This is a genomic window from Pseudoalteromonas sp. 1CM17D, from assembly GCF_023161805.1.
In the GTDB taxonomy this organism is placed as follows: Bacteria; Pseudomonadota; Gammaproteobacteria; order Enterobacterales; family Alteromonadaceae; genus Pseudoalteromonas; species Pseudoalteromonas atlantica.
Map to the genome: position 1 here is coordinate 173,014 of NZ_JALNTP010000008.1, position 57,671 is coordinate 230,684.

Genomic DNA, 57,671 nt, shown 5'->3' on the forward strand with positions numbered 1-57,671 from the left:
CATCTAGGCTTTGCGCATAGCTTTGTAGGGCGTCATCTATTGATAAGCGTACGCCATTTAAAAAGTAGCCATAGCTTGAGGTGTATTCGTCTTCGCGTACTTGCTCTGCGTATAATGAAATTGTATTTAACAAATTACTTGCTTGCGAAACTTGATCAGCAGCTAAATAGCTTTTTACTAAAGAATAAAGGGCTGATGCGTCTGATGAGGCAATGTTATCAAAGCCTTTATCAGCTAAGTATTGGTTGTAGGCCGCCACCGCTTGGTCACGGTAATCGTTTGCTTGTTCTGTTTGGCCTATTTCGTCTAGTGCTTGTGCCACATCTTTTAGTGCCGAAGAGCGCGCTGTTTGCTCGTTTATAAGCGCTAAATAGTCGTTAGCAGTATCTAAAAAACCTGCACGTGCATAGGCCGCAGCTTGGGTTGCGTATACCTCATATCGAGAAAGTTCATCGGCAATATTTGCGCTTAACTCGTCGGCTTGTTTTAAGTGCGACAGACTAGAGCTGTAATAATAATTAAGTTTATCTTCGTTAGTTACATAAGACGGGCTTAGTGAAATAATTGCAGTTAACGGCTCGCTAATTAGGCCATCTGTGTAGCTAATTTCAAATTGCTCATCAATACTGCTTAGAGATTGAGCCTCATAGGTAAATTCACCCGTGGTGCTATTTATGCTCATTACGCCATTACTTGGTGGTGTTATTAAGCTAATAGTTACGGTGTCGCCATCTAAGTCTTGTGTAGTAATAACCCCTTGAGTGGTGGTTGAAGAGGTAACAAATACATTAGTAGTGAGTAGCTGCGGGGCATCATTAACATTTTCTACGCTAAAACGTATCACTACATTTGCCGTTAAGCTGCCATCGCTTGCGCTAATGGTTGCTGTGTCTTCTCCAAAATAATTACTAAATGGTGTGTAGGTAAATTCACCGTTTGCTTCAACTGCTATGATGCCATTGCTTGGTGCATTGGCAAGCGTATAGCTTAAGGCGTCATCGTCGGTGGCTGTTACTTGGCCTGAAAAAGTGGTGTCTTCGTTTACAGTAAAACTTAAATTAGGTTGAGAAAACTGTGGAGCAGTATTACCAGAGCCCCCGCCACAACCAGCCAACGCAAGCGCGCATAATATAGGGGTAAATTTAATTAGCTTGTTCATTATTGTTAATATTAAAAGTTAATGATGTTGCGAATGATAACGCATATCAATTAGGTTTTAAAGTGTGTAAAGTATTTGTCATATTAATAGTGAGTATCCACAAAGTACTTATAAGGCAGCTAAAACACAAAACCCTGCTATTAACAGGGCTTTATTGTGAGTAAAAATGAGATTAGTAAAGCGGGGGTATGGTTATTAGTTTAAGTCGCTAATAATAAGCAGCGGAAAATTTTTAGCTGACCGAGGTTGCCAATTATTATAGCTAATATTGCTAATTCCAAAATAGTTAAGCACCTTAGGTGAGTACGTCCAGCCTCGCGCACGTTGCTTTATGGCGGCGCTGCGTAAACTGGGTTTTAGCCCTACCGTGAGTAGGTTGTGATTTACATTTAGCTTTGTGTAAAAGGCTTTTTCGCGCAAGCTTGCTTTAGCAATTATCTCATCGTAATGGGCGCGTAACGCTTGCCACTTTTGGCTTTTTTGTGGCTCTTTTAAGTGCTTTACCATGGCATCAATATCACTATCTAACCACTTAGCTGAGGCTGCATCCCCATGCCAGCCAATAATTGTATTGGGCTCAATTGTAGTAGGGTGCCCAGCAAGCAACACATAATTAGCACACGACGAAAAGCAAAACTGCTTTATGTTTACCGTTAGCTTATGCGCCAAAATTAACTCGGCTAAGTCCATCCCTAAATCTATGTTTCCGCCGCCACTGGTAATAGTAAATGTATTAATTGTAGGGTTAGTTTTTAAAAGCTCAGCTGCCGTATTGTTATTTTGTTTGTTGATTTGGCCACTGTATATAATGGTTTTATCATTTAAGGTTACTTGAGCCTGCAATAACGTAGGGAGTATTAAAAAAAGGGTAAAAATTAATTTATGCATATGAGTTTTAAGTGAATATTTTTGCCAAAGGCTACGTAATTTGGCTAAACGAGGCAAATACTAATTTGTCTAAAGTAAGTTAACCCCTTTTAACCCATCCTTAACCCTTGCCCTAATACACTGTGTGTAATGATGTAAATTAGGCACAGTTAAATGGTTTATTTTAAAAAGCGCTCAACGGTTTTATTGCTTGCACTTAGCTGCACGCTAGCTGCGTGTAGTAGCCAGCCAAGCTATACAGGTAATAGCACCGAGCAATCGCTAAAGCAGCATGCAAATTGGCAATACACACAAGATGATGCAACCGAGGTAAGTTATATCACTGATTTAGTGAATATAGCGGGGCTTGATTCGCTTATTAACCAAGCCGTTGCAAATAATCCTTCGTTTAACCAGGTGCATGTGGCGCTAAAACTTGCCTATGCACAGCGCGATGTTACCGCAGCAAGCCAGTGGTTTAGTGTAGATGCCGATTTTGACGCCCAGCGCAACGAAACAACCGGCACGCAGTACAGCTCATCACTAGGGGTTAGCTGGGAGGCCGACGTATGGCAAAAAATTGCTGATAACGTAGCCGCGCAAGACATGACCATAGCCAGTAATCAGGCCACTTACCAAGGCGCTAAAGACACCTTAGTAGCCAGCGTGATGCGCACGTATTTAAACATTATTTTGCAGCAAGATTTACTTAACATTGAGCAGCAGCGCTTAACGGTTTTAGAAAATAACGAGCAAAGTATTGTTGAGCGTTACCAATACGGCTTAGGTGATTTAGAAGCCCTTGATACCGCGCGTACAAATACCGCTTCAACCCGAGCCACTATTGCCGATTACCAAGAACAAATAGCACAAGCTAAACGCGCTTTAGTATTATTAGTGGGCGTTGATAAACTTGAAAACTTACCTACTACCTCTGTTTTCCCTGAGGTTATTGAGCCGCTAAGCGCGCTACCAGAGCAAGATTTAGCGCGTCGCCCCGATTTACAAAGTGCCTATTACAATATTCAATCTAAACGTTATTTAGTGGATGTAGCTTACAAAGATTTACTGCCAAGCATTACGCTTTCGGCATCGCTTAGCGATTTAGCAACTACACCCAGCCAAGCATTATTAACCAGCCCAGTATGGAACTTACTAGGCAGTTTAAGTGCGCCGTTGTTTCAAGGCGGGGCACTTCGTGCACAATTTGATATTGCAAAATTAAATGCCGAACAAGCCTTTTGGGAATACCAAGACACGCTACTTAGCGCCGTAAACGAAGTAGAAAATGCACTAGGCCAAGAGCAATCATTAACACAGCAACAGCTACAAATTAGTAAAGCACTTGCCAGTGCTAAGCGAAGTTATAGCAACTACCAAAGCAAATACCAGCAAGGTTTGGTTGATATTTTAGACTTACTAACCGTGCAGCAGCAGGTGTACGACCTACAAGCTCAGCTTAGCCAAATAAATTACACCCTTTTAACTAACCGTATAGATTTAGGCCTTGCCTTGGGCCTTGGAGTATCGTCATGAAAATTTCGCCAGTACCTGTTGTTGTAACTCTTGTTGCCATTGTTTGTATAGGGCTTGCTATTTCATATAACGGCCAAAAAATGGCGCAGCAAGCAAATGGCCCTAAGCCTGAGCCGGCTAAATCTGTGGCACCCAATGTATCGGTTATTAACGCTGTGCCAAGTACGTATCAAGCCTATGTTAGCGGCCACGGTGAGGCTAAAGCACACTGGGCACTTAGCTTAAAAGCACAAGTTAAGGGCGAAATAACCAATATGAGCGAGCAATTTGCTACCGGTAATGTAGTTAAAAAGGGTCAAGTGCTTGCACAAATAGATAACACCGAATACTTACAAGCAGTCGCGAGCGCTAAAGCCACATTGGCAGATGCCAAACTTGCCCTACAAGAAGAGCAAGACTTAGGAAACCAAGCAAAGCGTGAATGGCAGCGCTCGGGTGTAACACAAGCGCCAAGCTCACCTTTAGTATTTAGAACGCTACAGCTAGAAGCCGCCCAAGCAACGGCCGATAACGCCCAATACGCACTACAAACTGCGCAGCGTGATGAAAAAAACACCCATATAAGTGCGCCGTTTGATGCTGTTATTTTATCGCGCGATGTAGATTTAGGCACTTACGTAAGCATTGGCGATACACTGGCTACATTAAACAGCACCGACAAAGTAGAAATTAGCGTACCGCTTTCATTAAGCCAATGGCAAAACCTGGCAAGCGATAAGTCGGGCGAGGTTATTTTAAGTGATGTAACAACACAGAATCAGTGGCAAGGTTACATTGCTCGTTTTGAGCAGCATCTTGACGATAGCTCACGCCAGCGCAGTGTAGTGGTTGCGCTAGACAAACCTTTTGAGCAAGCAACACCATTGTTACCAGGTACATTTTTAGCGGTACAAATTGCTGGTAAAGCGCTTAACAACGTAATTAAATTACCCGCCTCAGCAGTATCACAAGAAGGCTTAATTTGGTACGTAAACGAGCAAAACACGCTAATGAGCATTCAAGCGCAAAAACTATTTGAGCGCGGTGATTACGTTTATATCTCTCCTATTGAAGGACACACTAATTTACGTGTAGTGGCTCGCCCACTCGTAAGCTACTTAAACGATATGTTAGTAAACCCAATTGCTGAGGAGATGCCATAATGAGCCCGCATCAAGCACCGCAATTACCTAATAATACTAACCCTTTGCACGGCATTATTAGCTGGTTTGCTAACAACTCAGTGGCCGCCAATTTATTACTCATTAGCGTAATAGTAATGGGTATAATGTCGCTTTCTACTTTGCGTAAAGAGGCGTTTCCAAGCCTTGAGCCAGATACTATTTCGGTATCGGTGGTTTACGACAGTGGCGATGCCTTACAAGCAGAAGAAGGCATCGCCCTAAAAGTAGAAGAAGCCCTTGAAACCGTACCGGGTATTAAGCGCATTACCTCTACATCCGATGCCAGCGGCAGCCATGTAAGCATTGAGAAAAAAACCGATTACTCGCTTGATGAGCTACTCACCGATGTGAAAAACCAAGTTGATGCCATAAATAACTTTCCGGCAGATGCCGAAGAGCCGGTGATCGACAAAGCGCGCAGGCAAGATCACGCATTAACTTTACAATTATTTGGTGATGCCGACCGCCATACGTTGCAAAACCTAGGTGAAAAACTAAAAGCCGATTTATTAGCTAAATCGGGCATTAGCGATGTAGAACAATCGGGCGTGCTAGACCCTATGATGTCAGTAGAAATCGACGAAGGCAAACTACAAGCCTACGGTTTAACTATTAGCGATGTAAGCGAGGTGATTAACAACGAATCATCGAGCCCGCTTTCTACTAGCTTGCGCGATAGCAATAAAATAATGCGCCTAAAAGCGGCAGACCAAGCTTACTGGCAGCGCGACTTTGCCAATATAGTGTTACTTACAACGCAATCAGGCACACAAATTAAATTAGGTGATGTAGCAACCGTTACCGACACATTCGCAGAAGATACCAACTCACTAAGTCGTTATAACCAACAAAATGCCGTAGGCATTGAAATTTTAATGGATGAAAATAGCGATATAACCACCATAGTTGAGCAAGCACAAAGCGTAATTGATACATGGCACGAGCGCGGCTTATTACCGCAAAATGTAGAGCTTGAAAGCTGGCACGACAAAAGCACCATGATCACCGAGCGCTTATCGCTGCTTACTAAAAATGCCGTAACCGGTATTATTATGGTGTTTGTTATTTTAGCGATATTTTTAAATGTACGCGTTGCGCTATGGGTTGCAGGTGGCTTGCCATTTGTATTTTTTGGCACACTGTACTTTATGACCGACAGCTACACCGCGCTGACCATAAATGAAATGACCACCTTTGGTTTTATTATGGCGTTGGGGATCGTGGTCGACGATGCCGTGGTTGTGGGGGAGAGTATTTACACCACTCGCAAAAAACACGGCGACACCCTTAATAACACGATTTTAGGCACCATGAAGGTGGCTGTACCCACCATATTTGGGGTATTAACCACGGTAGCGGCGTTTGTTGCGCTTTCGAATGTATCTGGCAACTTAGGTAAAATTTACTCACAGTTTGCGACCGTAGTGACGATTTGTTTACTGCTTTCGGTTGTTGAATCAAAACTTATTTTACCGTCGCATTTAGCCCACGTAAGCACTAAACGCCAGTTAAAGTCGGGTCTTAGTGGCTTGTGGTCAAAGGTGCAGCATGGCGCCGACAGCGGTCTAACTTGGTTTAGCGATAAAGTGTACCGCCGCGTTATTGAATACTCGTTACGATTTAGATACGCCATTGTTGCTGCATTTGTGGCCTTTTTTATTCTGGTTGTTGGCATGCCTATGACCGGTGCAGTAAAAGTAGGTTTTTTCCCAAGTATTGCCGGCGATACCGTAACCGCTGAACTTGTTATGCAAAACGATGCAGCGTATGGGCAAACTAATAAAAACTTGTTAGCGCTTGAGCAAAGTGCACTACAAGCCCAGCAAAATTTAATGGATAAGTTTGACTCGCAAGAGAGCGAAATAACGAGCTTACAATTAGTGAGCAGTAGCGATACTAGCGGTACGGTAAGTGTTGAGCTATTAAACGAGGGCGACTTTACAGCAAGCGAATTTGCACAAGAATGGCAGCGCCTTGCCGGTATGCCAGAGGGCAGCAAAAAACTACAAGTATTGGCTACACGTAAAATGGTTGATAACTTTAAAGTAGAGCTAAAAGCCTGGGATGACGAAACTGTAATGGCTGCAGGCGCACTGTTTAAAGAGCGCTTACAAAATACTGCTGGTGTTAATGGCATAGACGATAATTTAAACCCAGGTCAGCCACAGCTTAAATTTACCTTAAATGCACAAGGGCGCGCTTTAGGTATGGATACGGCGAGCCTATCAGAGCAAGTATTACAAGCTTTTGGTGGAGCAATTGTACAGCGTTACCAGCGCGATAAAGACGAAGTAAAAGTACGTGTGCGTTACCCAGAAAACGCCCGTAAAACACCAGCCGATATAATGCAATCGCGTATTAGGTTACCCGATGGCACCGTAGTACCTTTGGTTAACGTAGCCAATATAAGCAGCGAATATCAGCAAGATGAAATAACCCGCATTGATGGCCTACGGGCAATTTACTTAAGCGCACAAGTGGATAAAAACATTGTGGCATCTAACGAATTAGTTGCTAACTTAAGCCGTGATTTAGTACCTGAGTTTAACGCGCAATTTCCTAATTTAAGTATTCACTTTGCCGGAGAAGCCGAAGAGCAAGACGAAACAACAGGCTCAATGGCCACTATGTTTATAGCCGCGTTATTAGTTATTTACGTATTGCTGGCGATTCCGCTTAAATCGTACATTCAACCTATGTTGATTATGGTGGCGATTCCGTTTGGTATTGTGGGGGCTATTTTAGGCCATTGGTGGAACGACTTAACCATCAGCATACTTTCTTTAAATGGTATTTTGGCGCTCAGTGGGGTGGTTGTAAACGACAGCCTATTATTGGTATCGCGCTTTAACGAGCTGGTAAAAGATGAAGGCATGAGCACGCACGATGCCATTGTAGAGTCGTGCACAAGCCGCCTGCGCGCGGTAATGCTTACCTCTATTACAACCTATGCGGGCTTAGTGCCGTTATTAAGCGAAACCTCAATGCAGGCACAGTTTTTAATCCCTGCTGCGGCATCACTTGGTTATGGTATTTTGTTTGCCACGGTTATTACATTAATCCTTATTCCGGCATTATTAATGATTCAAATAGACATTAAGCGCTTACTTGCCAATGTGTTAGACTTTTCAAGTGGTAAACGCACCGAAGGAGCTGCCTCTTAATGATAAACGTACTACTGGTTGAAGACGACATAGACCTGGCAACAACAATTGTTGATTACCTCGATATAGAAGACATTGAGTGTGACCATGCAAGCAACGGCGTTTTGGGCTTAAATTTACTGCAAATTAATGATTATCAAATGATTATTTTAGATGTAAACATGCCCAAAATGGACGGCTTAACAATGTGCAAAACATTGCGTGAACAAGGTAAAGATATTCCGGTATTAATGTTGACCGCACGCGATAGCCTCGATAATAAACTTGAGGGCTTTGCCGCCGGTAGCGACGACTATTTAGTAAAACCCTTCGCCATGAAAGAGCTAGTAGCGCGGGTACAAGTGCTGGCAAAGCGCAAAAGTGGTGAGGCAAAACGCCTCACCTTAGCTAATTTAAATTTAGATTTAGCAAAGCGCAGTGCCGATGTAGAGGGGCAAAAATTAAAGTTATCGCCCATTGCATTTAAATTGCTAGAAACCTTAGTACGCCATGCGCCGCAGCCTGTTACGCGCAGTAGCATTATGCAAGCTATATGGGGCGAAGAGCAGCCCGACAGCAACAGTTTAAAAGTGCATGTGCATCATTTACGTAAGCAATTAGAAGCCACCACACACCAAGTTACACTTGAAACCATTCCTAGTGTGGGCTTTGCAATAACAGCAAATGAAGGGCAACCACAATGAAAATAAGGCCTAGTTTAAGGCTCTACTTTTTTGCCAGTATGGTGGTGCTTAGCTCTGCTATGGCCATTGGCTTTTCGTTTTTAAGTGTAAATTACTTTATTGATGGGCTAGATAAAGGCTTAAACGGGGTGATGTTAAAGCTTTCGCAAACCACAGAAGTAAAGCCAGGGGAAACAAAAGAGCTGGTGGGCTTTAATATAGCAAGCCGCTGGGAAGACATGCCTGCGTCAATTCAGCAGCGTTTTAAAAAACCAACAGAGGTGGGGCTTTTACATAAAACAAAAGACAGGCCATCGATGTTTTCTATGCCGCAAAATTTATTTTTTGTGGTGTATTATCCAAACCCCGAAGGCGAGCCGCGTTATATATCGCGCATTATGCTCGAAAAAGACAAACCACAATTGCTCGCTAATATAGAGCCCGAACAACGCATGCTTTGGATTGCCATTACAGGCATTGCTGCCATTGCGTTATTTGCGTTTTTTTTGTTTATGGTAATGAAAAAAATAGCCAAGCCAGTGGAGTCGTTAAGGGGCTGGGCTAAATCGTTAAACCAAACTAATCTGCAGCAAACACCGCCCGATTTTACATATAACGAACTAAACACTTTAGCCACATTAATACGCAGCAGCTTACTTTCGGCAAATGAAAGCGTAGAGCGTGAGCAGCGCTTTTTAAGCTATGCCAGCCACGAGCTGCGTACGCCAATTTCGGTTATTCGCAGTAACGTTGAGCTACTCAATCGGCTGAGCGAAAAAGCCCCGTTAAGTGATAAACAGCAGCTTACACTTGAGCGTATAGAGCGCGCCGGTTTAACCATGAGCGATTTAACCGATACGTTATTATGGCTAAGCCGCAACGAAGAGCAGCAAAGTAGTCCAGAACCTGTAAACCTTAGTGATAAAATAACGACCCTGAGTAATGAGCTTAACTACCTGCTTAATGCTAAGCACGTTGAGGTGGTTTTAAACACCCAACAAGAGAGCGTTATTACCACCGATGCTACTGCGTGCCACATTGTACTGACTAATTTAATTCGTAATGCCTACCAACATACCCAATTTGGCCAAGTACATATTACGCAGCAAGGCAGTAAAGTGACTATTGTTAATTGTAGTAAGCAGGACGAGGCCCCTAAAGCGAGCTCGCCTTCAGCAAAACACGCCAGCATAGGGTACGGACTAGGCCTGCAATTAAGCGAAAAAATAATAAAACGCCACGGCTGGGTTTACGATGTAAACGACAAGCCAGGGCGCTATGAAGTGGTGGTCGATTTTAGTTAGTTATTAAGTTAATTAGGTTTAAAAGTGTATTAAAAAGCGGCTTAATTTAGTAGCTCATATCTGATTTTGCAGTTTCGGTTAATTGGTTTGGACATTACCTGATAGACAGCTATGTAAGTTATGTGAAGCTTGGGATAAAGAATTTTTTCACCTCAAAGACCAGCTCATTTAATTATCTTGACGGAAACTCATTTCATATTTTTTCAAAACATCTACCAGGAAAGCTTAAAACTAGGCTCAAATACAGCTGCCATTATATCTAGCCTATAGAGTTATTGTTTCTTATACTCGTTTCTACGATTCATAAGAGAGCTTAAATATGAAAGCGAGTGACGAAATTGATATTACGGGAGACCTAGTTGCTTCTAGTTTTTGCAACGCTAAATTGACCATAAATAAAGATGTAGTAACTATTACACCTAACGTTAGAAGTTATTTGTTTGAATGGGGATTGCATATTTTTTGTTGGGCAGTGTGCATATTTATGTCAGCTAAAGTTTGGCAGTTGGAGCCCAACCTTGATTCGAAAACCGATTTCGTTATTGTCGTGTTTACATTGGGGGGACTCTTTAGTTTAGGCACGACCTTGATATGCAGAAGAAGCAGAAGAAGATTTTATTTTGATCTAAATGAAAAAGTGCTAAATGTCGGCAGTTCGAACAATCCGAAAATTAAAGTCGCTTTTGATTCGTTTGAAAAGCTTCTGTTAGTTACGACACGAATATATAGTACTGAGTCGCCACGAACTTATTTTGAGCTAAACGTTCTAACCAATACCCAAAAAAGAGTCACTTTAATGTGTCATAGCGATTATTACGCAATACAATATGATTCAGATGTACTCGCTGAAATACTGAAACTAGAGGTGGAGAGTTTAGAGGCTTGACACCATCAATAATTATTTTGAACGTAAATAGAAAGGCACTGCGATGGAATTTGGCATGTTAGTGCGACTGTTTTAATCTGATACAAAAGTGCAGCAAACAAGCGAATTACCACGGAAAAAAACAATAATAAATTTGGAAAAACTCAGAATTCAAAAAGCAAATGATCGTTATAGAAACTGCACGAACTACTTTTTGTTTAAGTTGGTTTCTCTTTCGCTAAATACTATACACACCTAAATCATTCTGACCGTCCTCTCCTTGTCTGTAGCTGCCTGCCATATGGAGCTTCAACCCGCGTATAAAAGTGTCAGTTTAGATATGAGCCACTACAGCTTAACGCAATGAACGTTAAGCCGCATTTTTATGATTACTATTAGGGCGCATTACATATAATACCAATCCGCAATAATACTTAATCATTTTGAGGGGCTAAAACGTGTCGCTATCAGAGTTAAAAAATTCTCATTTACGACTGTATAGATGCAGAAGGTAGAGCAATGCAGGAGCAATTGCCGAGAACAACTAAATAGCGAATTTTTTGCCTAGCTATCAACACGTTTTTCCATCATCCAAAATAGATCACTTAATCAAGCGGATTGGTATAAATGATTATTCGGCCGCAGCTTGTTTGGTTTTTCTAAACATAAACTCAAGGGGAATGTGTAAGCGTTTTGCCCACGCGTTTTCGGTGTGCTCTTCCCCCGGGAAATACTGGCTTTGCCATAGCTTTGCTGGGTATTGTTGCGCCATAAATAAATCATCAATTTGCGCTTGTAGCTTAGGGTACATGGCATCTAAAGTGCTGTCGCCGTAATCAAAATACACTTTTTGGTTACTCAGTTTGGCGATGTTGTTGGCAATGTAATTTTTAAACTCGGTAAATACTTCGTCGTCGTGGCTAAAAATACCCGGCCAGTGGGTCGACATACAAATAGCACCTGCAAATTCGTTAGGGTAATTAAGTAGTGTATACCACGATATAAGCCCACCCATGCTAGAGCCACCAATATAGCGGTGCTGCGCGCCTTTATTTACGTTGTAGTTAGACTCTATATAAGGAATAACTTCTTTAACTAAAAAGCGTGAGTAGTTGTCTGAGTACACCTTAGAGGCAAATAATTTGTGGCCTGGGTATTTTTCTAACTGGTATAGGGCATTTTGCTTTTGTTTGCTCAAGGCCTCAAACGGTTGTTGTGGGTAGTATTCGCTGTGGCGGTTTTCAACGGCGTTTGGAATGCCTACCACAATAAATGGGCGTACTTTGCCTTGCTCTATTAATGAGCCGGCTACTTCATCTACGCGCCATTCTTGTTTGTTCCATGTGCTATTGGCGTCAAACAGCATGCGGCCATCGTGCATGTAAAGTACATCGTAGGTGGTGTTTTTGTTGTAACCTGGCGGTAGCCATACATTTAAAAAACGGTTTTTTACAAACTGTGATTCTATATTGTCGATCACCTCAATGTGGCCTTTGCTTACTTGCACTGTGGGCGTATTTGCATAACTGGTATGCACTACAAATATTGATAAGCTAAACAGTAAAGCAACTAATTTCATGGTGGCGCCTTAGCATACAAAAAGTGCACTATCACAAGCTTGCGTTGTTAATTCAATGTGAATACGTATGCACTTGTATTTAAGCTATAAATGCATACACATACAATTTATAAATCGCTGCGCCAGCCCATGCCCGACTCTTCCATAAGGCGCTCGTATACGCCCTCAATATTATGTGGCAACCATGCTTTGTATTGCTTTAAATCTGAAAATTCATCGAGCTTAACGTTTTGTTTTATTTGCTCTAGGCTTTGCCCTGCAAGTGCGCCTGCGGTTACTTGGCTGTAAAGCTTCTCTATATAGCGTAAGTAACGTGCTACATCGGCTTTATTACCCATATCGGCATGGCCGCCCACAAAGGTATTAAAGTCGTAATTTAATACCGCTTGGGTTGAATTAATCATACCTTGAATATCGTAGCTCCACAGTTTTTGCCATGGCATTCTGCCAATGACTATCCAATCGACCACAAATAGTGTTTTTTGCTTTTCGAACAGCATACTTACCGAGCCTCGGCCATCGTTAGGGCCGTGGTAGTTAAGTTTTAAGGTTGAGCCGCCAAGGCTAAGTATTAGTTCATCATCAAAAGTAAGGTTAGGCATAACTGTTTTTATTTGTGTGTTTTTAATATCTTGCGCGGTAAGTTTGTGCGCAACAAAGGTTGTGTACGGGCTTTTAAATACCTCTGCGCCGTAAATATGGTCGCTGTGATTATGGCTATATACAACATATTTTACCGGTACGTTAAAGCGAGTTTTAATTTGCTCCTTTAACCACGTGGCAGCTTTTTTATTAAGTGGGTCGGTAACTATTGCACCTTGTGGGGTGATTAAAAATACCGAGCGGTGTCTGTCGTCAATAAAGCGGTGGAGGCCATCGCCTAAATCTTCAATTTCGTAACTTTGCGCCATAAAACCTGTAAATAGTAGGCTGGTGGCAAGTAGTGTTTGTAATAAGCGAAGCATGCACAATCCTGTTTAATGTTCTAAGGGTCTGTTGACCTTTGCAGATTAAAATTTGTTCAAACTAGGGGCTATTTAATCGCGGCGCGAGGTTTGTAACCTAGTGGGCTAAGTAAAAGCCGAGCAAAGCTTCCGCGTCCTGCTCACGCCCTTTACCTACATCCATGTAGGCAACAAAGAGTAAATAGCCCCTAGGAAGAACCCTTTGGGCAGCGCCTGTTTGGCATTAATGCTATGTTATCGCCTATTTGTGGGGAACAACCACACTATATAGGCTCTGCCTTGCCTAAATACCAAACAGACAGCTGCAAATTTAACCTTAAAAGATCAACAGACCCTAGCATTAAGTAAGAAAGTGCTAATGAGTATAAAATTTCAGTCAAAGTAAAAGCCATTTTATTTTAAATATAAAATGGCTTTGTTAGGTTGGATTTAACGCAGGGTGAGCTGCTGGTTTATTTCTTCAAAAATACCAGCATCATCTATGGTTGAAGGTATTTGTAGTTCGTCGCCATCGACCAATTGGCGTAAATTTTTGCGTAGTATTTTACCTGAGCGAGTTTTTGGTAATCGCTCTACGCTTACTATCGTTTTAAGGCACGCTATAGCGCCTATTTGGTTGCGTACTGTTTGCACAAGCTCTTGCTCTACATCGGTAGGGGAGCTGGTAAAGTCGTTTTTAAGTACGATCATGGCCATCGGTAATTGGCCTTTTAGTGTATCGGTAACCCCAAACACCGCGCACTCTGCTACGGCTGGGTGGGATGCGACTATTTCTTCCATTTCGCCGGTTGAAAGCCTATGGCCTGCTACGTTTATAACATCGTCGGTGCGGCCCATTATAAATAGGTAGCCATCGTCATCTATGTAACCACCATCGCCGGAAAGATAATACCCCGGGTACTGAGTTAAATAACCGGTTTTAAAGCGCGCTGTGTTTTGCCAAATGGTGGGTAAGCAACCTGGCGGCAGCGGCAATTTTATAGCCACCACGCCTTGCTCGTTTGGTGCGCATTGCTCGCCTTGCATATTTAATATTTGCACATCAAACCCAGGGGTTGGCACGGTAGAGCTACCTGGTTTTGTTACTAATTCTTCTATGCCTACGGGGTTACAGGCAATGGCCCAGCCGGTTTCTGTTTGCCACCAGTGATCGAGTATTGGCAGGTTGGTTTTTTCTTTTAGCCAGTTGTACGTTGGCGGGTCGAGCCGCTCGCCAGCTAAAAATAGTCGTTTTAAACTACTGGTGTTGTACTGCTTAAAGCCCTCTGCATTTGGGTCTTCTTTTTTGATGGCTCTAAACGCAGTGGGCGCTGTAAATAATGCAGTTACTTGGTATTGCTCTACTACTCGCCAAAATGCACTGGCATCAGGTGTGCGAACTGGTTTGCCTTCAAATAATACTGTTGTACAGCGATAAATTAGCGGGGCATACACTATGTAGGAGTGCCCAACGACCCAGCCTATATCTGAGGCAGCCCAAAATACGTCGCCGGGCTGCATGCCGTAAACGGTTTCCATGCTGTAGTGCATAGCAACACCATGGCCGCCGTTTTCACGCACTACGCCTTTAGGCGTACCTGTGGTGCCTGAGGTATATAAAATATAAAGAGGATCACGCCCACTTACAGGTACTGGCTCTACTGCAGTGGCTGTTTGCATTGCCTCATCCCAGTTAATATCTCTTGTGGGGATAAGCGTGGCAGCTACTTGTTCGCGCTGGTAAATAACACAGTGATCTATTTTATGATTGGCAAGATCTATGGCGTGATCAATCAGCGGTTTATATTCTATTACGCTATCTACCTCTACACCGCACGAAGCGCTCAGTATGAGTTTAGGTTTTGCATCGTCTATACGGACGGCGAGCTCATGCGCTGCAAAGCCACCAAATACCACAGAGTGTATAGCGCCTAATCGGGCGCAGGCCAGCATACCTATTACAGCTTGGGGGATCATGGGCATATAAATAACAACGCGGTCGCCTTTACTAACGCCTAACGATTGCATTACACCGGCAAATTTAGCTACCTCTTGCTGTAACTGGTAGTAGCTATACTTCTGCTGCGTGTTGGTTACGGGGGAGTCGTAAATAAGCGCGGTTTGCTCGCCAAAACCGGCAATAACGTGTTGGTCGAGCGCTAAAAAACTGGTGTTTAGTTGGCCATCATCAAACCAATGGTAAAGGCCGTCAGTGTCTTGTGTGTAGGCGTGTTCAGGCTTTTTATACCAAGGTAAGCGCTTTGCTTGTTCAAGCCAAAATTGTGCTGGGTTTTGTTTAAAGCTTTCGTATTGTTGTTTATATGGGCCTAACATAGTGGGCTCCTAATACTAAATGTGTGTGAGAGACCTTACAAAAGGTAGGCTTTTTTTTAACCGATAGGTATTCGACTATGGTCGGCTAAAAGTTAAACAACACTTTGGGTTTTAAAATACAAAATTGACAATACAAAGCGTGTGGCTCAGCATGGCGAGCAATTAAAATAAGAGAAAATACAATATGAGTAACGTAGTAAGAGTAGGGGTTGCGGTTATTATAATGCGCCAAAACACTATTTTATTAGGTGAGCGAATAGGGTCGCATGGTGCAAATACATGGGCAACGCCTGGTGGACATTTAGAATTTGGTGAAAGTGTTGAGCAGTGCGCAATACGCGAGGTATTTGAGGAAACAGGGCTAAATGTGAGTAAAATTACTAAGCTTGATTTTACTAACGATATTTTTAGTGCTGAGAATAAACACTACATTACTTTATACGTAAAAGCCGATTACGAGGGCGGCGAGCCTGTGCTAAACGAGCCAAATAAATGTATGCAGTGGCGCTGGTGCGACATTAATAATTTACCATCGCCACTGTTTACATCACTTAAAAACTACTTAACTACAACAACGCTTACGGTTTAGTTGATGGGCTTAATACTAATTTTTTAAAGCTCACTTGGGCGTAATCACCATTTTGCTTGTCGGTGGCCCAATCGCCAGTGCCTAAACAGCCTGGGTACCAAATGCCTTTAGCGCTTTTGGTGCTACATTGGTTATAAGCACCCGCTTTAAAGTAATGCCAATCGGCAGCATAGCCATTAGGGTGATCTTTTTCATCTACCTTGCCATAGGCATCTACGTTATTGCCTAAGTTAATTGCGTAGTTAACGTCTTTTTTGCCTTGGGCGCTAAAGGTTAAGTACATCATGTTTTTATGCACGTTTACTGTGTAACTAAAGTCTTCGCCAAGCGCTATGCCTGTCGCACCGGGATCGTCCGAGTTTTCCCAGGTATTCCCCCACACAGGGTATGTAATGTCGGTACGGTTAGGATCTTTTTTTGGTAAGTTACGTTCGTAATTCCAAAAAACAGATCCGGTTTTATGGCCAGGCCATTTTTTATAATAAATTTTAAGTGGTTCGTTACCCCAGCCAAAACCCAGTTTTGTATCTATTAAGGCTTGGTCTTTACCTGCGTGAATTTGCCCTACCACCACAGAATAAGCGGCTTTTTTATTAGGATCGTTAGCGCGAAGCGCAACATGATCCACCTTTAGCGTGGCTTCCATTTTTCCGCCTACCGAGCCAAAGCGCTCCGATAGCGGGTGTACAGCTAGGGCAAAATTATTCTTTGAATTTTTAGTTTTTATTTTGGTATTAGTGCCGCGGATCATTTGTCTTAGTTCACTGCGGGTATTGGTTGAATTGGCACTGGTAAGCGCTTTATTTGGCGAGGTAAATACCATATAACCTTGATCATCAAGGTAGAAAAAATCAGGGTGCGCGTAGGTTTGGATCTCTTCTACGTCTACGGTATCTATTTTTCCATCGTTATTGAGATCTACAGGTACGTTTATTTTCCATTGCGATAAATCAAATTTTGACGCAGGTACTGCGACATTACTATCAACAGGTGTACTTGTGCTGGCACAGCCCATAAATAGCAAAGGGGTAACAGCAGCCAGTGCTGTGAGTTTAAAAGTAGATGTTAGATTTTTCATTGTTGTCTCTGTGTGATGATATTAAAAATGAGCGATATTAACTTCGCTTAACTTTAATCTAACATACCAATTTAAAATATCAACATTACCAATTTTTTGTTTTTGTAGTTTTTATAGTGCCTTTTTGGTTATACCAAAGTGGTTTTTTTGTTGTTGTTGTTTTTTACGTTTTTTATTTAGGTGTTTGCGCTGCGCTTTTTTTACATGCTTAACTATCCACTTTGTCATAAGAGGCATAAGTTCTGGCGCAAAGTTATGGCCCATCCCAGGGACTACTCTTAGTTTGGCTTTTTTTATAAGGCTTGCCGTTTTTTTGCCTGCACTTACGGGTATTACCACATCGTCGCTGCCGTGAATTACTAAAGTAGGCGTTTTAATTTTACGAATTAAATGTTGCCTGTCTTTACTCGCGGCCATAGCAATAAGCTGGCGTTTGTAGCCACTTGGATTATGCGAGCGCTCTACAATTTGCGTTGCATGATGGCGAAGTGCGTCTTCTGATTGAGGGTAAGCGGGGCTGCCAATAAGTTGGTTAAGTTTAATGTTGTAGTTTATTGCCTCATCACGGCTGGATGTTTTGGGCTTTAATTTGGCAAGCTTTATAAATACGCCAATGCTTTTGGCACTCAGCCTTGGCAGGCTAGAGCTTGACATAATAGTGGTTAAACTTAGCACCTTTTTTTTATGTTGAGCTGCAATTAGTTGAGCAATCATACCGCCCATAGAAGCACCTACAAAATGCGCTTTTTTTATTTTAAGCGCCGCCATAAGCGCTAATACATCGTTTGCCATATCATCAAGTAAATAGGGCGTTTGCGTGCGTATGGGCAGGCGTTTACTTAACCACGATTTAAATAAACTCGGGCTAGGGTGGTGCTCTAAATGAGTAGAAAGGCCAGTGTCGCGGTTATCAAAGCGTATAACCCTAAACCCTTTTTTTACTAAGGTGTAGTAAAGCGAGTCCGGCCACACGGTCATTTGTGCGCCTAAACCCATAATAAGTATGATTGCGGGGGCTTTTTTATCGCCTTCGTCTTGGTAACTGAGTTTTATACCCTGAGGTGTTTTAATTGTTCGCATAGCCAACTAGCAGTGTTTGCGTTGCTAAAATTATAGACCCTGTTTATTACAACTTGTTGGCAGTAGCCGGAAGCGGTAGTTGCCACTTGGTTAAAATAGCCTGATATTCGCCGTTTTCTTTTAGCGTGTTAAGTGCATGGCTAATAGCGCTTGCGGTGTGTTTATCTACGGTTTTGTTGGCACTAAAATATAATTTTGAAGGGTAGTCGGTTAAATGAATTCGCTTAGTTATTAAATTGGGATTTAGGCCTGAGTGCTTTAGCTCGTTATTTAATGTAAGTGTATTGGTTAGTACAAAGTCAATGCGTTTTTTATAAAGCATTTGCCACAGTTGCTGATAGTAGCTTACAAGAACTAGGTTTTTGTCTTCGGTAAAACCGGCGTTTTTTAAATAGGTGGCACTTGAATAGCCACGTATTGTGGCCACTTGGTAAAATTTTGCGTGATTAAGGTGGGTAACTTCATCAGTACGGTTTTTTAAGCTAACTAAATAAGCATCGGCAAAGTATGACTCACCTAGCCAGGTGTATTGCCTTGCTCTAATAGGGGTTTTTAAAAGAGACAACGCAATTGCATTTGGGTTGTTTTTAAGCATTGTAAAAATACGCGCCATAGGGATTATTTCAAACTTGGCGGATAGCTTTGTGTGTTTAATAGTGGCTTTGGCTAAATCGACTAATGCGCCGTCGGGTTCGTTATTTTCATTTATAAAATGATAAGGCGGGAGATCTTCTGCTACAAAGGTAATGGTTTGTGCGTTGCACATGGCGCTATAAAGCATAAACACACAAATACTTAATACTACACGCACAAATATAACCCACATTTTTAATTATTATGCGCTCTAGTTTAAAGAGTGTTGATTAAAAGGTATACCATAAATGTTTATTTAATGTGAATAACACTGCGGTTCATTTACGTTTTAAAAATTGTGTGGGTGTGCAATGGTGCCATCGTAAAAAAGCACGATTAAACGAGCTCTGATCTTTAAAGCCTAACAGGTTAGCTAGTTCGCTAAGTGGGAGCGTACCAATTAACGTGTGGGAGCGGCTTTTTCTTTCTTGTTCGAGCAATTGCGCAAAGGTTACATGTTGTTTTTTTAAATGTCGCTGTAGCGTGCGCGGTGTTACGTTTAGTGCGCTTGCAACTGCAATAAGCTGGCAATTTTGTAATGTTGTTTTTGCAATAAGTAGCTGTTTAACTTTTTCTGTTAAGCACTGCTGACTTTTAAAACGCGATAGCTGCTGTTGTGAAAGCTGCTTAAATGTAGCATTTACAATGGCGTTATCGGTTTTAAAGGCAAGGTTTAAATAACTGCTCGGAAAGTTTATTTGGTTATGCGCTGCGCCGCTTATAACGGGGCATTTAAACCACGCCTCTAACTGTTGTGTGTGCCTTTTAGGCCAATTATGTATAAAGCTGATACTGCTTGGGCAAAGCGATGCGTTTATTAACTGGCGAATAACGCTGACCCACGCAGTCATGTTTCGTAATACTACTTGTTCATTACAATGAGGATGAGCATGCCAGCGCACCGTAGCGGTGTCTGCAGTTTGCAAAAACTGCGCTTTACCAATATCTGCCACTAAGCTGTCGTAATTTAACAGTGCCTTTATAGCGCTACTTAGGGTATCGCTCGATTCTATTAAATAGCCCAATATACCGTAATCTGCTGGGCGAATGTGCATACCTAAAGTAAAACCAAACAGCGCATCGTTTAGCGCTTTTTGGCCATACACAAGCAGCGCATTGTAACTTTGTAAACTAATACGGGGTGCTAATTGCTGACTATGCTGGCGACTAAATTCAGTAAACCCGATTGCCTTAAGAGCCGTATTAGAATCAATACCTTGGGTTTGCAAGTAATCTAAAATGCTTGAAAAGTAATGATCAGCCAGTGTATGCATTTGTCGTCTAAAGCTAAAAAATGGTCGTGTATGAGCAAGCTTGCCATGTTCAATTTTTATATGCTAGTTACATGAGTAATTATCTTCGCTGTAAACAATGATCTTTATATCAATAAAACAAACGCTTAATGCAGATCCTTTGCAAATAATAACCACCTTGTTGGATCATCAACAGTTAGATCGCTTTTTTAATGCCAAGTTTGAGCTAATAAAAACAGCAAATAGCGGTGAGCTAAAAGGCGGTAAAGGCGCTATTAGGCAAGTGAAAATTGCAAATGCCACGTTTAATGAGCGTATAATAATGGCTAACCCCAGCCACTTTTGCTACCAAATAGTAGGCAATAAGCCTGTGGCACACCATCAAGGTGATATTTATTTAGTTGCTAATACAGGGGCTAAAAGTATCACTACTGAGCTTAATTATTGTATACGCTGCAAAGCGCCGTGGTGGCTGCCAAATGCTTTGCTAAAACACCTAATTAGTAAAGATATAACCCAGGCATTAAATAAACTGCAGCATTACTTTATGGCGGGCAAAGTATGAGCTCAGAAATTATTTTACTTGCCCTAAGCCCTGTTTTTTTAGTGTTTGTATGCTTTGAATTTGTAAAATTTAAGCGCTATTACAATATAAAAGACAGCCTAGCAAACACCGTTTTAGCCTTGTTGCACCAAGGCGCAGATGCAATGGCACTGCTGCTACTTATGCCATTTTTTTACATGCTTTACGAGTACCGCTTATTTGATATAAAGCTAAGTGTATTAAGCGTTGCTTTTGCATTTTTACTGCAAGATTTTTTGTACTATTGGTTTCATCGTGCGTCGCATCATATTCATTGGTTGTGGGCTGCGCATGTGGTTCACCACAGCTCCACTAAAATGAATTTTACCACTGCGTTTAGGCAAAGCATAATGTACCCAGTAGCCGGCATGTGGGTATTTTGGCTACCTATGATACTACTAGGGTTTGACCCTTTAACCGTATTTAGCGTAGTGGCACTTAATTTGGCATATCAATTTTTTGTGCACACGCAAATAGTGGCTAAGTTAGGTTGGTTTGAAAGCGTATTTAATACGCCATCGCACCACAGGGTTCATCATGCAATTAATAAACGCTACCTTGATAAAAACTTTGCCGGTGTGCTTATTATTTGGGATAAGTTATTTGGCACCTTTGTAGAAGAAGACAAAAATCAGCCCTGTAAATACGGCATAGTAGGGCAGCTAAATAGTAATAACCCACTAATAATAACGTTTCATCAGTGGGCTCATTTATTAAAAAGTACCTATACGGCGAAAGGGTTAAAAGCTAAATGCAAAGTACTATTTGGCTACCCAACCAGTAGCGTTAAAGTTAAATAACAGACTTAAAAGTAAAACTGCACTGCAAAACTAGCCGCAGTATTATAGCTGTGCCATTTTTCGTGCTTTATTTGGCTGCGAAGCGCTATGTTACGCGACAGCGCGTAGCTCCAAGTTAGGGCAGCTTCGCTGTGGTTATTAGCATTATTATTGCTTAGCCAAAACATATTACCTGTAAGGGCTAGCTTGTGGTTGTTATTTACTTGCCAAATAACGCCCGCTTCACTGCCTAGTCCAACACTGAGCTGGTTAGTAATATCTCCAGTATTTAGCTCAAACTGTCCCAAAATGTAGCCATGCACACTGTTTGGATTGCCATAAGATTTACCGTATCCACCCTTGGTAAAAAACCGGCCAGAGCGTTTGTTTGGGCTTGGTTGCCTATCAAAGCCCATTTTTATATTCCACGACCAGCTATCAAATACACGGTTATCGGGGGCAAGCGACATAGCATCAAGTAAGTAAAAGTGCTCAATCTGGCTATTTCCGCTATCTGATAGGTTGGCTGATAAGTCAAAAAAGCTAATTTGTGCACCGGGTATAAAGCCTGCGGGTCTGTCTAGTAAATCATGATAAGCAAGGCGATAAGCTACATTGGTGGTGTTTTGCTGGTTATTATTTTGCACTCTTTTAGCCGTTAGCCTTGAAGAGCCATGGCCTTGCTCTGGTGACGCTTTAGGCTTTGCCGGCTTAGACAAAGGTGAAGGAACCGCATACTTACTGCGCATTAAAAGTAACTTAGTAAGACGAGGGGCTATTTCCTCACGGTTAAGTGCTTTGTCGTAAAATTCAAAATTTAACCATTCGTACGCCATTTCTAATATGGCCACAAGTTCTTGCTGCGAGTAATTACGTGTATTTAATGGCTTGCCTTGCATAAGGGCTCTGGCATCACTTAGTTGTTGGTCACTTAATTGTGTTGAATAGTGGAATAACTTAGTGCCAAAGGCGGGACGATAATTTGGCGTTTGCAGTAAATTGTTATCCCTTAACACGGCAACAGTGTCTGAAGGAATAGCCTGCATATTAAATTGTGAGGTTAAGTTAAGCTCCTCATTTGCTAATTGCAGTAACGCGAGTAACTGATAGGAGCAATTTTCGTCTATAAAAAAGTAATCAAAAGTGGCGTGTTGTAGTTCCCACAAATGCAGTAACACCAGCTCAACTTGTTGCTCGGTTAAGTTGAGTTTGTATTCCCAAATATCGCGTGATTCTAAGTCATTATATTCGCGTACTTTTTTATAATACGGCATAAGCGAAAACTTACCCGGGTAGCTACCAATAAGGCCTTTTAATGCGTACATAGCAGCGTTATCTGAGCCATCAGGTTCTGCCGCAAAGTTTACGGCAAAGGCAATCAGCTCTTTACTACGGGTTTGATCTTTAGCATCGATGCGCAGCAAAGTGTGCCCAAACATAGAAGAAGGGCTGTTCATAAATGCAGTAGGGAATACAAGCGTAACCCCTTTAGGATTAATGACTTGTTGCCAGGCTTTAAGCTCAGCGCAATCAAGAGCAGGCCAATTGTTTTTAATTTTTGATTTTAGCCATGTGTAGCGAGCTGGAAATTGGCAGCTGTATTTTTGTCGACTGCTTTTATTGGCATTAAATGCGTTAATGGTGGCATTTAGCTCATCTACTGGGCTGGTTTTACCTGTAGGCGATAAAAAAAACTCTGCGCTATCTACTTCGCTTTTAAAGCTACCTAATGTGGTATTGCGGTAGTGGCCCAGTTTAAGCCAATAAGGGTGTGTGGCTAAGGTACTTTTTTCAATACTTTTAGCATGTGAATGCGTACTAAAAAGTATGGCTAGCAAGGTAAATAATATTTTTTTCATAAACACTAAATCATAAAAAAGCCGCTAGAGGATACTCTAGCGGCTTTATTTATACATATAAAACCGGCTAATTTAGCTGATTAAGAAAGAGTATAAGAAGCTAGTTGTGCATCGCTTGCTACAACAGCGTTTAGGTTTTCTAACACTGTTTGTGAAGTTACGTTCTCAGAAGTAAATACTGAAGAAAACTGTGCTTGAGCAAGCTTGTTGAATGCTGCTTTATCTTGTTCTGAAACGCCCCAAACCTCAGCAAGTGTTGCTAAAGTTTCGCCTTCACCTTGAGACATATCACGAGCAAGTTGCTCCATGTTGCCATCGATGAATAATGCGATTTTTTCAGAAGAAGTAACTGTACCAGTACCGTCACAACCTAAAGTACCAAATGTGATACCGAAAGTTTGGTTACCAGAAGTACCATTAGTTGTAGCGCCTAAAATTTTAACGCCTTTACCTTGCTGACCAGCAAATAACATAGAGCCTAGGCCACAACCAATATCTTGGTCAGCCATTGCGTTAGAGAAAGGAAGTAAAGAAAGTGCTGCTACTGCGATTATTTTTTTCATATTCATAAATCCATATACGATTAGTCTTTATTTAGGGTAAATAAAGATCGCGGAGGATTCTAACAGAGTTGTAGAAAAAAGGAACATAACTAGCTATGAATTTTTTCATGTTGCGTTTACTTTAAGCAATAAAATAAACAAGTTACTTACTGGTTTTAGCTTGCTTTTAAGAGCTTGGCTTTTTACTTCTTGGCGCTCCGAGTAAAATAAACATGTGGCAAATACAAATAGATAAAAACGCACTCACACCTAAGGCACCGCCATAACCATCAAGCTTTGGTACTAGGTATTCAAATAAAAACGAAAATAAAATAGATGAGCTGGCCACGGTATAAATACCAAATCGGTGTGGGGCGCTCATTCCTATAAATGTGCCGCCAAAAAACACGACTGAGTATAAGTCGGGGTTTAGGTTTAAAGCACTTAATAGTAAATAAGCAATAATAGAAAGCGAGGCCGATGCACGTATGCCGTCAAAACGATTATGTTTGGCTAAGTAAAACGTTAAAAACGCACCTAATAGGGCTATAAATGGGTATTCTAAATTCATAAAACCATTCCTTTGGCCAACATAAATAAAGCCACGCTTGCAAAGGCAACACTGCCAAGCTTACCGCCAAATCCGGTAAACATATTTATGGTAAGCACATATAAACTGGCGCCAATAACAGAAATTATGGCTATTTCCCAATAACTTGTAATTAAGTGTGTAGAGCACATACCGGCAAAACTACCTGCGTAAATAGCCGCATAGGGATGATTTTTAAACTGAGCAGGAAAAGGAATAAAGGAGCCAATTAGCCCTGTAAGCGCCGCCGAAATAACTAAAGGCAATGCAAAAGTTGTGTGCATGGCAAAGCAGGCTACAAAGCCTAAAAAGAAGGTTATAAATTTTAAAAATAAGAATTTAATCATAGCAGCGCATTTTAAACTAATCCTTTTACGCTTTCTAACTATCTCTAATAAATAAAATGTGGGTGTTAGCGTTAAATGTTATTAAGGCTACTTTTTAATCTGGGCTGGGATTAACTATGCTTATTTTTGGCTGTTAATGTTTCATAAATTATATTTTATGTATAATAGAGGTTATTAATATACAAATTTAAAAGGTTAAAGGTAATTTATGTCTAACTGTTTGCACTTAGCTATACCCGCTGGCGATTTAAAAGTAGCGAAAACGTTTTACTGTGATGTGCTTGGCTGTAAAACAGGGAACAGCGAAGAAGGGCGCTGGGTAGACATAGACTTTTGGGGTAATGAGCTCACATTACATCAAAGCGAAGAGCGCTTACCCACTGTTCGCCACGATGTAGATATGGGCGCAGTGGCGGTACCGCATTTTGGTATTCATTTATCTGAAGATGAATTTAACGGTTTAAAAAAACGTATAGAAGATGCGGGGCTTGAATACCTAGATAAACCGTATCGCCGTTTTGTTGGTGATGAGTTTGAACAAGAAACCTTTTTTATTGAAGATCCAAACGGCAACGTGCTTGAAATGAAAACCATGGTAAACCCTGAGGTTTTATTTAAAAAAGCGTAAGCAATATTTATTAAAGAATAGGCCACTTTTGTAGTGGCCTATTTTGTACCTATAGATGAAAATAATTACACCGTATGAGTGATATTTATTCACTCTACACTACGGAATTTTAAACGTAGACTAACGCGCAACTCTCATACTTTATAGTTATTTATGTTGCTGTTAAAACTCACCATTGCGCCATTACTTTTATTATTTATTCACTTTGCTCAAAAACGCTTTGGCAGTTTTGTGAGCGGTATTATTCCGGGCTTGCCTATTACATCGGGCCCTATTTCGTATTTTATTGCGCTTGAGCAAGGTAAGTTATTTGCGAGTAACTCGGCTGTGGCGTCGTTGTATGGCATGAGCGGTATAGGCTTATTTTGTTTTTGTTATGCTGCCATGCTTGCAAAATATGGGGTGGTTAAAGCGCTGTTTGCTGCATTAACACTATGGTGCGCTTTTAGTGCATTTACCTTGTTATTGCCGGTGAATATTGCCTTTGCATCGGTGCTCTCGCTCAGTACTTTATTGGTGCTTGCGCTGGCATCGAGTAAGTTAAAATTTGCGCCCGATGCCAAACCTTTTACCGCTGCGTGGGAGCTGCCGCTAAAAATGTTATTGGTCAGCTGCTTTATTATGTTAGTTACGGTTATATCGGCAAAAATAGGGGCAATGTGGAGCGGGTTACTTTCTACTTTTCCGGTAATTTTGGCGGTTATGGGCAGTATTGCGCATGCAAGTGATAAAAAATACTCGGCGTATAAGGTGCTTAACGGCGGCATTATTGGCTCGTTAGGGGGCTGTGTGTTTTTTGCTGTGATTGCACTCGCGCTTAAGTTTGAATTTGTGATTTGGCAGGTATATGCAGCGGCTGCAGTGTGCTCAACTTTATTTACCATTATTATGAGCCACTATGTAAACCGTAAACAATTTGCAAAGCCGGCTACGGTTTAATAGCAATAAGCAGTATTGCCTAAATTTAGCCATCTACTAACGTCAGCGGTTTAACCTTTCGTTGTATTTTTTCGTGGTACATGGCGGTGTCGCCCGCTTTTAAAATTTCATCAATAGAGTGGGGCGGTTCACTAAATACGGTAGTACCCATACTTGCTTTAATGGCTATAGGGTCGTTGTTGTGATTTATTGTGAGCCTATTTAGGGCGGTTTTTAAATGATGAGTTTTAGGATTTACCTGCGCATTAGTATAAAAATGTGCAAGTACGACAAATTCATCACCGCCTAAGCGCCCTACAGCATCGCTGCTGCGAACACTGCTTTTTAAGCAACGGGCAACGTTGCATAAAGCGTCATCGCCTACAGCATGGCCGTAGCTGTCGTTTATTTGTTTAAAGTCGTCTAAATCTATATACATCAAACATAATACGCCGCCTTTTTTGGCGTGCATATTGATAAGCGCGGATGATTTTTTAGCCCAGCCCCTGCGGTTTAAAATACCACAAAGGGGGTCGTAGTCTGCTTCGGTTTCGGCGCGCTTTTGTGCAATTCGCATTCGGCTTATACGCCTTGAAACCGCAACAGCTAATAAAAATGATTCAACCGCAAACGCTAACACAAACCCATAACGCTGCATAAACGGGCTTTGGTTAATAAGCAGCACCCTAAAAATCATACTTACTAATACAAAGCTAAGCGCTACAAATACGAGTGTTGCCTCGCGTACACCTTTGAGGGCTTGCATGGCTGCTAAAGTAAAAATAACAGCCACAATAAACAGCGAAGAATAAGCCATTATATGCCCTGCTATTGTCCAAAATAACAGGTCGGTAACGAGCATTTTAAGTACCGCGCATAGCATTACAGTACAGGCCAATGTTTTGAGCAGCTTGGTTAATTTAGGCCAGCGTTTATTAGTCTCGAGTAACGCAAGCATAAACCATGTGGCACTTAGTACGGTTAAGCCAATGCTAAGTAGGTATAAGTTAAAAATAACGCCAGAGACATGCTGCGTTACAAATAAATACAGTTGCCCTTCTTGGAGTAAAATAAAGCTGCCAATACAAAAAATGTAAATGCTGTAGAGCTTAAATACACTTTCGTTAAGTCTATGTCCCATTATTAATACATAAAAAATAAGTGTAATGCACAACCCATAAAATGAGCCCATAATCAGCGAATGTTGCTGTGCTTTTTTAAAATAAATATGAGTTGGCTGCCATTTAAACCGCGGTGTGTAATTAAGCTTTGATTCTAATGTTATTGTGGCTGTAAAAGCCCCCGAGTCCATTAAGTAGGCTACTTGCCCTGCTTTTAAGGGCGCTTTTACAGTGTTGTTTTGCTGCCAAGTAAAGCTATCTAGCCCCGGGCGTAAAAAGCTTAGTACGCCACCATTTTTAACAGAGCAACTTATTTGGTATTGATTAACACCGCGTTGAGCAGTGAGTTCAGAAGGAGTATTTAACTTTAGCACAGAGGCAGGCGTGGGTGAGTTTAAGTGCTTTATTTTACATGTATCGGCAGCATGAGAATCAAAAGTAATAAATAACGCGAGCAAAGTAATGAAAACAAAAAAGAGCGCCCCCTTATTTTTAGGTGGGAAAAACGTCAATCTATTACCTTTATAGCTCATAAGCGGATCCAATTTTTACTACTTTTTTTATACTAGCAGAGCCGGACTATTTAGCTATTAGTTTACTGTTTAATAACGCTTAAAAGTGCGCTATTAAATTAGCTCCTGAGGTGTTTATGCCCGCTAAGTACAAAATAGCCGCAACTTAGTTAAGCAATTAAAAACACCATGTTGATAATTTGGCAATAATATTCGTATTAATTGTTTTAAATGATGATAGTAAACTGTACTCATTGGTTACTAGCCTTATTAACAATAAAACAGGATCACACTATGAAATACTTACACTCATTATTAAGCTCTAACGCAGGCATGGCAGCACTTATTTTACGTGTACCCGTTGGTTTAATTTTAGCAGCGCACGGTGCACAAAAATTATTTGCTTGGTTTGGCGGCTACGGCCTTGAAGGCACAGGGCAGTGGATGGCAAGCATTGGCCTTGAGCCTGGCTATTGGCTTGCAATGATGGCAGGCAGCGCTGAATTTTTTGGCGGCATTGCCTTAGCCAGTGGTTTATTAACGCGCCCAGCAGCTGTAGTTACGGCGTTTACTATGCTGATTGCGATATTTAGCGTGCACATTAGTCATGGTTTATTTGTAGCAAACAACGGCTATGAGTTCGCACTTACTTTGTTAGTTGCCACGGCTGCACTGGCTATACAAGGTGCAGGTAGCTTATCGGTTGATAACGTAATTGCTAAAAAGTTAGCGAATAAATCGCTGCCTCAGTAGTAGTAAATAACAATTCAGTATTAAAAAATAGCGGCTAAATTAGCCGCTATTTTTGTATGGGTTAAGCGCTGTTTTATTTAGCACTGAATTTTAAAGAGTAGTTGTATTGCTTTTGCTCTAGTAAATACTCTTTATGGGTACTTGGACTCCACGAGTCATCGCCGCCAACCCCCATATGTTGATGGTCAATATGTACATGTAAGCAATCATCAGCGACTAGCTCATTGGTGTGCTTTGCTTGCGTTAACATGCTTTGTGAGTAATCGCTGGCGGCAAATAAAAACGTACCAGTCACGGTTAAATTATTAATGCTTAGTAATTGGCAATCACTACGTACGCCATTATCGGTTGGGAATATATACGGAGTATGTAGCTCATTATATTGTGCGCTGTAATACCCTAAGCGCGCAGCCGCTTTACGATCTGGGTAGTTTTCAAATGGGCCTAAACCAAGCCAATTTACTTGTGTATCGCTTGGTTTATTAAGCGTTGTGCTTAACCCTATGCGTGGCATGGGTGGGAGAGTATCGTTTAGTTGTACATCAACATTTAAGCTAATTTCACCGGTATTATTAAGTGTATAAAGCCAAGTTGTTTTTGCTTGTACTGCGCCATTAAATTCATAACTAAATACACAGGTAATACGTATATCTAAGGTTGATTGCACTACTTCAAACGAGCGGCATGTACGCTGCCACTGCCCAATACCTGCTCTTAACCAGCGTGCTTCCCATGCGTTAGGGTCTAGGTTGTCTACTTCGCTTACGCCTATGTCGTTATCAAGCGGGGCGCGGTAAAAATTATCAACCAATGGGCTTTTAATAACTTGGGTTTGATTGTGCAGCCATTGCTCAATAAGGCCTGATTGGCTATTAAACACAAGTTTAAAGGTATCGCCTTCAATACTTAGCTGTGTATTGGTTTCGCTTATATTTAGTGCGCCGTGCGTTGAGGCGTTTGCTAAAGCAGGCGAAAATGCATCAGCGCTTAAACTTTGGCTATTTATAAGCTTAAATTGCTCGGTGTTTAATACATGCTCGGCATTTGCAAAGCTTGAGTCGTTAATCAGTGCAACATCTAAATTAAGGTGATATTGCGCACCTGCTTTAAACACCAATTTTGTATTAATCGTTAGCGTTTGCGTGCTTTGCGGAGCAATATTAATAACTTGCTCGCCTTGTTCTACACATTGGCCATTTTCTATTAACTGCCAAATAAGTTTTTCGTTATCGGTTGCTCTAAATACATAATCACTAAATACATCAACGGTATAGTGGTTTTGAGTTTGCTCTCGCAGCGTAAATTGTAAATGTTGTTGGCTGTATTTAGCTTCAAACAGGCTTGGGTGCGGTGTACGGTCTGGAAATAATAAGCCGTTTATACAAAATTGGCGGTCGTTTAGCTCATCACCAAAGTCGCCACCGTAAGCCCAATAATGCTTGCCGTTTTCGTCTGTTTTAGATAAACCTTGGTCTACCCAATCCCAAATAAAGCCGCCTTGCAAACGCGGATATTCTCTAAATGCTTGCCAGTAATCGTCAAAGCTACCTAGGCTGTTACCCATTGCATGGGCGTATTCACATAAAATAAGTGGACGCGTTTCACCCGGTAGGCTTAACCACTTTTTAATAGAGTATTTAGGTACGGCGTCGTCGGCAACATGGGTATCTACACGGGCATACATAGGGCAAATAATATCGGTTGCGGTGGTATTTGCGCCGCCACCTTCGTATTGCACTGGGCGCGATGGGTCAAAGCTTTTAGACCAGCCGTACATCGCATCGTGGTTGGCACCGTGCCCGCATTCGTTACCCAGTGACCAAATAATAATAGAGGGGTGGTTTTTATCGCGCTCAACCATTTGCGTATAGCGCGACATAAATGCGCCAGCCCATTGCGGATCGCTGGCAAGCCTACCCATAGGAAACATACCGTGAGTTTCTATATTGGCTTCGTCTACTACGTATAAACCTAGCTCGTCACACAGCTCGTAAAAACGAGGGTGGTTAGGGTAGTGAGCGGTACGTACAGCATTAAAGTTATTTTGCTTCATCAGCTTAATATCTTCAATCATGTCGGCAGTACTCACCGTGTGGCCGTTTTCTGGGTGATGCTCGTGGCGATTAACACCGCGAATAAGTAGCGGTTTGCCGTTTAAGCAAAGCTGCCCGTTAAGCATTTCTACTTTTCTAAAGCCAATGTTGTAGGCTTCTACATCTACTGTATTGCCTTGCTCATCTAACAGGCTTACAACACAGCGGTATAAGGTCGGGGTTTCAGCGGTCCATTTTTTAGGGTTTTGTATATCAATTGTTTGAAATACGACATCACTCCAACCGCCTTTTTCATCAACGCGTTTATTGTTAGTTCTTTGTATGTGTGGCTCACACAGTGCTTGTTCGCCATCAAAAACCTGTACTGCTACTTGGTAGTTATTTGGCGCATCTATTGCGGTTTTTATATGTAGCGTTGCATCGCGGTAGCAGGCGTCTAAATCTGGGGTTATAAATACATCGCGTATTTGGTGTTGCGGTTTAGTAAGTAAATTAACATCGCGGAATATACCGCTTAGCCACCACATGTCTTGATCTTCTAAGTAACTGCCATCGCTCCAGCGAATAACCATAACCGCAATGCGATTAGTACCTGCAATTAACAGCTCGCTTAAATCAAATTCGCTGGGTAAGCGGCTATCTTGCGAGTAGCCCACCCATTGGCCATTACACCAAAGGTGAAACGCCGAGTTAACGCCTTCAAAAATAATATGATTACGCTGAGCTAATTGCTCCGCCGTAATAGTAAACTCAGTGCGGTAACAGCCTGTAGGGTTATCGCTTGGTACAAAAGGCGGATTAACTGCAAAGGGGTATTTAACATTACAATAAATAGGTTTATCAAAACCGTGTAGTTGCCAGTTAGAAGGCACTGGGATACTTTGCCAGTCGCTGGCGAGTGCCTCACTTAGCAATGACTCATCAACCGCTTCGGGCTTATCAAATAATTTAAAATCCCACTGGCCGTTTAAACTTTGTTTTTGTGATTGTGTGTTTGTACGGGCATGGTCAACGCTTTTAAAGCCATTGAGTGGGCTGTGCGCTTTTACTTGATTAACTTGCACCGAAATTGGGTTTTCCCAATCGCGGCGGTTAATTATGTGCTGTAGTGAGTTCATTCGTGTCCTATTGCATGTGTGGCAATTATAGTGGCTTAAATATAGCTAAAATAGCGCGTTGCGGTTATGCTTAAAGCTCTCTTTTATTTATCCAAAACTATCATTTTAAATTATGCGCAACACCATTGTAGATGTACTCGATATTGGCCCAGAGTGTATAGAGCGGTTTATTGATTTAAACACGCTTTCGCAAATGCCAAGCCTTGAAATAGAGCTGGCAGGTTGCTCAAATTTATTGGGTGATTATTGTGTTGCGCGTACTAACCCGCTTGAACACACTCTTTTTTATACCTTGGCTGGCCAGGGCACGCTAAAAACCATTAATAACCAATATGCACTTGCCGAAAATAGCTTAGCTATATTGCCTGCAAGGCAAAGTTTTGAGGTAGAAATAGCGAGCGAAAAATGGGATGTGATTTGGCTAAACCTTGCAAACACCAAGCGTTGGCAACATTTAAATTTAGCGCAGGCTAAAGTATTAACTGATCAGCAGTTAGCGCCATTACATTTAGCTATGGAGCTTTTATACAGCGAGACAAACGCTACTTTGCGCGAAGGCGTAATGCCTATTTTAAGCCACTATTTAAATACTACGCTTCAAAGCGAGCCGCAAATAGGCGGGCAAAATAGATTAACCAGCTTGTTTTTAGAAGTAGAAGAGCGCCTGCAGTTTGATTGGACAATAGAGGCTATGTGCGAACAAGTACATTACTCAGCACCGCATTTACACAGGTTATGCCAGGCACAATTTGGTAAAAGCCCAATGCAGCAGCTTATTTATTTACGTATTAAACGGGCTAAAAACTTGCTACTAAATACCCGCTGGCCGGTTGCCCATATTGCCGCTTACGTGGGGTACCCTAATATATTTAATTTTTCAAAACGGTTTAAAAAATCAGTGGGCGTGTCACCCACTGAGTTTAGAAAAATGAGCATTTAAAAAATAGCTTGGTATAAAAAGCCTGCACCAATAGCCATAGTAATAATGACAAACAAAAAGGCGGCTATCATTTGGTTTTTAAAAATTGATTTAAGCAAAATAACTTCTGTTAAGCTTGCGCCCGCGCTGCCAATTATTAATGCCATTACCGAGCCAAGCGCCATGCCTTTTTTGACCAATGCGGCACTTAGCGGAATAACGGCTTCGGCTCTAATATAAAGTGGAATACCAATAATGGCTGCAATAGGAATGGCATACCACATACCATCGCCCGCATATTTAGCAATTAGCTCGGTAGGAATAAAGCCATAAATAAACGAGCCTATTGCTACCCCTAGCATTAAGTACGGAAACACCTGTTTAAAGTCTTTAAAGGTTGCATGCCACACTTTTACCCAGCGATTAGGCTGCGCTTTTTTAGTAGGCTCTATTGCTTTAGGTTCGCCGCAGCTTGTGGTTGCACAGCTTGGCTCAACTTCTTTAGGCTCACTACAGCTTGGTTTTGCGCAGCTACTAGTAGATTCTGTGCTGTAAGCTTCTGGTTTTACATACCTTTCAAAGCCTAGCTTTTCAAGGGTATAGCCTGCTACAACCGACACCACCATAGCCACTAAAAAGTAAAAAAAAGCGACCTGCCAGCCAAAGGTAATTACAAATAACCCAATGATCACCGGGTTAAGTAGCGGGCTGCCAAATAAAAATACCATCATAGGGCCAAAGCCCGCTCTCGCTCTTAATAATCCTTTTAAAAACGGAATGGTTGAGCACGAACAAAATGGTGTAATAGCCCCCAATAAAGCAGCAACAACGTAGCCCTTACCGTTTTTTGAACTTAAAATAGATTGAATTTTTTCGGGTGTTATAAATAGCTGTAAAACACCCACTAAATAACTAATAACAATAAATAAAATAGTTAACTCTGTAGCTAAAAAGGCAAACATGCCTAACGCCTCTTTTGCCATTGCTAGCATTTCATTACTCATAACGCACTCCAAAGTACACAGGGTATAACTTACGTTAAGTAAGTTATATTTCGAATTTTATGGAAGTATATTGGTGGGCAATAATATCGTCAATACTTTATTTCTAGATATATAGAAATAGTTTTTATGCCCTTGTTTTTAAATGTTTTATTTTTTAACTTTTAAGGTAACTTGCTAATAAAGCTGTATTTAAAGATTCAAATTGTTATTATTTCTAATAATTTAGAAATTACGAGGTTGTAATGGAAATTATCGACGTTGCAAAAGCATTAAAAGAATTAGGCCATCCTACGCGTTTAACTATATATAAGCGTGTAGTTAAAGCAGGGCACACTGGAATTAGTGTTGGCAATATACAAGAAGAGCTAAGCATGGCGGGCTCTACACTTTCGCACCATATATCGGGCTTAGTTAACGCTGGGCTAATTAGCCAAAGGCGCGAAGGGCGCACGCTTTATTGCGTGGCTATGTACCAGCGCTTAGACGATGTAATTGGTTTTTTACAAAACGAATGTTGTGTAGACGAAGGGCAGTAAACTTTTATCAACGGTTTTGCGCGTTGTTTATTGACCTCAAGACGCGCGCGGGTTTAATATGCCGCTGTTCCTAGTTTGTAAAATAGGAACCTACTTTAAATTTAATTAGGTAATGGATGCGCTCAAACTACTTTTTAGTCGTGATACTTCTTGTGCTTGTACACAGCTTTATTAGCTGTGATGCTGCCGCGTATCATTTACAAGAAGAAGTCGATCATGCTTCGCACATTCAGTCTGTGGCCGATACAGACGATGAAGACGCGCAACCACCTACCGAAATTCATGCCCATCAGCATTGCCACTGTGGTTACTACAGTACGATAAATCATTCAATAAGCCCTGAACAAAGCCAAGCCACAAACAATGCTTGTTACAATGGTTTAAATTACCCACCAGATGTTCCGCCACCCAATTTTTATAGCTAGTTTTTAATTTTAAACACTTTGTATATAACTGCCTGCGCCTGTGCGCTACAAGGCTAGTTATGTACATATTTAGGTTGCTTAATCGCGCTTGTTTTTAAAATAGGCATAGTGATTAAGCCAACTCTGTTTGTTAAAACGGATATGCTATATGAACAAAAAACTACTTATGCTGGTGGCGCTACTGTGTGCACTACCAACACTGAGCGCTTTGGCAAAAAGCGAGCCTCAAAACGTATTAACGCTAAAGCAAGCGCTTAAAAATACCGAGCAGCAAAACTTACAGCTTAAACGCTACCCGTACCATCAAAAAATATTAACCGCGCTTAAAAGCCAAGCCGCGCTTTCACCTAACCCTGAGCTGAGCTTTGAAGCTGAAAACTTTTTAGGAACTCATGGATCTCATGCGTTTTCGGGGGCGCAGTACACGCTGGCTTTAAGCCAGTTAATTGAGCTTGGCGATAAACGCCAAAATCGTATTAATTACGCTACTGCAAATATAAAAGCGCAAACAATTGAGTATAAAAATACTCGGTTAGCACTTTTAGCAACCACCGCTGAGCGTTATTACCAAGTGCTAAAATTTCAGGCGTTAATTGCACTAAACAGTGAGCGTAAAAACACTGTTAAGCAGGCACTCAACGCAATTGAAAAACGCGCTAAAGCCGGTGCGGTCTCAAGTGCTGATGTAACCCGCATGCGTTATGCATTAAGCCAAGTAGATTTAAACACGGCCATGCTACAAAGTGAATTTGAGCGCTCTCGCTTAGCACTCAATGAGCTTTGGCAAGAGGAGCAAGTGAGTGATTACTATGCGGGAGATTTATCAAAAATAGCTGCTATTAAAAGTGAGGCAGCGTTACTTGATATGGTAAATACAGCACCAGAATTTGCACTACTACAGCAGCAATACATGCAACAAACGGCTAATTTAGCACTGCAAAAATCAACGGGTCAAAGTGATTTAACCCTTGGTGGTGGTGTGCGATATAACCAGCAAGCTGATGCCAGCTCGTTAGTGTTTTCGTTTTCAATGCCGCTGCAATTAAGTAACGCTAATGGCGGTAATATTGAGGCGGCGCAGCATCAGCTTACGCTACTTAATGAACAACAAGGGCAATTACGTATACAGTTACGTAAGCAAATACGCACGCTCTATGCGTATTACCAAGGTAAAGCGGCGCAAGCACAGCTTTTAACACAGCGCGTTATTCCACAAGCGCAAACGCTCATAAAACAAAGTTTAAAAAGCTATCAACAAGGGCGAATATCGGTATTGCAATTACTCGATGCACAGCAAGTTTTATTTGATTCTAAACGTGCACTTATCAACACCCATAGCGAGCTATATCAAGTGCTCCTTACCCTTGAGCGTTTAACTGGCCAACCTTTAATTGAGACTCATCAATCATGAATAAAACTCTTATCGCATTATTAATTACGCAATTACTTACACTCCCATTTTTAAGTAGCATGGCTATGGCATCTGATGACAATCACGAAGAAAGTCATGGTGACAGCCACGAACAAGGCCATAAAGACGAACACACACAAAAAGGCCCGCATGGCGGCTTTTTACTAACCAATAACGCCCTTGATTTAGAGCTTAAATTAACCCAGTTTGCCGGTAATACCGAGCTGCGAATATATGGGTTTAATAACGGTAAAGCCGTTGATGTAAACCAGTTAGAGGTAACCATAAACGTGCAGCGTTTAAGTGAAGCGCCACAGCTTATTCGCTTTAAAGCTGAAGATGACTATTTAGTAAGTACCGTGAGCGTAAACGAGCCGCATTCTTTTAAGCTTGATGTAATGGCTCGCTATAAAGGCGCTGAAATAAATTATCATTATGAGCAAGAAGAAGGGCGTACAACGCTAAGCGAGAAAGCAATTGAACGCGCTGGTATTAAAACTGACATTGCAAAAGCAGGTAGCGTTGAGCTAACCGATACTTTATTTGGTGTTATAGCGCCCACTGCGCAGAGCACCGTTGAAGTAATGGCGCCTTATACCGGGTTAGTTAACGATATTTTTGTAAGCATTGGTCAAAACGTTAAAAAAGGCGATAAGCTTGCCAGCATAACCAACCGCGAAACCCTACAAAATTACACCATAAAAAGTCCAATTACAGGCGTTATTACCGAGCAATATTTAAAGCGCGGCGAGCTTGCCAGTAGCGCGCTAACGCAAATAGTAAACCTTGAAACCGTATGGGTTGAGCTGTCGGCCTTTCCCGATAACATTGAAAAGCTCGCCATAGGGCAAAGCGCTACAGTGTACGACTTACATCATCATTTAAATGCCCAAGGTGAGGTGTTTTACATAGCCCCAATGATGAGTGGCGGGCACATTGCACGTGCGCGAATCGAGCTTAAAAACCCTGATGGCCATTGGCGACCAGGTATGCATGTTAATAGCGACATTAGTACTGCAAAAGTAGATGCGGCTGTACGCGTCAAAGCGATTGCTATTCAGGAATTTAACGGCAAACCTAGCGTGTTTATAAAAAGTGGCAATGTGTTTGAAGTACGCCCAGTAAAACTCGGTGCTAAAAACAGCGAATGGGTAGAAGTGCTTGAAGGGCTTTCGCCAACCAGTGAGTACGTAACTGAGAACAGTTATGTAATTAAAGCCGATATTTTAAAAAGCGGCGCAAGCCATTCACATTAGGAGGCAGCATGATTAACTGGATAGTTTCGTTTGCGGTTAAGCGCCGCATGATGGTGCTTGCACTCACACTTTTATTTGCTGGGTTTGGCGTCTACAACACACAAAATTTAGCCGTTGATGCCGTACCCGATATAACTAATGTGCAAGTGCAAATAAATACCAAAGCGCCGGGCTTTACCCCGCTTGAAGCCGAGCAGCGTATTACGTATTTAATTGAAACTGCAATGGCGGGTATTCCAAAGCTTGATTATACCCGCTCAATTTCGCGTTATGGGCTTTCGCAAGTTACCGTAATTTTTAATGAAGGCACCGATATTTACTGGGCGCGCCAGCAAATATCAGAGCGCATTCAAAGTATTCGTTCAGACCTACCAGCCAATATTGAACCAAACTTAGGGCCAATTGCCAGCGGGTTAGGGGAGATTTTTACTTATTCTGTGCATGCAAATAACGGTGCATTAAAAGATGATGGCACGCCATTTAATGCAGAAGATTTACGTACCCTGCAAGATTGGGTTATTCGTCCGCAGCTATTAAAAGTAAAAGGTGTTACCGAAATAAACAGCCAAGGAGGCTTTGAGCGCCAGTACCAAGTAGCGCCCATGCCTGAAAAGCTACTCGCTTATAAGCTCACGCTAAGTGATGTTATTACAGCACTTAAATTAAATAATAGTAACCAAGGTGCAGGGTTTATAGAGCGTTTTGACGGGCAATATTTAGTGCGCTCACCAGGGCAATTAAAAACCATTGATGATATAGCCAATACCGTGGTTGCTAAGCGCGATGATGCACCCGTTCGCATAAAAGATGTGGCGAACGTGCGTTTAGGCAAAGAGCTCAGAACCGGCGCCGCTACTTATAATGGTAAAGAAACCGTGCTTGGCACCGCCATGATGCTCATTGGTGAAAACAGCCGCGTAGTGGCAAAAGCCATGGCTGAAAAACTTAAAGATGTACAACTTAGCTTACCAGCTGGTGTAGTGGTTGAGCCCGTGTACGACAGAACAACCCTTGTTGATAAAACCATAGACACTGTAAAAACGAACCTGTTTGAAGGTGCGGTGTTGGTGGTTGTTATTTTACTGCTACTACTGGGTAACGTAACTGGCGCATTGATTACGGCCATGGTTATTCCGCTTAGTATGTTATTTGCCATTACCGGTATGGTAGGTAATAGAGTGTCGGGTAACTTAATGAGCTTAGGCGCAATCGATTTTGGTTTAATTGTTGATGGCGCAGTAATTGTGGTTGAAAACTGTTTAAGGCAACTTGGCCTTGCGCAGCATAAACATGGCAGGCTACTTACACTAAGCGAGCGTTTAAATGTGGTAACCGCCGCCACTAAAGAAGTGTTCAGTCCAGCAGTATTTGGCATTTTAATTATTATGCTGGTGTATTTACCGCTGTTTGCATTAAGTGGTGTTGAGGGCAAAATGTTTCAGCCAATGGCGTTTACAGTGGTTGCTGCATTAGTGGGCGCACTTATTTTTGCAGTAACTTTTGTACCTGCCGCCATTGCGGTATTTGTGCGAGGAAAAGTAAGTGAGAGCGAAAATTCCGTGATGCGCGGAATTAAAAAAGGCTATAAACCGCTACTTGGCTTATCGCTTAAATTACCGTGGGTGATGGTTAGTATTGCGGGTGTGCTTGTAATTGCGCTTGGCTTTAAAGTTAAAAATATGGGGGCTGAGTTTTTACCGCAGCTTGATGAGGGCGATATAGCTATGCATGCGCTGCGCATTACCGGCACCGGTATTGAGCAATCGGTAAAAATGCAAAAAGAGCTAGAGCAAGCCATTTTAGCTAAGCCTGAGGTGGCTAATGTATTTTCAAAAATTGGTACTCCCGATGTAGCAAACGATCCTATGCCACCTAACGTTGCCGACACCTTTTTAATGTTAAAACCTCGCGATCAATGGCCAAATCCTGCTTTACCTAAAGAAGAACTGGTTAAGCAAATTCGCCATTTAGTTAATGAAGTACCCGGTAATAACTATGAGTTTACCCAACCAATAGAAATGCGCTTTAACGAGCTAATTGCTGGCGTGCGCGCCGATGTGGCCGTGCGTATTTATGGTGATGATTTATCAACATTAAAACAGTTCGGTGAAAAAGCCACAGCCTTGGTACAAAATATTACTGGCGCAACCGGTGTACGCCTTGAGCAAATGGAAGGTTTGCCTACACTTTCGGTAACGCCGCTTCGCGACCACATGGCGCTGTTAGGCTTAACCGTAACCGATATACAGCAAAGTGTAAGCGCTGCTATAGGCGGTGTGCAAACCGGGCTTATTTATGAAGGCGATAAACGCTTTTCGTTATTAGTGCGTTTAGATGAGCGTTGGTCTAGCGATATAACACAGCTTGCACGTTTACCTGTTGCTGTGCCAAAAAGTGCTAATCCCGACCTTGCATTTGTACCGCTTGGCGAAGTTGCAAATATTAGTATTGATAAAGGGCCTAATCAAATAAACCGTGAAAGCGGTAAGCGTAACGTTGTAGTAACTGCAAATGTAGAAGGGCGCGATTTAGCAAGCTTTGTAAGCGAAGCGCAAGCCGCTTTAAATTCGCAGCTTAATTTACCTAGTGGTTATTGGATTGAATACGGCGGCACGTTTGAACAACTAGAATCGGCAAGTAAGCGGCTATCGCTGGTGGTACCGGTTACTTTATTACTTATATTTGGCCTGCTTTATAGCGCGTTTAATTCACTGCGTGATTCGTTAATTATATTTAGCGGCGTGCCACTTGCGCTTAGTGGCGGCGTACTTGCGTTGCTTTTACGTGATATGCCGCTTTCAATATCGGCAGGTGTGGGGTTTATCGCGCTTAGTGGTGTAGCGGTATTAAATGGTGTGGTTATGCTGTCGTTTATTAAACAGTTAAGAGCTGATGGGCTTAGTTTGATAGATGCAATACAAAGCGGTGCGCTTTCGCGCTTGCGACCAGTACTTATGACGGCTTTAGTGGCGAGTTTAGGGTTTATTCCTATGGCGCTAAATACAGGCACCGGCGCTGAGCTACAAAGGCCGCTGGCAACGGTTGTGGTTGGCGGAATTATTTCATCAACTCTACTGACGCTATTAATATTGCCTGCACTTTATAAATTAGTGCATGCAAAGTTTACTAGGCATAAAAAGGCTGAGCTTATTTAGTATAGTCTGCAATTTTTTTAATATAAATTATCTATCTGGTTAAATATCTTAACTAAAATAAGCACTCATTTTTTACTTTACTGTGAGCAGAGGAATAGAGTTAAAGGTACTATAGGTATGCAAAACCATCATTTTTCGGCTGATTTCCTAAAATATTAGGCCTTGAGTGAAACAGAGCTAACAAGATATGTCGTGTAGCAGTATAAAGCCATTTTAATGGCTTTTTACTGCTAACTTTTTGTTTATAAAATCGCGCATTTCATCGGTTAATACACTGCTAGAAATATATTGCATACCTTTATTATGGTGCACTAAGTAGCCGTGGTTAGTTTTAATAATATGGGTTATTTCTGCCCACTTAAATGTATGGCTTTTATAGTGGTTTTCGGTGCTAATAGCGTCATCAGTAAACGAAAGAGTAACCTCTGAGCCCGAAGCACGACTAAACATTTGGCGCGTAACCCACCAAGGCCTGCGGTAATAAAAGGCAACGCATTCTAATACTCCCAGCATTATTAAAAATGTACCTAGGTAATGATCGTCCATAGCGTAAATACTAATTAAACCTAAGCACATCAGTAATGCCAGCAAAAAATACTTTGGCTTGGCTGCTTTACTATAAGAGTGGGACTCGTCAAAGCATTCGTAGTAGTAGGGTTTATCGAGTGTGTAAGTGGTGGTCAGTGCCATAATTGCTAATAAGTAATAGTTTTCGCTATTTTAACAAGCTAGCGTAAAAATCACACCCGTTAATGTAGGCTATGCATTATAAGAGTTAGAAGCCGCTTTTTATTAGCGCACAAAAAAACGGCTTATTAAAAGCCGTTTTTTACGTTACCAAACAGATTAACAGTTAGTTTCTTCTGCGTTAACGCCTTCTTTTACATTTTCACATGCATCTTCAACAGAGTTTTGCACGTCAGTTACTGCTTCATCAATACGCTCACCTGCTTCTTCTGCGTGGTTGTCTTCACAACCCATCATAAAGAAACCTGCAAATACGGCGATTAGTGCTGCTTTTAAAGTTGTTGAGTTCATAATGTAATTCCTTGTATATGTTGATTGTTTAGTGTTTTAAGTATGTTAGTAGCTACCTGGGCGATTTACCGCGCAGCGCACCTGAAACTAAAGAAATCACTAAAAGTACTAAAAAGATAAAGAATATAATTTTTGCTATACCAGCTGCGGCACCTGCGATACCACCAAAACCTAACACTGCAGCGATTAAAGCAATAACTAAAAATGTAATTGTCCAGCGTAACATTGTTTTCTCCTTGGTTATCAAATTCGTTCGAAAGTAATAATGCCAGTTGCGTGCCAGAGTTTAATTTTATTAATTTTCAATATGTTATGTTTTTTGAGCGAAGATTGTAAATTTAGGATTGGTAAGTTTTACGTTTAACGATGTAACTTATTCACACTATTGTAAAGAGAGTAAAAAAATAAATATTTTTTGCGCGCTGCTTTACTAGTCTTGGTAAGACCAATTTACATTTTAGCCCAAACTGATTTTTTACCTGCCGTTTAACTTACTATTTTTTATAGTTTTTAAGTTTTTTTGGGTTTAACCATATAACCTTTGCCTATAACGGTTATTTTTATCATCTATATCTAAGCTAATTTAACCCTGTATTAGCTATGTTAACTATTGTGACTGTATGTTAGTTTAATTTTAATTGGTTTTACCAATTGACAGGTGGTGGACAAAGTTAAAAGTTTTGTTATCATTCGGTGAATAATTATTTAAATAAAGCGGTTTTTTATATCGCTATATAGTGCAGGGGGAGAAAAATGGATATAGGAGCTGTACTCACAACCGCAGGTAGCTTGATGCTTACGGGCATGGTGGGCGTGTTTGTATTTCTTTCAATATTGATTGGTGCTGTGTCATTCATGTCTAACTTGGTTGCTCGTTTTGACGAGGCTGAAGTTGCAATACCGGTTAAATCACCATCTTTAAAATCTCAAGGTGTGCCAAACGAGCACATCGCTGCTATTAGTGCTGCCATTGCTCAGTACAAATCAAATAATAAATAAGAGGCACACATGGCTAAATTAAAATTAACAGAACTTGTTTTACGCGATGCTCATCAGTCTTTACTTGCAACCCGTATGCGCTTAGATGACATGCTCCCTATTGCTAGCAAACTTGATGATGCCGGTTATTGGTCTATTGAGTCGTGGGGCGGCGCTACGTTTGACTCGTGTATTCGTTATTTAGGTGAAGATCCGTGGGAGCGTATTCGTGCCCTTAAAAAAGCAATGCCCAATACTAAACAGCAAATGCTTTTACGTGGGCAAAATTTATTGGGTTACCGCCACTATGCCGATGACGTGGTAGAAAAGTTTGTAGAGCGTGCCCACAAAAATGGTGTAGATGTATTTCGTATTTTTGACGCCATGAACGATGTACGGAACTTAGAAACGGCAATTAAAGCGGCTGTAAAAGTAGGTGCCCACGCGCAAGGTACGATTTCTTATACTGTAAGCCCTGTGCATACTCTTGATATGTGGTTAACCCTTGCAAAACAGCTAGAGGATTTAGGTTGTCACTCTATTTGTATTAAAGATATGGCAGGCTTATTAAAACCATACGATGCAGAGCAACTTATTAAAGGGCTAAAAGAAACCGTTTCTATCCCTATTGCTATGCAGTGCCATGCAACCACCGGTTTAAGTACAGCTACGTATCAAAAAGCCATTGATGCAGGCATTGATATGCTTGATACCGCTATTTCTTCAATGAGTATGACTTACGGTCATTCAGCTACAGAAACCATTGTAGCAATTGTTGAAGGTACGCCCCGCGATACCGAATTAGATTTAAACCAGCTAGAAGAAATAGCGGCTTACTTTAGAGATGTACGTAAAAAGTACGCTGGCTTTGAGGGGAGCCTTAAAGGTGTTGATGGCCGTATTTTACTCGCGCAAGTACCTGGTGGCATGTTAACCAACATGGAAAACCAACTGAAAGAGCAAGGCGCAGCAGATAAGCTAAATGAAGTATTACTTGAGATCCCACGCGTGCGTGAAGATTTAGGTTTTATTCCGCTAGTTACTCCAACATCGCAAATTGTAGGCACACAAGCAGTACTAAATGTGCTTACGGGTGAGCGTTATAAAACAATTACCAAAGAAACCGCCGGTGTTTTAAAAGGCGAGTATGGTTTAACACCAGCACCTATGAATAAAGAACTGCAAGAGCGAGTGCTTGATGGCAGCGAGGTTATTACGTGTCGCCCTGCAGATAATATAGCCCCAGAGCTTGCATCGCTTGAAGCAGAGCTGCAAAAAGAAGCGCAAGAACAAGGTTTAACACTTGCTGATGAGCAAATAGATGATGTGCTTACCTATGCATTATTCCCACAGGTTGGCCTTAAATTTATTAAAAACCGTAACAACCCAGATGCCTTTGAAGCAGTGCCAAGTGCTGATGATGCAAACGCTAAGCCTGCAGCAAAACCTGCAAGTAACAAAGGTGTTAGCGCTGAGCAATACAGCGTTAAAGTTGACGGTAAAGTTTACGATGTAGTGGTTGCGCAAGGTGGCGAGCTTAAAGAGGTAACGCTAAAAGATTCAGAGCACTTACCACAATCAGCATCGGTTGCATCAGGTGAAACACTGAATGCGCCACTGGCAGGTAATATTTTTAAAGTAAAAGTAAAAGCAGGCCAAGCCGTAAACGAAGGCGATGTGGTTGTTATTATGGAAGCGATGAAAATGGAAACCGAGGTTCGTGCAATGCACTCAGGTACTGTGGCTGAGGTCTTAGTGTCTGAAGGTGATGCTGTGACAACGGGCGATGCAATTATAGCGATGGCGTAGGAGTAGCTTTAATGGAAGGTCTTTTAAACCTTTGGCATGCTACCGGCATTGCTAACTTTACGTTTCCTGGCTTAATAATGATTGCGGTAGGGTGTTTGTTGTTGTTTTTAGCCATTGCTAAAAACTTTGAACCCCTATTACTGCTGCCGATTGGCTTTGGCGCAATACTGACTAATATTCCGGTTGCTGGGCTTTCTGACCCAGGTGGTTTGCTTTATTACGTGTACTACGTAGGTATTGATACGGGGATCTTCCCTTTATTAATTTTTATGGGAGTAGGGGCGCTAACCGATTTTAGTGCGCTTATTGCCAACCCGCGTATGTTATTACTGGGTGCAGCCGCGCAGTTTGGTATTTTTGCCACCTTGTTTGGGGCAATTTTATTAAACTATGTACCTGGCTTTGAATTTAGCTTACAAGATGCCTCAGCCATTGCCATTATTGGTGGTGCCGATGGCCCTACAGCTATATTTTTAGCATCAAAGCTTGCCCCTGATTTACTAGGTGCCATTGCGGTTGCTGCTTATTCTTACATGGCGTTAGTGCCAATTATTCAGCCGCCTATTATGCGCGCATTAACTACACCTGATGAGCGTGCTATTAAAATGCCAGAGCTGCGCAAAGTATCTAAAAAAGAAAAAATAGTATTTCCTTTAATGGTACTGAGCTTAACCGCTATGTTTTTACCAGCGGCTATTCCCTTAGTAGGTATGTTCTGTTTAGGTAATTTAATGCGTGAGTCTGGTGTTGTAGATAGGCTTAGTAACAGTGCCCAAAACGAAATTATTAATATAACCACGATATTTTTAGGTTTGGCAGTGGGCTCTAAACTAGCGGCCGATCAGTTTTTAACTGTAGAAACCATTGGTATTTTGGTGCTCGGTGCGTTGGCATTTGCTATTGGTACAGCGTCGGGTGTGTTTATGGCAAAAGGCCTTAACAAGCTTTCTAAAACACCTATTAACCCTTTAATTGGTGCTGCGGGTGTATCGGCAGTACCGATGGCGGCGCGTGTAGTTAATAAAGTTGGGCTTGAGAATAACCCACATAACTTTTTACTTATGCATGCTATGGGGCCAAACGTAGCTGGGGTGCTAGGAAGTGCCGTAGCCGCAGGTATATTACTGGCGCTTGTTGGCTAGTATTTAGGATTTAATCCAACCGATTAGCGCAGTTTACTGCGCTTTTTTTATGCCTATAAAACTGTACGTATTAAAGTTTGTTTGCAGACGTGTTTTTGTTTACAGTGAGGGCTATGCACACTAATAAGGATAGTCATCATGCTTCACACCCCTTTGGCAAAATATTTACCTCATGTTAGTAGACTCGTTTTTGGCTGTATGGGCCTAGGCGGCGGTTGGAATAAAGACGCCATTACTAAGGCTCACTTAAAGCAAACTCACGAGTGTATTGATGCAGCCATAGCTGGCGGCATTAACTTTTTTGATCACGCCGATATTTATACCTTTGGCAAAGCCGAGCAGGTATTTGGCCAAGCACTAGCTGAGCGACCAGAGCTTCGCGAGCACATGTATATTCAATCTAAATGCGGTATACGTTTTGAAGATGATAAAGGCCCCAAGCGTTACGACTTTTCGGCCAAGTGGATTGAAGAGTCAGTTGAAGGTTCACTTAAACGTTTAAACACCGATTACCTTGATGTGCTTATGCTTCATCGCCCTGATCCGTTAATGGAAGTAGAAGAAATTGCACAAGTATTTAGCTGTCTTCAAGAAAGCGGCAAAGTACGTAATTTTGCCGTATCAAACATGCAGCAGCACCAAATGAACTTTTTACAACATGCCTTAGATATGCCTATTGTTGCTAATCAAATTGAAGCAAGTTTACAAAAACACCAATTTGTTGATGAAGGTGTTTATGCAGGTAATGCAGATGGAAAAGATCTTAACTTTACACCGGGCAGTGTTGAGTATTGCCGCCACTTTGATATTCAAATACAAAGCTGGGGAAGTTTATGCCAAGGGCTATACACAGGGGGCGATTTAACAAATGCATCGCAAGCCGATATAAATACCAGCATACTCGTAAATAAGCTTGCTGCACTTTACGATACAACACCTGAGGCAATTGTTTTAGCTTGGTTATTACGCCACCCTGCATTAATACAGCCAATTATTGGCACAACGAACGTTGAGCGTATTGCAGCGTCATGCGGTGCGCTAAATGTTACGTTAAGTCGCGAACATTGGTATGCATTGTATGTAAGCGCCAAAGGCCATGAATTACCATAATTAAGGTTTAGGAATGAATATATTTGTTATTTTAATTTGCTTGTTTGTCGCTCTTGCAGTGCTGATACCTTTGCTTGAAAAGTACCAAGGTAAAATGGGGTTGGATGGCGCAACTAAATACAGCAAATATATTTGGCCGCTGGTTATGGTTTCTTTAGTCGTACAGCTAATTTATGTATTAATAAACTAATAAACTAATAAACTAATAAACTAATTAATTAATAAAAAACACAAAAAAGCCTTTGCAGGTTAACCCTACAAAGGCTTTTTTAGTATCTATAACTTATACGTTACTTAAGTGCTAGCTGTAGTTCGCGATTGCGTTCAAGCTGTGCAATAAAGTTTTCGGCAATAGGTTTAAACTTAGCAAGTTCAGAGCGTGGTAATGGCTCAGACTTAGGTAACTTAACGGTTTTAGGATTACGGTGTACACCATTTACTAAAAATTCGTAGTGTAGGTGCGCGCCTGTTACACGGCCGGTAGAACCCACGGTACCAATTTTGTCACCTTGTTTAACCTTTTGGCCTGTTTTAACAAGCTTTTTGTTAAGGTGTAAGTACTTAGTTACGTACTGTGTGCCATGGCTTATAAATACGTAGTTACCATTGTACTTACTGTAACCTGCTTTAATTACTTTACCGTTACCCGAGGCTACAACCGGAGTGCCTGTACGTGCTGCGTAATCAATACCACGGTGCGCTCTTACTTGCCCTGTTACCGGATGTAAGCGACGTGGGTTAAAGCTCGAGCTAATATATTTAAAGTTTACCGGCGCACGTAAAAATGCTTTTTTCATGCTGCGCCCTTCAGGCGTATAAAAGCTGCCGTCGGTATGGCGAATAGCCGCATAACGCTGGCCTTGGTTTATAAATTCTGCAGCAATAATTTTACCAGTGCCAATAAACTCGCCATCAACATAATGCGACTCGTAAATTAGCCCAAACTGATCGCCCTTACGAATATCGTTGGCAAAATCCACATCCCAACCAAATATATCAGCAAAGTTCATTATTTGGCGCTCGCTTAAGCCTGCAGCAATCGCTGAGGTCCAAAAGCTGCTAGAAATTTCGCCACCGGCTGTTTTGCTCAGTGTTTCTATTTCTTTGCTATCTATTGATGTGTCGTAATTACCTTCGTCATTTAAGGTAACAAACAAAGTATCTGTTTTTGAAATAACATAACGAAGCTGAGCTAAATCACCGTTTTCTGCTGTTGCAAAACTAAGTATTTCACCTGGGTGAATTTTAGTTAGTTTGCGTGTTTCAGCATTGGTGTTAATTAGCTTGTGAAGCGTTTGCGCTGAAAAGCCAGCACGCTTGAAGATAATTGCTAAATTATCGCCGTTTTTAACTTGATGATCGACTAAGTCGTATTCTGGCAGCTTTTCTGCTGCTTCTGGCGAATTTAATTCAGTTAATTTTTCGTTGTCTTCAACTTTAACTTGTAACTCGTAACGCTTACCAATTTCTAGTGCATTTGCACTATTGTCTTTGGATGCAGTCGCTTTTTCTGAAGGAAGAAAGGCTAAGCCAACAATAGCAGAAACCAAACCTAGAATAAGCAATTTGTGTTTTTTGGGAAGCGTGTTAACCACGTGAACCATAACGTGCCTTTTCTGCTGTCGTGAAAATAAAATATATATTAATGCAGGATATACGTAATAAGGTACGAATACTAGTAAATAAAGCTAAAAGCCCCGCAAATGTTAGTAAAATGACAATTTATAGTTGTTTAAGTTTATCGATTTAAACTGATTCTAAAGTGCGCTAAAATCGGCGTTTAAACACCATTTCTAATTGCCTAACACAGTGAGATTAAGCTTATTGAGTTTAGTTGCATTATTCGCATAAAAAATTGTTTTAATTAGGTAGAAATTTGTTATGTTAGCAACATAAGTGCTTTTGGTTTAAATCTGTTTTAAACCCTTATGTAGCAAGTCATCTAGTTGCCCCTTCGTTGGCAGAATTTTGGAGTAATACACAGTGGATTTACAAACCGCTCTAGCAGAGATAAAACGCGGTGCAGAAGAGATATTAATTGAAGACGAATTAGTTGAAAAACTAAAGTCGGGCAAAAAGTTAAAAATTAAAGCCGGTTTCGATCCTACCGCGCCAGACTTACATTTAGGTCACACTGTACTAATTAATAAAATGAAAACCTTTCAAGATTTAGGTCATGAGGTTATTTTCTTAATTGGTGACTTTACCGGCATGATTGGCGATCCAACAGGCAAAAATGTAACACGTAAACCACTGACCCGTGAAGATGTACTTGCCAATGCTGAGACTTATAAAGAGCAAGTTTTTAAGATTTTAGACCCAGCTAAAACCACCGTAGCGTTTAACTCTTCGTGGATGGAAAACCTCGGTGCCGCAGGTATGATCAAACTTGCAGCTAATCAAACTGTAGCGCGTATGCTAGAGCGTGACGACTTTAAAAAGCGTTACGGCAACGGGCAACCCATTGCAATTCACGAATTTTTATATCCACTTGTACAAGGTTGGGATTCGGTTGCACTTGAGTCAGACGTAGAGCTTGGTGGTACCGATCAGCGCTTTAACCTTTTAATGGGTCGCGAGCTTCAAAAAGTAGAAGGTCAAAAGCCTCAAACAGTATTAATGATGCCATTGCTTGAAGGCACTGACGGCGTTCAAAAAATGTCTAAGTCGCTTGGTAATTACATTGGTATTACTGATGCGCCAAACGATATGTTTGGTAAAGTAATGTCGATTAGCGACGTACTTATGTGGCGCTACTACGACTTACTAAGCAGCTTATCAATCGAAGAAATTGCAGCGCAAAAACAACGCGTAGAGCAGGGCACTAACCCGCGTGATATTAAGATTGAGCTGGCGAAAGAGTTAATTGCACGTTTTCACAGTGAAGAAGCTGCGCAAGCCGCACACGATGACTTTATCAAACGTTTTCAGAAAAAAGCGCTACCTGATGAAATCCCTGAGCTGACAATTACGATTGCAGAAGAAGGTATTTTAATTGCTAACTTACTTAAAGAAGCTAATTTAGTAGCCAGTACTTCTGAAGCAATGCGCATGATTAAGCAAGGTGCAGTAAAACTTAACGGTGAAGATAAAATCACTGATACAAAACTTGAAGTAGCAAAAGGCACGACCGCTATTTACCAAGTAGGTAAACGTAAGTTTGCCAACATTACTGTAGCGTAAGCGCAGTTAAAACTAAAAAACCAGCTTAGGCTGGTTTTTTTGTGCGCGTATTTTGGCTGCTAAAAAACCATTAAATCAGCTTTAATATCTCAATACTGATAATGACTAACAGCCAAAATGCACGCGCTTGATTTAATCTATTTATGATCACAGGTACGTCTTCGGCTTTTGGGAGTCGCTCGGTTCCAATACGCATTTTATTAAAACGCTTACCAAAATAAACCGCAGGGCCGCCTAGCTGTACGCCAATAGAGGCGGAGCACACACTTAAAATCCATCCTGTATTTGTTTGATAAAAGTGTCTGCCATAGTGCTTTATGTAATGCATACTTTGTTTACTGGCTTTGCTTGCGGCAATGGTTAATGCAAGTAAGCGTACGGGGATAAATTCGATTACAAACAAAAGTATTTTAAGCGGTTTTAAAAAGTGGCTATTAGGTGGTATATCGGCGCGCCAAGCATGCTGCATTAAAGTCAGTAGCCGATACGCTAAAGTGGCAATTGGCCCAAGTAATAAAAATATAAATATAACGGTAAAGTAATTACGGGCAGTTCGTAAAATTAAGCTTTCAATTAAGGCTTTAATAATACCTGGCGCTGAGAGCTTATTGACCTCTCGGGCAAGCAGTGGCTTTACGAGTTCACGCGCGGTAGATTTTTGGTTTTGTTTTACTAACTTTGCAACCCGCAGGGCTTTTTTTTCAATCGCTTTGCTTTCTAGGCACAAATATAAAATGAGGCCCGCTAGCAGCTCAGGATAAAAGGCAAATTCAAGCAGTAACACAATAATAATAAGAATAACGCTTAAAACTAGCGCACAGGCAAGAGTGGAGGCTAAATAAAGGTAACTTTTAGGCTCACTTGGTTTATAAACCCGTTTTCCTATAGCACTAAATATAGCGGTTAATACTGTATTAGGGTGATACCAGCTTTTTAACGGGAAAAAGCGCTCAGCAATGAGCGCCACAAAAAAGGCAATAAAGTCCAAATGGTTTTGAACAATATTGCTTAGCATTTACAGCGTAACTTTTGTTAGTTTTTCCAATAGTGCAACAACCATTTTTGATGAGTTGATTGATGCAGTCTCTAAGTATTCTTCAAACGATTGCGGCGACTCTTTACCGGCAATGTCAGACATAGAGCGAATAACCACAAATGGCGTATTAAGCGCAAAACACGTTTGTGCAATAGATGCGCCTTCCATTTCTACTGCAAGCATTGTAGGAAAGTCGCTGCGTGCTTTATCAATTCGCACTGGATCACACATAAATGAATCACCCGTACAAATTAAGCCTACTAAGGTTTTTACTTCGCTAATTTGCGCAATGGTTTGCTCGGCAGCTTCAACTAGTTTTGGGTGTGCGGCAAAGCCTGCTGGCATTTGTGGAACTTGGCCAATTTCGTAGCCAAAAGCGGTTACATCTACATCGTGATGACGTACTTCTGAAGAGATAACAACATCGCCAACACTTAGAGAGGGATCAAAGCCACCGGCAGAACCTGTGTTAATAACACAATCAGGATTAAAGTTATCAATTAATAACGTGGTTGCAATCGTTGAGGCCACTTTACCAATACCCGATTGCACAAGTGTTACTGTATTACCTGCTAATTCGCCTGTGTAAAAGGTAAACCCTGCTTTAGTTAGCACTTGTGGGTTTTGCATTGCTTCACGTAAAATTTTAACTTCTGGCTCCATTGCGCCAATAATACCAACATTCATAGTGTTTGATTCCTGAGTTTGAATACGTAGATTATACGTGAAGTTAGCAATAAAAAACAAAAAAGCGAGCTGTTTTACGGCTCGCTTTAAATACTTTTAGGAGAGTATTTAATTCTATTTTAAATTTCGGCTAACGCAGTGGTTTGCGCTTTAGCCTGAGAAGGTGACAATACCGCAGGTTTACTTACACGATTACGTGTTGGACGAGCCGATTGCACCGCTGCAGGTTTGCCTAATTTAAACATAATTGCATCGCGCACCTCAGAAGGGCGGTAGCCTGATTTTACTTTCATACGAATATGTGGAATGCCAGCAGATTCTAAAGCGCCGTTTACAAACCAGTCGCGCTGCGCTTTGTGGCCATCTTTATTGGCGTTGTTAACTAAATCGACCGCTGCCACTATCGTCATTTTTTCTTTATCTACCAGCACAAAATCGAGTTGTTTATTTTTAGCTTTAGCTAAAGCTGCACGTTTTGATTTAGCAGAAAGGCCTTGCTTGCAGTCGATTACATCGATGAGTTTGACGCGGCTCACAATTTTGTATTGATCGCCTACCGCACGCTCTAAAAGATTTAAAAATGCACCCTCAACCTGTGTAAACACGGTTTGTTTGCGGGTAAAAGGATAGGGATTGCCGCCATCATCACTAAATTTTGACGCAACCACAGAGGCCCCAACCACTAATACTAAAATTGATAATAAAGCGAATTCCATACGGTAACTCCATAACAACAAATTGACACTGCTCAAGTAAAGCAATTTACGTGCCTAAAAATTGGTTGTTATGGCTAATTACCGTATGTATTTATTATTAATGCAGCAGGGCTGCTAGGCTTTGTAACCGCCCTCAATTCCTTTAACGGCAATAGCGACTGCATCATGCGCATGGAGTGATTCGTAATGATTAATTTGCAGCCAGTAATCACTAAAGTTATCGTTTTCAAGAACCGCTTTAATTTTACGTGCAGCGTCTTCACAAAACATTAAATTTTGACCGTTAAGGCGGGCAAATTCTTGCTCATCTTCACGTTTTACTGCCGCTTGTACGGGGGTTTTTAGTTCAGCTTCTAATGTATCAATTAAATTTACTACGTCAAATTCACTAATCGTGTTGTCTAGCTTTACTTTAACGTTTGCAATTGAACGCTGTGAGTGAGGCGTTGCCACAATACCCTGCGTTGTACCTAGCCATGCTAAAACGTCTTTTTGATTAAGTGTTTCTTGGTTAAACTTTTCGCTAAAAGCATTTTGAATAAGCTGGCGAGCAAGTGCTGCAGAGCATGGACAGGTTGATGAATAAGTAACATCAACGCTTAGCTCGTAGCTAATTACGCTATTTTCAATAGTGCTGGTTAGGGTAATTGGGTAGCTTTTCCAACCTGCTTTACCGCTTAACAACGATTTACGACGCAGCGGTAACTCAAATTTAAACTCTATTTGGGCTTTGTCACTTAATCCTTCGTGGCTGGTGATAAAGGTATCGAGTGCTTGAGCTAAAGTTTGTGGGTTAACTTGTTGCTCTGTAGAGAGTAAATCGAGCGCTAAAAATAAACGCGACATATGAATGCCTTTAGCGTCTTCTTTATGCAAATTAACAAAGGCACGCGCTTTTGCGTTAACGGTAACGGGTGCTAAATCTTTCGATTCAAAAATAAATGGCAGTTCTATTTCGCCCATACCAACCCAGTCTAACTTACCTGTTTGTAAGGCGGGAGCCGTATCAGCTATATCGGGCATGTTGGTTTGCATGTGCGCTACTCGTTATTGGTCATAATAAAGCGCAGCATTTTACACTAAATAATTTATTGCTGAAATGATGAGTTTAACAAGTAGGCAAAAGTAAACATGAAAATTTTCTGTTTTTGTCGCACAACATGAATATAGCTAATAGAAAAATGCTAAAATCTGCTGCAAAATGCGTTTGACTATTAATAGGCACTTTTTATTTATGCCTAGTAACGAGATACACTGACCTATGACCGATTCTTCTTTGAGCCCTTGGGCTCGAGTACTTTCTAGTTTAATAACTCGCTTTGGTGAGTTAAAAACCGCGGCAATGTGCTACGCGCTTTTATTAGGCGTGTCGCTTATATTGTCGAGTATGTTTTATTATGTGGCACTGGGTGAGGTTAATTTAGTTGATATTTTAGCTGTGGTATTTTTTACCGCGGTTGTATCTCCCTTTATGATCAGTATTTTACTCAACTCGATTAGACAATTAGATGCCTCATACGCTTATTTAGACAGCGCCACAAAACAAGAAAAGCTGTTAAATCAAACATTAAAAGATAATATCAACCGCCTCAACATTGAAATAGATGAGCGAAAAATGGCTTTTCATGCCAAGCATCGCGCCATTGAAGAGCTTCGCCGCGAAATAGCAGAGCGTAAAAAAACACAACAAGAACTTGCTCAGCAAGGCATGCTCCTTCGCTCTATTGTCGACTCTTCCCCCGATTTATTTTATTACCGAGATAACAACGGCGTGTTTGCCGGCTGTAATAAAATGTTTGAAGAGGTTATGGGCAAAACCAGTGCTGAATTAATTGGTAAAACAGTTGAGCAAATTTTCCCGAGCTACTTTTTAGCAGAAGTACTCAGAACCGATAAACAAGTAGAGCAAACGCATCAAGCGCTGACAATTGATGTTGAATATATGGTTAATGGTGAAAACCGTTGGTTTGAGCTGCGTAAATTACCGTTTATAAACGATCAAGGTGACTACATAGGTTTGCTTGCATTTGGCCGTGATATAACCAGCCGTAAAGAAGCAGCACAAGCGCTTGAAACAGCCTATAAGGATAAAGGTAAGTTTATAGCAACGCTTAGCCATGAGCTGCGAACACCATTAAATGGCATTGTAGGTTTAACCCGAATGCTACTTGATACAGAGCTTAATAAGCAGCAACGCAGTTGGTGTAATACGGTATTTTCGAGCGCTGAAACCTTAGGTAATATTTTTAACGATATTATAGATTTAGATAAAATAGACCGAGAGCAGTTAGATATAGCAACCGACTCTATTAACGTTTCAGACTTTATTAACGATGTAGTGAACTTTGCAGGTTTAATTGCTGAACAAAAAGAGCTTGAATTTTCAATTGAGCGAAATGGCACATTAGATGTTTATGCACTCCTAGACCCAACGCGTTTACGCCAAGTGGTATGGAACTTAATTAATAATGCCGTTAAGTTTACCCAGCATGGCGAGGTAAAACTCACATGTAGCCGAGAAGAGCGTAACGATGGACCGTGGCTTGAACTTAAAATATCAGACACAGGGCAGGGGATCCCAGAGGATCAACTCTCGCGCATATTTGATATGTACTACAAAGCCCCAGATTTAAGCGGTAAAAACGCGATTGGCTCAGGCATTGGTTTAGCCGTAACCAAAGCGTTGGTCAGTGCAATGAAAGGCACTATTTCGGTAACCAGTACAGAAGGCGAAGGCAGCTGCTTTACAGTACACATACCGCTTAGCTTATGTGTAGCGCCTACCGAACAAAGCTATGCAGGTAGAGGTTTATATATTTTACTTGTGGAGGATGTGCCATTAAATGCTGAAATTGCGACTAACCTGTTAGAGCAGCGCGGCCATGAAGTAATTTGGGCCGAAACGGGTGAAGATGCACTCTCGTTTGTAGAAACCGAAGACGAGCTAGATTTAGTACTACTTGATATGCAACTGCCCGATATAAATGGTGATGAGGTGGCAAGACAAATACGTGCCGATAGCCATTTTGATAAACTACCTATCGTTGCGCTTACAGCGAATGTACGTAGCGCCGAAGAAGACTTAGAAGGTATTTCGGTGCAAGGGGCGCTTGCTAAACCCATTAATACAATAAAGCTTGATAAAATGCTGGCTGATTTGTTTGATATTCAACAAAGTGAATCAGACAAACCGCTGCTAACGGTAAGTAAAGAAGCGCTTGAGGGCATTAATGCAGGTGTGCTTGATGTTGAAACCATTGAAGACTTTGTAAACTCTATGGGGCTTGAAGTATTTAAGCGCAGCAGTGGTTTGTTTGAAAAACTAAACCCGCAATATCAGCAAGAGCTGCAAAGCGCGTTAAATGAAAACGACAGGGAAGAGTACAAATCGGTGGCGCATAAGCTTAAAGGTGCTGCGGGCTCTGTAGGATTAAACGACGTACAGTTACATGCTAAAAAGATGGAACACGGTGCGCTTGATGAATCAGATGAAGTACTAAGAGAATGGTTAGATACATTGGCAGATAAAATAAATGAAGGACAAATTGCCCTTCATTCGTTTTTACAATTATTAGAGTAAGCGGTTTACTCTAATTAAGCGTCGATTTTACCAATAAAGCGGTAACCTTCACCATGGATGGTGCTGATTAGCTCAGAAGTAGAATTATCACTTTCGAAGTGCTTACGAATACGACGAATCGTTACATCTACTGTACGGTCATTAGCGCGAAGCTCACGGCCAGTCATATGCTTGATAAGTTGCTCACGGCTAAAAATACGCCCTGGAGAATCAAGCATTAAACGCAACGCTCTGTATTCACCTTTAGGTAAACGCTTAGCATCACCATTTGGTGACGTTAAACAACGGCTGTTTTCGTCAAGTTCCCAACCATTAAATGTAATTACACCGTTGGTTTCTAGCACTGACTCTTCGCCGCCTAGCGCTGTACGGGTAATTAAGTTGCGAGCGCGTATAGTCAATTCACGAGGGTTAAAAGGTTTAGTGATGTAATCATCAGCACCAATTTCTAAACCTAAAATACGGTCTACATCGTTATCACGGCCGGTTAAAAAAATTAAACCGACTTTACGTTTTTGGCGTAATTCACGTGCTAAAATTAGCCCGTTTTTACCCGGTAGGTTGATGTCCATAACTACAAGATTGACGTCATCATTATTTGTAAGCTTGTCATGCATATCATCGCCATCAATGGCTTCAATAACTTTGTAACCTTCAGCTTCAAATAAACTCACGAGGTTTAGTCGAGTTACGTCTTCATCCTCTACGATTAGAATGACTGGCGTTTGCATTATTAATTAACCTTTTTGGAATATTTTATTTACAAAAAATCGAATCTTAACTAAATAATTCGATTACTAGAGATTATAGGATTATACCCAAATGTTAACAAGAAAAAACAAGTTGGATAAAAATAAAACAGTAGGGGTGTTCCAAACTAACCAAAAGGCATTGTGCAAAAACTACTGTTTAATGATATATAACGGATGCAGCTTTTTGAATTATGAAAACGAAGCCATTTCCTTTAATAATTGATACATCCACCAATCGCTTAAAGGTACTAAAAATAATCGCGCAAATTCAAAACGGAATTATATCATTTTATAACCTTTCATCAATGTATGTGATACTGCAAAAGCAATAAAGTTCAGAAATTGTATCGCTGAATTATTAGATCAAGTTAAATAATTAAACATGAAATATCACATGCTCTCTCTATAGGGTCATTAAATGGTAATTCAAGTAAAAAGCGTAAATAAATACTCTTTTTTTAAACACTTTTTATGGAATTGTAATAACAAAGCGTACGCCGGGTTTTGCATCTAGGTCATACAGTATATGCCCACCTAGCGCTTGGGTTACTAAGTTGTACACTAAGTGCATGCCTAAACCACTCGCTCCTTGGCCCCGCTTAGAGGTTACAAATGGGTCAAATATCCTGTTTTTGACATTTTTATCAACGCCTTGGCCGTTATCTGTGTAGATTATTTTTATTTGTGGGCCCGTTATTTCTATATCAAACTTAATTTCGTTATTTTCGCTATTGCTAAAACCATGAATGGCAGAGTTTAAAATAAGCTGTTGGAATATTTGTTGTAGTGGCTCAGATTTACTCTCAATGGTTAAATCACTCGGACAATTGATCACAACGTTAGGCTTTGACTTTATTAACTCTGATTGAATCGACATTAACACATCAGATATTAACCTATGGATGTTTACATGGGTTTTAA

Annotated in this window: 51 protein-coding genes (2 of these 51 only partly in view); 25 read left to right on the forward strand and 26 right to left on the reverse strand. The window is 41.2% G+C overall.

Going from position 1 to position 57,671, the window contains the following annotated elements; all coding sequences use genetic code 11:
• Together MSC25_RS14805 and MSC25_RS14810 are read right to left on the reverse strand one after the other, a co-directional pair.
• On the reverse strand, positions 1-1,159 hold the beginning of the coding sequence (locus MSC25_RS14805) for an Ig-like domain-containing protein (protein ID WP_248443836.1). Its footprint begins 1,586 nt before the window's first position; the window shows 1,159 of its 2,745 coding nt (coding positions 1-1,159); it begins with the start codon at positions 1,157-1,159; the stop codon falls past the left edge of the window.
• Between the two features lie 195 nt (positions 1,160-1,354).
• Positions 1,355-2,047, reverse strand: a complete 693-nt coding sequence (locus tag MSC25_RS14810; protein ID WP_248443837.1) for a hypothetical protein — start codon at positions 2,045-2,047, stop codon at positions 1,355-1,357.
• 153 nt (positions 2,048-2,200) lie between these two features.
• Between MSC25_RS14810 and MSC25_RS14815 the strand changes: the two genes are divergently transcribed.
• The 6 genes from MSC25_RS14815 to MSC25_RS14840 all read left to right on the forward strand — a co-directional run bounded on the left by MSC25_RS14815 (position 2,201) and on the right by MSC25_RS14840 (position 10,741).
• Positions 2,201-3,562, forward strand: a complete 1,362-nt coding sequence (locus tag MSC25_RS14815; protein WP_248443838.1) for a TolC family protein — start codon at positions 2,201-2,203, stop codon at positions 3,560-3,562.
• The gene (locus MSC25_RS14820) at positions 3,559-4,704 is read left to right on the forward strand and encodes an efflux RND transporter periplasmic adaptor subunit (protein ID WP_248443839.1); all 1,146 of its coding nucleotides are present in this window, start codon (positions 3,559-3,561) and stop codon (positions 4,702-4,704) included. Before MSC25_RS14815 ends, MSC25_RS14820 begins: the two co-directional genes overlap by 4 nt.
• Positions 4,704-7,889, forward strand: coding sequence for an efflux RND transporter permease subunit (locus MSC25_RS14825; protein ID WP_248443840.1), 3,186 nt, complete (start codon positions 4,704-4,706; stop codon positions 7,887-7,889). Before MSC25_RS14820 ends, MSC25_RS14825 begins: the two co-directional genes overlap by 1 nt.
• Positions 7,889-8,572: a response regulator transcription factor gene (locus tag MSC25_RS14830; protein ID WP_248443841.1), complete on the forward strand. Its 684-nt coding sequence runs from the start codon at positions 7,889-7,891 to the stop codon at positions 8,570-8,572. Before MSC25_RS14825 ends, MSC25_RS14830 begins: the two co-directional genes overlap by 1 nt.
• Complete coding sequence (locus MSC25_RS14835) at positions 8,569-9,855, forward strand: HAMP domain-containing sensor histidine kinase (RefSeq protein WP_248443842.1); 1,287 nt, start codon at positions 8,569-8,571, stop codon at positions 9,853-9,855. Before MSC25_RS14830 ends, MSC25_RS14835 begins: the two co-directional genes overlap by 4 nt.
• 319 nt (positions 9,856-10,174) lie before the next feature.
• Complete coding sequence (locus tag MSC25_RS14840) at positions 10,175-10,741, forward strand: hypothetical protein (RefSeq protein WP_248443843.1); 567 nt, start codon at positions 10,175-10,177, stop codon at positions 10,739-10,741.
• Between the two features lie 610 nt (positions 10,742-11,351).
• Here the strand turns inward: MSC25_RS14840 and MSC25_RS14845 are convergent.
• From MSC25_RS14845 to MSC25_RS14855, 3 genes are all read right to left on the reverse strand, one after another.
• Positions 11,352-12,299, reverse strand: a complete 948-nt coding sequence (locus MSC25_RS14845) for an alpha/beta fold hydrolase (RefSeq protein ID WP_248443844.1) — start codon at positions 12,297-12,299, stop codon at positions 11,352-11,354.
• 107 nt (positions 12,300-12,406) lie between these two features.
• A complete protein-coding gene (locus MSC25_RS14850) occupies positions 12,407-13,264 on the reverse strand; it encodes an MBL fold metallo-hydrolase (protein ID WP_248443845.1) in 858 nt (285 codons plus the stop codon).
• Positions 13,265-13,693: 429 nt separating this feature from the next.
• On the reverse strand, positions 13,694-15,577 hold the full coding sequence (locus MSC25_RS14855; protein WP_248443846.1) for an AMP-binding protein: 1,884 nt from the start codon (positions 15,575-15,577) through the stop codon (positions 13,694-13,696).
• 184 nt (positions 15,578-15,761) lie between these two features.
• Here MSC25_RS14855 and MSC25_RS14860 point away from each other — a divergent pair, with 184 nt between their 5' ends.
• The gene (locus tag MSC25_RS14860; RefSeq protein ID WP_024033224.1) at positions 15,762-16,166 is read left to right on the forward strand and encodes an NUDIX hydrolase; all 405 of its coding nucleotides are present in this window, start codon (positions 15,762-15,764) and stop codon (positions 16,164-16,166) included.
• Here the strand turns inward: MSC25_RS14860 and MSC25_RS14865 are convergent.
• The 4 genes from MSC25_RS14865 to MSC25_RS14880 all read right to left on the reverse strand — a co-directional run bounded on the left by MSC25_RS14865 (position 16,156) and on the right by MSC25_RS14880 (position 20,231).
• Positions 16,156-17,244, reverse strand: coding sequence for a polysaccharide lyase family 7 protein (locus MSC25_RS14865; protein ID WP_055252782.1), 1,089 nt, complete (start codon positions 17,242-17,244; stop codon positions 16,156-16,158). The two genes, MSC25_RS14860 and MSC25_RS14865, sit on opposite strands and share 11 nt — an antisense overlap.
• 111 nt (positions 17,245-17,355) lie before the next feature.
• On the reverse strand, positions 17,356-18,324 hold the full coding sequence (locus MSC25_RS14870; protein WP_248443847.1) for an alpha/beta hydrolase: 969 nt from the start codon (positions 18,322-18,324) through the stop codon (positions 17,356-17,358).
• A gap of 46 nt (positions 18,325-18,370) precedes the next feature.
• On the reverse strand, positions 18,371-19,141 hold the full coding sequence (locus tag MSC25_RS14875) for a transporter substrate-binding domain-containing protein (RefSeq protein ID WP_248443877.1): 771 nt from the start codon (positions 19,139-19,141) through the stop codon (positions 18,371-18,373).
• 94 nt (positions 19,142-19,235) lie between these two features.
• A complete protein-coding gene (locus MSC25_RS14880) occupies positions 19,236-20,231 on the reverse strand; it encodes an AraC family transcriptional regulator (protein ID WP_248443848.1) in 996 nt (331 codons plus the stop codon).
• Between the two features lie 97 nt (positions 20,232-20,328).
• Between MSC25_RS14880 and MSC25_RS14885 the strand changes: the two genes are divergently transcribed.
• Together MSC25_RS14885 and MSC25_RS14890 are read left to right on the forward strand one after the other, a co-directional pair.
• Complete coding sequence (locus MSC25_RS14885) at positions 20,329-20,775, forward strand: SRPBCC family protein (RefSeq protein ID WP_248443849.1); 447 nt, start codon at positions 20,329-20,331, stop codon at positions 20,773-20,775.
• Positions 20,772-21,593: a sterol desaturase family protein gene (locus tag MSC25_RS14890; RefSeq protein ID WP_248443850.1), complete on the forward strand. Its 822-nt coding sequence runs from the start codon at positions 20,772-20,774 to the stop codon at positions 21,591-21,593. Before MSC25_RS14885 ends, MSC25_RS14890 begins: the two co-directional genes overlap by 4 nt.
• 5 nt (positions 21,594-21,598) lie before the next feature.
• Here the strand turns inward: MSC25_RS14890 and MSC25_RS14895 are convergent, their stop codons facing one another.
• The 4 genes from MSC25_RS14895 to MSC25_RS14910 form a co-directional block, all read right to left on the reverse strand.
• On the reverse strand, positions 21,599-23,431 hold the full coding sequence (locus tag MSC25_RS14895; RefSeq protein ID WP_248443851.1) for a DUF4105 domain-containing protein: 1,833 nt from the start codon (positions 23,429-23,431) through the stop codon (positions 21,599-21,601).
• Positions 23,432-23,511: 80 nt separating this feature from the next.
• Positions 23,512-23,994 carry a DUF3015 domain-containing protein gene (locus MSC25_RS14900; protein ID WP_024033216.1) on the reverse strand — a complete coding sequence of 161 codons (483 nt, stop codon included), beginning with the start codon at positions 23,992-23,994 and terminating at the stop codon, positions 23,512-23,514.
• A gap of 166 nt (positions 23,995-24,160) precedes the next feature.
• Positions 24,161-24,544, reverse strand: coding sequence for a hypothetical protein (locus tag MSC25_RS14905; RefSeq protein WP_024033215.1), 384 nt, complete (start codon positions 24,542-24,544; stop codon positions 24,161-24,163).
• The gene (locus tag MSC25_RS14910) at positions 24,541-24,846 is read right to left on the reverse strand and encodes a hypothetical protein (RefSeq protein WP_248443878.1); all 306 of its coding nucleotides are present in this window, start codon (positions 24,844-24,846) and stop codon (positions 24,541-24,543) included. The genes MSC25_RS14905 and MSC25_RS14910 overlap by 4 nt, the downstream gene beginning before the upstream one ends.
• Before the next feature lie 271 nt (positions 24,847-25,117).
• Here MSC25_RS14910 and MSC25_RS14915 point away from each other — a divergent pair, with 271 nt between their 5' ends.
• Both MSC25_RS14915 and MSC25_RS14920 read left to right on the forward strand, forming a co-directional pair.
• On the forward strand, positions 25,118-25,537 hold the full coding sequence (locus tag MSC25_RS14915; protein ID WP_024033213.1) for a VOC family protein: 420 nt from the start codon (positions 25,118-25,120) through the stop codon (positions 25,535-25,537).
• Positions 25,538-25,690: 153 nt separating this feature from the next.
• Positions 25,691-26,476: a hypothetical protein gene (locus MSC25_RS14920; protein WP_248443852.1), complete on the forward strand. Its 786-nt coding sequence runs from the start codon at positions 25,691-25,693 to the stop codon at positions 26,474-26,476.
• Between the two features lie 25 nt (positions 26,477-26,501).
• Here MSC25_RS14920 and MSC25_RS14925 read toward each other — a convergent pair whose 3' ends face one another.
• Entirely contained in the window at positions 26,502-28,109 is a 1,608-nt protein-coding gene (locus tag MSC25_RS14925) for a diguanylate cyclase (protein ID WP_248443853.1), read from the reverse strand.
• Positions 28,110-28,382: 273 nt separating this feature from the next.
• On the opposite strand from MSC25_RS14925, the gene MSC25_RS14930 reads away from it, so the two are divergent.
• Positions 28,383-28,841: a DoxX family protein gene (locus MSC25_RS14930; protein WP_248443854.1), complete on the forward strand. Its 459-nt coding sequence runs from the start codon at positions 28,383-28,385 to the stop codon at positions 28,839-28,841.
• Between the two features lie 73 nt (positions 28,842-28,914).
• On the opposite strand, the gene MSC25_RS14935 is transcribed toward MSC25_RS14930, so the two are convergent.
• Positions 28,915-32,013 (reverse strand): beta-galactosidase, encoded by a 3,099-nt coding sequence (locus tag MSC25_RS14935; RefSeq protein WP_248443855.1) that lies wholly within the window; start codon positions 32,011-32,013, stop codon positions 28,915-28,917.
• 112 nt (positions 32,014-32,125) lie between these two features.
• Here MSC25_RS14935 and MSC25_RS14940 point away from each other — a divergent pair, with 112 nt between their 5' ends.
• Positions 32,126-32,953 carry an AraC family transcriptional regulator gene (locus MSC25_RS14940; RefSeq protein ID WP_248443856.1) on the forward strand — a complete coding sequence of 276 codons (828 nt, stop codon included), beginning with the start codon at positions 32,126-32,128 and terminating at the stop codon, positions 32,951-32,953.
• On the opposite strand, the gene MSC25_RS14945 is transcribed toward MSC25_RS14940, so the two are convergent.
• Positions 32,950-33,936 carry a permease gene (locus MSC25_RS14945; RefSeq protein WP_248443857.1) on the reverse strand — a complete coding sequence of 329 codons (987 nt, stop codon included), beginning with the start codon at positions 33,934-33,936 and terminating at the stop codon, positions 32,950-32,952. The genes MSC25_RS14940 and MSC25_RS14945 overlap by 4 nt on opposite strands.
• A 242-nt stretch (positions 33,937-34,178) precedes the next feature.
• On the opposite strand from MSC25_RS14945, the gene MSC25_RS14950 reads away from it, so the two are divergent.
• The 5 genes from MSC25_RS14950 (at position 34,179) to MSC25_RS14970 (ending at position 40,719) form a co-directional block, all read left to right on the forward strand.
• Positions 34,179-34,472: a metalloregulator ArsR/SmtB family transcription factor gene (locus MSC25_RS14950; RefSeq protein WP_024033207.1), complete on the forward strand. Its 294-nt coding sequence runs from the start codon at positions 34,179-34,181 to the stop codon at positions 34,470-34,472.
• 116 nt (positions 34,473-34,588) lie between these two features.
• Entirely contained in the window at positions 34,589-34,897 is a 309-nt protein-coding gene (locus tag MSC25_RS14955) for a hypothetical protein (RefSeq protein ID WP_138578522.1), read from the forward strand.
• Positions 34,898-35,045: 148 nt separating this feature from the next.
• Positions 35,046-36,308 (forward strand): TolC family protein, encoded by a 1,263-nt coding sequence (locus MSC25_RS14960; RefSeq protein WP_248443858.1) that lies wholly within the window; start codon positions 35,046-35,048, stop codon positions 36,306-36,308.
• A complete protein-coding gene (locus MSC25_RS14965) occupies positions 36,305-37,564 on the forward strand; it encodes an efflux RND transporter periplasmic adaptor subunit (protein WP_138578524.1) in 1,260 nt (419 codons plus the stop codon). The genes MSC25_RS14960 and MSC25_RS14965 overlap by 4 nt, the downstream gene beginning before the upstream one ends.
• 8 nt (positions 37,565-37,572) lie before the next feature.
• Positions 37,573-40,719, forward strand: coding sequence for a CusA/CzcA family heavy metal efflux RND transporter (locus tag MSC25_RS14970; RefSeq protein ID WP_248443859.1), 3,147 nt, complete (start codon positions 37,573-37,575; stop codon positions 40,717-40,719).
• 213 nt (positions 40,720-40,932) lie between these two features.
• Here the strand turns inward: MSC25_RS14970 and MSC25_RS14975 are convergent, their stop codons facing one another.
• The 3 genes from MSC25_RS14975 to MSC25_RS14985 all read right to left on the reverse strand — a co-directional run bounded on the left by MSC25_RS14975 (position 40,933) and on the right by MSC25_RS14985 (position 41,983).
• Positions 40,933-41,409, reverse strand: coding sequence for a YcxB family protein (locus tag MSC25_RS14975; RefSeq protein WP_248443860.1), 477 nt, complete (start codon positions 41,407-41,409; stop codon positions 40,933-40,935).
• Between the two features lie 156 nt (positions 41,410-41,565).
• Positions 41,566-41,757 carry a hypothetical protein gene (locus MSC25_RS14980; protein ID WP_004587517.1) on the reverse strand — a complete coding sequence of 64 codons (192 nt, stop codon included), beginning with the start codon at positions 41,755-41,757 and terminating at the stop codon, positions 41,566-41,568.
• A 52-nt stretch (positions 41,758-41,809) separates the two neighbouring features.
• On the reverse strand, positions 41,810-41,983 hold the full coding sequence (locus MSC25_RS14985) for a DUF1328 family protein (protein WP_002961939.1): 174 nt from the start codon (positions 41,981-41,983) through the stop codon (positions 41,810-41,812).
• Positions 41,984-42,510: 527 nt separating this feature from the next.
• On the opposite strand from MSC25_RS14985, the gene MSC25_RS14990 reads away from it, so the two are divergent.
• The 5 genes from MSC25_RS14990 (at position 42,511) to MSC25_RS15010 (ending at position 46,986) form a co-directional block, all read left to right on the forward strand.
• Positions 42,511-42,756: an OadG family transporter subunit gene (locus tag MSC25_RS14990; RefSeq protein ID WP_096042240.1), complete on the forward strand. Its 246-nt coding sequence runs from the start codon at positions 42,511-42,513 to the stop codon at positions 42,754-42,756.
• Between the two features lie 9 nt (positions 42,757-42,765).
• Complete coding sequence (gene oadA, locus MSC25_RS14995) at positions 42,766-44,544, forward strand: sodium-extruding oxaloacetate decarboxylase subunit alpha (RefSeq protein ID WP_248443861.1); 1,779 nt, start codon at positions 42,766-42,768, stop codon at positions 44,542-44,544.
• A gap of 11 nt (positions 44,545-44,555) precedes the next feature.
• The gene (locus MSC25_RS15000) at positions 44,556-45,686 is read left to right on the forward strand and encodes a sodium ion-translocating decarboxylase subunit beta (RefSeq protein ID WP_004587520.1); all 1,131 of its coding nucleotides are present in this window, start codon (positions 44,556-44,558) and stop codon (positions 45,684-45,686) included.
• Positions 45,687-45,824: 138 nt separating this feature from the next.
• Positions 45,825-46,796 carry an aldo/keto reductase gene (locus MSC25_RS15005; RefSeq protein WP_004587521.1) on the forward strand — a complete coding sequence of 324 codons (972 nt, stop codon included), beginning with the start codon at positions 45,825-45,827 and terminating at the stop codon, positions 46,794-46,796.
• 13 nt (positions 46,797-46,809) lie between these two features.
• Positions 46,810-46,986: a hypothetical protein gene (locus MSC25_RS15010; RefSeq protein WP_024031605.1), complete on the forward strand. Its 177-nt coding sequence runs from the start codon at positions 46,810-46,812 to the stop codon at positions 46,984-46,986.
• Positions 46,987-47,086: 100 nt separating this feature from the next.
• Here MSC25_RS15010 and MSC25_RS15015 read toward each other — a convergent pair whose 3' ends face one another.
• Positions 47,087-48,400: a peptidoglycan DD-metalloendopeptidase family protein gene (locus MSC25_RS15015; protein ID WP_004587523.1), complete on the reverse strand. Its 1,314-nt coding sequence runs from the start codon at positions 48,398-48,400 to the stop codon at positions 47,087-47,089.
• A 379-nt stretch (positions 48,401-48,779) separates the two neighbouring features.
• On the opposite strand from MSC25_RS15015, the gene tyrS reads away from it, so the two are divergent.
• Positions 48,780-49,979: a tyrosine--tRNA ligase gene (gene tyrS / locus MSC25_RS15020; RefSeq protein WP_055254812.1), complete on the forward strand. Its 1,200-nt coding sequence runs from the start codon at positions 48,780-48,782 to the stop codon at positions 49,977-49,979.
• Positions 49,980-50,049: 70 nt separating this feature from the next.
• Here the strand turns inward: tyrS and ampE are convergent, their stop codons facing one another.
• The 4 genes from ampE to folE2 all read right to left on the reverse strand — a co-directional run bounded on the left by ampE (position 50,050) and on the right by folE2 (position 53,453).
• Positions 50,050-50,994 (reverse strand): regulatory signaling modulator protein AmpE, encoded by a 945-nt coding sequence (gene ampE, locus MSC25_RS15025; protein ID WP_248443862.1) that lies wholly within the window; start codon positions 50,992-50,994, stop codon positions 50,050-50,052.
• Entirely contained in the window at positions 50,995-51,702 is a 708-nt protein-coding gene (mtnN, locus tag MSC25_RS15030) for a 5'-methylthioadenosine/S-adenosylhomocysteine nucleosidase (protein ID WP_004587526.1), read from the reverse strand.
• A 119-nt stretch (positions 51,703-51,821) separates the two neighbouring features.
• The gene (locus tag MSC25_RS15035) at positions 51,822-52,418 is read right to left on the reverse strand and encodes a DUF2726 domain-containing protein (protein ID WP_024031608.1); all 597 of its coding nucleotides are present in this window, start codon (positions 52,416-52,418) and stop codon (positions 51,822-51,824) included.
• A gap of 114 nt (positions 52,419-52,532) precedes the next feature.
• On the reverse strand, positions 52,533-53,453 hold the full coding sequence (folE2, locus tag MSC25_RS15040) for a GTP cyclohydrolase FolE2 (RefSeq protein WP_055254809.1): 921 nt from the start codon (positions 53,451-53,453) through the stop codon (positions 52,533-52,535).
• Positions 53,454-53,679: 226 nt separating this feature from the next.
• Between folE2 and arcB the strand changes: the two genes are divergently transcribed.
• A complete protein-coding gene (arcB, locus tag MSC25_RS15045; protein ID WP_248443863.1) occupies positions 53,680-55,998 on the forward strand; it encodes an aerobic respiration two-component sensor histidine kinase ArcB in 2,319 nt (772 codons plus the stop codon).
• A gap of 14 nt (positions 55,999-56,012) precedes the next feature.
• Here the strand turns inward: arcB and arcA are convergent, their stop codons facing one another.
• Positions 56,013-56,729: a two-component system response regulator ArcA gene (gene arcA, locus MSC25_RS15050; RefSeq protein WP_004587530.1), complete on the reverse strand. Its 717-nt coding sequence runs from the start codon at positions 56,727-56,729 to the stop codon at positions 56,013-56,015.
• Between the two features lie 490 nt (positions 56,730-57,219).
• Positions 57,220-57,671, reverse strand: the final stretch of a protein-coding gene (locus MSC25_RS15055; RefSeq protein ID WP_029772454.1) for a HAMP domain-containing sensor histidine kinase. The gene runs 1,153 nt beyond the window's last position; the window shows 452 of its 1,605 coding nt (coding positions 1,154-1,605); the start codon falls outside the window, past its right edge — the gene reads right to left on this strand; it ends in the stop codon at positions 57,220-57,222.

Excerpts from the sequence above, each read along its gene's own strand:
- MSC25_RS14810 (WP_248443837.1), bottom strand. The coding sequence starts at position 2,047 with ATGCATAAATTAATTTTTACCCTTTTTTTAATACTCCCTACGTTATTG.
- MSC25_RS14815 (WP_248443838.1), top strand. The coding sequence starts at position 2,201 with ATGGTTTATTTTAAAAAGCGCTCAACGGTTTTATTGCTTGCACTTAGC.
- MSC25_RS14820 (WP_248443839.1), top strand. The coding sequence starts at position 3,559 with ATGAAAATTTCGCCAGTACCTGTTGTTGTAACTCTTGTTGCCATTGTT.
- MSC25_RS14825 (WP_248443840.1), top strand. The coding sequence starts at position 4,704 with ATGAGCCCGCATCAAGCACCGCAATTACCTAATAATACTAACCCTTTG.
- MSC25_RS14830 (WP_248443841.1), top strand. The coding sequence starts at position 7,889 with ATGATAAACGTACTACTGGTTGAAGACGACATAGACCTGGCAACAACA.
- MSC25_RS14835 (WP_248443842.1), top strand. The coding sequence starts at position 8,569 with ATGAAAATAAGGCCTAGTTTAAGGCTCTACTTTTTTGCCAGTATGGTG.
- MSC25_RS14840 (WP_248443843.1), top strand. The coding sequence starts at position 10,175 with ATGAAAGCGAGTGACGAAATTGATATTACGGGAGACCTAGTTGCTTCT.
- MSC25_RS14845 (WP_248443844.1), bottom strand. The coding sequence starts at position 12,299 with ATGAAATTAGTTGCTTTACTGTTTAGCTTATCAATATTTGTAGTGCAT.
- MSC25_RS14850 (WP_248443845.1), bottom strand. The coding sequence starts at position 13,264 with ATGCTTCGCTTATTACAAACACTACTTGCCACCAGCCTACTATTTACA.
- MSC25_RS14855 (WP_248443846.1), bottom strand. The coding sequence starts at position 15,577 with ATGTTAGGCCCATATAAACAACAATACGAAAGCTTTAAACAAAACCCA.
- MSC25_RS14860 (WP_024033224.1), top strand. The coding sequence starts at position 15,762 with ATGAGTAACGTAGTAAGAGTAGGGGTTGCGGTTATTATAATGCGCCAA.
- MSC25_RS14865 (WP_055252782.1), bottom strand. The coding sequence starts at position 17,244 with ATGAAAAATCTAACATCTACTTTTAAACTCACAGCACTGGCTGCTGTT.
- MSC25_RS14870 (WP_248443847.1), bottom strand. The coding sequence starts at position 18,324 with ATGCGAACAATTAAAACACCTCAGGGTATAAAACTCAGTTACCAAGAC.
- MSC25_RS14880 (WP_248443848.1), bottom strand. The coding sequence starts at position 20,231 with ATGCATACACTGGCTGATCATTACTTTTCAAGCATTTTAGATTACTTG.
- MSC25_RS14885 (WP_248443849.1), top strand. The coding sequence starts at position 20,329 with ATGATCTTTATATCAATAAAACAAACGCTTAATGCAGATCCTTTGCAA.
- MSC25_RS14890 (WP_248443850.1), top strand. The coding sequence starts at position 20,772 with ATGAGCTCAGAAATTATTTTACTTGCCCTAAGCCCTGTTTTTTTAGTG.
- MSC25_RS14895 (WP_248443851.1), bottom strand. The coding sequence starts at position 23,431 with ATGAAAAAAATATTATTTACCTTGCTAGCCATACTTTTTAGTACGCAT.
- MSC25_RS14900 (WP_024033216.1), bottom strand. The coding sequence starts at position 23,994 with ATGAAAAAAATAATCGCAGTAGCAGCACTTTCTTTACTTCCTTTCTCT.
- MSC25_RS14905 (WP_024033215.1), bottom strand. The coding sequence starts at position 24,544 with ATGAATTTAGAATACCCATTTATAGCCCTATTAGGTGCGTTTTTAACG.
- MSC25_RS14910 (WP_248443878.1), bottom strand. The coding sequence starts at position 24,846 with ATGCACACAACTTTTGCATTGCCTTTAGTTATTTCGGCGGCGCTTACA.
- MSC25_RS14915 (WP_024033213.1), top strand. The coding sequence starts at position 25,118 with ATGTCTAACTGTTTGCACTTAGCTATACCCGCTGGCGATTTAAAAGTA.
- MSC25_RS14920 (WP_248443852.1), top strand. The coding sequence starts at position 25,691 with ATGTTGCTGTTAAAACTCACCATTGCGCCATTACTTTTATTATTTATT.
- MSC25_RS14925 (WP_248443853.1), bottom strand. The coding sequence starts at position 28,109 with ATGAGCTATAAAGGTAATAGATTGACGTTTTTCCCACCTAAAAATAAG.
- MSC25_RS14930 (WP_248443854.1), top strand. The coding sequence starts at position 28,383 with ATGAAATACTTACACTCATTATTAAGCTCTAACGCAGGCATGGCAGCA.
- MSC25_RS14935 (WP_248443855.1), bottom strand. The coding sequence starts at position 32,013 with ATGAACTCACTACAGCACATAATTAACCGCCGCGATTGGGAAAACCCA.
- MSC25_RS14940 (WP_248443856.1), top strand. The coding sequence starts at position 32,126 with ATGCGCAACACCATTGTAGATGTACTCGATATTGGCCCAGAGTGTATA.
- MSC25_RS14945 (WP_248443857.1), bottom strand. The coding sequence starts at position 33,936 with ATGAGTAATGAAATGCTAGCAATGGCAAAAGAGGCGTTAGGCATGTTT.
- MSC25_RS14950 (WP_024033207.1), top strand. The coding sequence starts at position 34,179 with ATGGAAATTATCGACGTTGCAAAAGCATTAAAAGAATTAGGCCATCCT.
- MSC25_RS14955 (WP_138578522.1), top strand. The coding sequence starts at position 34,589 with ATGCGCTCAAACTACTTTTTAGTCGTGATACTTCTTGTGCTTGTACAC.
- MSC25_RS14960 (WP_248443858.1), top strand. The coding sequence starts at position 35,046 with ATGAACAAAAAACTACTTATGCTGGTGGCGCTACTGTGTGCACTACCA.
- MSC25_RS14965 (WP_138578524.1), top strand. The coding sequence starts at position 36,305 with ATGAATAAAACTCTTATCGCATTATTAATTACGCAATTACTTACACTC.
- MSC25_RS14970 (WP_248443859.1), top strand. The coding sequence starts at position 37,573 with ATGATTAACTGGATAGTTTCGTTTGCGGTTAAGCGCCGCATGATGGTG.
- MSC25_RS14975 (WP_248443860.1), bottom strand. The coding sequence starts at position 41,409 with ATGGCACTGACCACCACTTACACACTCGATAAACCCTACTACTACGAA.
- MSC25_RS14980 (WP_004587517.1), bottom strand. The coding sequence starts at position 41,757 with ATGAACTCAACAACTTTAAAAGCAGCACTAATCGCCGTATTTGCAGGT.
- MSC25_RS14985 (WP_002961939.1), bottom strand. The coding sequence starts at position 41,983 with ATGTTACGCTGGACAATTACATTTTTAGTTATTGCTTTAATCGCTGCA.
- MSC25_RS14990 (WP_096042240.1), top strand. The coding sequence starts at position 42,511 with ATGGATATAGGAGCTGTACTCACAACCGCAGGTAGCTTGATGCTTACG.
- oadA (WP_248443861.1), top strand. The coding sequence starts at position 42,766 with ATGGCTAAATTAAAATTAACAGAACTTGTTTTACGCGATGCTCATCAG.
- MSC25_RS15000 (WP_004587520.1), top strand. The coding sequence starts at position 44,556 with ATGGAAGGTCTTTTAAACCTTTGGCATGCTACCGGCATTGCTAACTTT.
- MSC25_RS15005 (WP_004587521.1), top strand. The coding sequence starts at position 45,825 with ATGCTTCACACCCCTTTGGCAAAATATTTACCTCATGTTAGTAGACTC.
- MSC25_RS15010 (WP_024031605.1), top strand. The coding sequence starts at position 46,810 with ATGAATATATTTGTTATTTTAATTTGCTTGTTTGTCGCTCTTGCAGTG.
- MSC25_RS15015 (WP_004587523.1), bottom strand. The coding sequence starts at position 48,400 with ATGGTTCACGTGGTTAACACGCTTCCCAAAAAACACAAATTGCTTATT.
- ampE (WP_248443862.1), bottom strand. The coding sequence starts at position 50,994 with ATGCTAAGCAATATTGTTCAAAACCATTTGGACTTTATTGCCTTTTTT.
- mtnN (WP_004587526.1), bottom strand. The coding sequence starts at position 51,702 with ATGAATGTTGGTATTATTGGCGCAATGGAGCCAGAAGTTAAAATTTTA.
- MSC25_RS15035 (WP_024031608.1), bottom strand. The coding sequence starts at position 52,418 with ATGGAATTCGCTTTATTATCAATTTTAGTATTAGTGGTTGGGGCCTCT.
- folE2 (WP_055254809.1), bottom strand. The coding sequence starts at position 53,453 with ATGCAAACCAACATGCCCGATATAGCTGATACGGCTCCCGCCTTACAA.
- arcB (WP_248443863.1), top strand. The coding sequence starts at position 53,680 with ATGACCGATTCTTCTTTGAGCCCTTGGGCTCGAGTACTTTCTAGTTTA.
- arcA (WP_004587530.1), bottom strand. The coding sequence starts at position 56,729 with ATGCAAACGCCAGTCATTCTAATCGTAGAGGATGAAGACGTAACTCGA.